Consider the following 57,671-nt stretch of genomic DNA (forward strand, 5'->3'; position numbering starts at 1 on the left):
GCCGCCTACCATCGCATGCCGCGCCTGTTCGAGGCGCTCGCCATCGCCAGGGGCGACGGGCGGCATGCCCGCAACGGGCGCCTCTTGCTTGGCCTGAAGCAGGCCGGCAACGAACGGCTGCGGCAAAGCGAGCTCGCCCTGGACCAGGCCCGCTATGAGGCGGCGCATGCACGCCGCCAATACGACGCCGTTGATCCAGATAACCGCCTTGTCGCCGGCGAGCTCGAACGGCGATGGAATGACTGTCTGGCGGCGGTCGTCCGGCTTGAGGATCAGGTCCGGAGCTTGCGCAGCGAGCAGCCGAGCGCCCTAAGCGAGGACGAACGCACGATGCTTATAGCGCTCGCAGACGACATGCCTGCGCTGTGGAACCATCCCGCCGCGTCCGTCGAGACGCGCAAGCGGATTTTGCGCACCGTGCTGAAGGAGATCATTGTTACAGCCGAGACCGATCGGCTCCACCTCGTGCTACACTGGCACGGCGGCGATCACACGCGGCTCGACGTGGTGAAGAACCGGTCTGGCCAAAACCGCTACAAGACTGATGTGGCGACCGGCCGCGTCAGCGGGTTCGCTCAATCCGGCTTCAATGAGGTCGCGCGCCGCGCCAAGCCGTACCATCACCGCCGCGCGACCTCACAGAACCCTCCAGATTCGAAACATCAGGCATGGAAAATGCACGTTGTTTCCAGGGGTTTGAAATTGGCCGCAATGGTGCACCGCCGACAGATCACCGGTGGCCGCTGCGGGACAATCACGGATGATGATCTCATTCAGTTTGTCGCTCCATAGGAGGTGAAATGATAAGGAACATTGACGAGCCTGGCAAGGCCCCCATCTCGATGGTTAGCGCCATCGAAGGCAATATCACGGACGATTCTCCCGCCAGACCGGTTGTTGGCGTCGAAGAATCTCGACAATCGACTTGTTCTATGGTGAAGCAGGCGCGCTCTGAGCATCAAGCGTCAAGCGGTTCCTCCACTCTCAGGATGCAGCACACCAGTGTCCGTGATCTGGATCCGGGGCTACTCGGTGAGATTGCCGAGCGGCTCAGACCGACCGATCTGCTGAGCATGTTGTCGACAAATCGCCGGCTGCGTTTCGACACCTGGCTATCGCCGGCGTCTCGAGAAAGGTGTCAAAGGGCTATTCGGGTTCAGGCCATCTGGGCGAGGTTGCGGGGTCACGAGCCCGGCGCGGATCGCTTTGCCGCGCGCATGGTGCCCAACATGATCCAATCACTCGCGCCCAACTTCAATTACCTCACCCGGGCGGACCAGAAGGGTCTCGTCGCGCTAGTCCAGAGGCTTCGCGACCTCGATGACCGCAACTCGATCTTGATCGATATCGGACCGGGCTTGGCAGGACTCGAGCCAGATCTCCAGGAGGATCTCGTCCGCTTCGCCGAGGGACTTGACCAGCCCGGGGAATGCGCCTCCGCCGTCGGAGCCCTCGGAAAAGGCGTCGCAGGGCTTGCCCCTAACCTCCAGGAGCGTCTCGTTAGCCTGGCAGAGGGGCTCGACGAGCCCGAACATTGCGCCTCGGCCCTGGTGGGCGTCGGGGCGGGTGTGGCAGGGCTTGATCGCGGTCTCCAGGAGCGTCTCGTCACCCTTGCCGAGGGGATCGACGAGCCCGAATATTGCGCCTTGGCCCTATGGGGCTTCGGAGAGGGCTTGGCAGGGCTTAAGCGCGATCTCCAGGAGCGTCTTGTCAGACTCGCCGAGAGGCTTGAGGACCAGGAGCATTGCGCCGCGGCCGTGGAGGGTCTCGCAGCGGGCGTGGCGGGGCTTGATCGCGAGCTCCAGCAGTGTCTCGTTAGCCTCGCCGAGGGGCTCGAGGACCAAGAGGACCGCGCCTCGGCCGTGCAGGGTCTCGCAGCGGGCGTGGCCGGGCTTGAGCGGGATCTCCAGGAGCGTCTTGTCAAGCTCGCCGAAGGGCTTAACCAAGTGCATGGCGCCTTCGCCCTCCAAGGCTTCGGCACAGGGCTGGGAGGGCTTGCGCTGGATCTCCAGGAGCGTCTTGTCAAGCTCGCCGAAGGGCTTGACCAAGTGCATGGCGCCTTCGCCCTCGGAGACCTCGGCACAGGTGTGGGAGGGCTTGCGCGGGAGCTCCAGGAGCGTCTTGTCAAGCTCGCCGAGGGTCTTGAGGACCAAAAGCATCGCGGCACGGCTTTAATTGGCCTTGGAGCCGGCGTGGCGGGGCTTGCGCGGGATCTCCAGCGCCGTCTCGTCCGCCTCGCGGAGGAACTCGACCAGCCCGGAGATCGCGTAGCGGCGCTACAGGGCTTCGGAGAGGGGCTGGCAGGGCTTGAGGTTGACCTCCAACGGCGTCTCGTAGTCCTCGCCGATCGCATCCAGGGCCCCCATCGCGCCAACGCTCTCCAAGCCCTGGGGAGAGGTGTGGCAGAGCTTAAGGGCGAGCTACAAGGGCGCATCGCTGCCCTTGCCGACGGCCTCGCCCAGCCGGACCATCGGGCTAGCGCCTTGGCAGCATTGTTGCCTAGGCGGTAAGCCAGATTACGGCTTACACACCGTCTTCAACGGGTGCGTGGAATGAGTTGAAGCCGATCGCAGCTGGATCAGACCTACGGGCGACAACGTGGACCCCTATGGATATTTGTTGCAGGGTTTTTTCGGGTGTCCCTTTCGTCCCGTTGGCTCAACGGCCGCCAGAAGTCGTCTCGCTTGTGTCAGCCTCGACATGGCCCCTCTCGACGTCCGTTAGGATGGCGCAGCCGAGAACCGACCAAAATCGCTTTCCGGGATCCGCGCAATCGCGGTCAGTGAATTCTGACAACGAATGGCCGCTCCACATCGGATGCAGGTTCACCGACACATTATCGTCTTGCTCCCTGCCTAAACGAGTCTGCCTCTGGGCGAAATCCTCCGATTCCAAATCCGCTGAGCGCTCTTCCTCGAGGGTGGCGTCGGAGCGCAGGGCTCGAACGAGACTCTCGAATTTGCTAACCTCGCGCCCTGCCTCACGCGCCGTGCCGTACGCCTCCTCACGTGCCTGCCGAGCTAAGTCGGTTTGTGCCCTTGCCTGTTCGAGGTGCTGTTGGAGTAGCTGTTCGTGTTGACGCAGCGAGATCATCTTCGCATTCACCTCGTCAAGATCAATGAGCGCGGCGGCTTCCCCGATCAAAGGGTCGTATAGCGCGCCTTCGCGAGCGGGAAGGTCTTCGCGCCATCTACGAAGGTCCGTCAAGGCGGTTCCGACAGCCGCGCGACAGCATTGTCGAGAGTCGTGTGCCTCAGGTGTCGCACTGCACTTAAATGTAAGATTGGGGAGCGGGAAAAAGCTGGGGGTAAGAATTTTAGCGTAACCGGAGCTTTTTGTCGGAAGGGGCATTCGGTGGCAGCGCAATTGAGGATGAAGGTCTGGGTCGAATTGGTTGGCGCCGATGGCCTGCCGCTACGTCGAGAGATCGCAATTGTCGCACGCAACGTCGAAGGGGCGCGGCTCGGCGACTTCGGCCTCTCTCTGGATGAAAGCAAGGGCATACAGCGCCGCCTGCAGGGGGAATTCACGCAGTTCCAGGCAGATCAGGCGGCACAGCTCGATAGGAATTGTTTGGAATGCGGTCGCGTTAGGAGCATCCATGACTACCGATCTCGCACGGTCGACTCGCTCTTTGGCGTTTGCCGTATGCGCGTACCTCGCTTTCGCGGCTGCGCGTGCGACGGATCGGCGAATCCTGGCGAAGGAAGAACAGAAGCCCTGTTGAACGGCAGAGCCACGCCGGAGTTGCAGCGCATTCAGGCTGAACTCGGCTCCCGATTGTCATTTCGTGAAGCGGCGCGTGTTCTCGACCTTTTTGTGCCGGCCATGCGGCCGCACAATCATCGCACTGTAAGCAACCGGCTGGCGAAGGTCGCCGATCAGATCGAGAAATGGGACCTTGCAAGTCCCTATAGACTGAGCCGTGCCGACGGGTCGCCCATTTCCGTGTTCATTGATGGCGCCTACATTCGCGCGGTCCCCGGATACCAGAGCCGCCATTTCGAAATTGCCATGGGGCGGGTTGTGACCAAAGGCCGACCACCGCGTCAGTTCGCGGCCTCACCGCATGTTACCACCGGCAAGCACGACGTTGTTCGTGCGGCGCTGCGGGCGCAAGGGTGGGTGCCAGGCAGCGACGTCACCGTTTTCAGCGACGGAGACGTCGGGCTGCAGGGTATCGTCATCGGCGCAACACGCCAGCCCATCACCCACATTCTCGACTGGTTCCATCTGTCGATGCGGCTCCGTCACATCGAACAGGCGTGGGAAGGGCTCAAGAGCGTTGGCAATCTGAGTATCTACCTTCGAGACACTGCGCTTCATGTGCCGCGGCTTCGTCATCTCCTCTGGAGCGGCTACGTCAGGGAGGCGACGAGAGCCGTGAGGGATATGCTTTGCCAGTTGGAGCAATATGCTCGGCTGCCGGATGCCAGCAACAAGCTCAAGCGCTTCTTCGAACTGGTCAGCAATCTTCAGACCTACCTGATCCAGAACAAAACCTCCCTGGTCGACTACTGCCAACGATATTGGGCGGATCACCCGATCTCGAGTGCCCCGGCCGAATCCGCCGCCAACAGCCTCGTCAATGCCCGCATGAACAAAAAACGTCAGATGCGCTGGTCTCCCGCAGGGGCTCACAGGGTACTTCAGGTCCGCGCGGCGGTTGCCGATGGTCGATTGAAGCAAGCCAAGTTTGCCCTTGCGGCTTGACCCCAGCTTTTTCCCGCTCCCTGCGCCTGGCCGAGGCGCTCGGGGTGAGCCAGCCAACGGCCTGGCGGATGGGACATGCACCGCGTCTCATGGTGGCGCGGGAGAACATGCTCGCCGGCACGGTGGAGATCGACCATTTCCATCTCGGTGGAAGGCCAGAAAGAATCCCGACGACCCGCCTCCGGGCCGCGGCCGGAAAGGCCAGACGAATACGGACAAAACGCCAGTCATGGCAATGGTGCAGCGACCGACTGACGTCATGCCTGGCACTCTGGCCGGTGACGCGCGTGCTGCGGTCGTGACCGGTCTCTCGGCGCGAGCAAGCGAACGCGTCATTGAAGCGCAGATCGAATCGGGAGCTCATTTGATGAGCGACGAGTGGAAGGCATTCATGGCCATTGGTGAGAGCTTTGCCAAGCACGAGACCGTGAAGCATTCCAACGGTGAGTATGTTCGCGACGCCGTCCACGTCAATTCAGTGGAGGGCTTCAACTCCCGCGTCCGCCGTACCATCGCCGGTGTCTTTCATCATATCAGCCCGCAGCATGCCGACCTGTATTTCCACGAGATCGGCTTCCGATGGTCGCAGCGCGTCGTCACAGGAAACGTCATTCGCAAAACCCGGCATGGCCGGGAGAGTGTGCGAACCCTGTGGTCGCGCGTGCCGCCTGCGCTGCAATTGACGAATGTTTTTCGCACCGCCACGGGTCGTCAGATGCGCCGAAGCCCGGATGGCGGCATCATCATCAAATCAGCCGTCGCTGTCTTTGGTTGATAAAGGCCGCGTACGATTTCGCACTGCTCTTGTTCCGACCCCAATCCGCTTGCAGAAATCGTTCATCGGCGTCTGAAGCTTGTCGAGTAAGCGTGTCTGGCGCCTGGCCGGGAGTCGCCTATCGTAAAAATGGATGAGAGTCCCGAGTGCCATCTACTTCAGTTTTCTGATTGCGACGGAAGCGTTTCGTGGTTTGCTCGCCGCTGCCAAAACTTCCGATTTAGGCATATTCTTAAAGTGGTCAGTGCTCTCCAGCAGGGCCTGCACCGCCTGGGCGCCACCAACATTGCCCAGGATCTTGACGATATCGTCCTTGCTGAGCTTCTGGCCGCCGCTGAAGTCCAGCTTGGCCAGCGCCTCCGCCTTGCTCAGCAGGGCCGGCACCGCCTGCGCCGCGCCGACATTGCCCATGATCTTGAGGATATCATCCTTGCTGAGCTTGTGCCCGCAGCTGAACTCCAGCTTGGCCAGCGCCTCCGCGTTGCCCAGCAGGGCCGGCACCGCCTGGGCGCCACCAACATTGCCCAGGATCTTGACGATATCGTCCTTGCTGAGCTTCTGGCCGCCGCTGAAGTCCAGCTTGGCCAGCGCCTCCGCCTTGCTCAGCAGGGCCGGCACCGCCTGCGCCGCGCCGACATTGCCCATGATCTTGAGGATATCATCCTTGCTGAGCTTGTGCCCGCAGCTGAACTCCAGCTTGGCCAGCGCCTCCGCGTTGCCCAGCAGGGCCGGCACCGCCTGGGCGCCACCAACATTGCCCAGGATCTTGACGATATCGTCCTTGCTGAGCTTCTGGCCGCCGCTGAAGTCCAGCTTGGCCAGCGCCTCCGCCTTGCTCAGCAGGGCCGGCACCGCCTGCGCCGCGCCGACATTGCCCATGATCTTGAGGATATCATCCTTGCTGAGCTTGTGCCCGCAGCTGAACTCCAGCTTGGCCAGCGCCTCCGCGTTGCCCAGCAGGGCCGGCACCGCCTGGGCGCCACCAACATTGCCCAGGATCTTGACGATATCATCCTTGCTGAGCTTCTGGCCGCCGCTGAACTCTAGCTTGGCCAGCGCCTTCTCGTTTTTCAGCAGGGCCGACACTGCCTGCGCCGCGCCGTCATTGCCCATGATCTTGAGGATGTCGTCCTTGCCGAACGTGTCGTCGCCGAACTTGAGTTCGCCCAGCGCTCCCGCGTTCTCCAGCAGGGCCGGCACCGCCTTCGCCGCGCCAGCCTGACCCACGATCTTGACGATATCATCCTTGCTGAGCTTCTGGCCGCCGCTGAACTCCAACTTAGCCAACTCCTCCGCCTTCTCCAGCAGGGCCTGCACCGCCTGGGCGCCACCAACATTGCCCAGGATTTTGACGATATCGTCCTTGCTGAGCTTCTGGCCACTGACGTCCAACTTCGCAAGTGCCTCCGCCTTGTCCAGCAGGGCCGGCACCGCCTTCGCCGCGCCAGCCTGACCCACGATCTTGAGGATATCATCCTTGCTGAGCTTCTGGCCGCCGCTGAACTCCAACTTAGCCAACTCCTCCGCCTTCTCCAGCAGGGCCTGCACCGCCTGGGCGCCACCAACATTGCCCAGGATTTTGACGATATCGTCCTTGCTGAGCTTCTGGCCGCCGCTGAACTCTAGCTTGGCCAGCGCCTTCTCGTTTTTCAGCAGGGCCGACACTGCCTGCGCCGCGCCGTCATTGCCCATGATCTTGAGGATGTCGTCCTTGCCGAACGTGTCGTCGCCGAACTTGAGTTCGCCCAGCGCTCCCGCGTTCTCCAGCAGGGCCGGCACCGCCTTCGCCGCGCCAGCCTGACCCACGATCTTGACGATATCATCCTTGCTGAGCTTCTGGCCGCCGCTGAACTCTAGCTTGGCCAGCGCCTCCGCCTTCTCCAGCAGGGCCGGCAGCGCCGGAGCGGCACCCTTCTTGCCCAAGATTTTGACGATATCGTCCTTGCTGAGCTTCTGGCCACTGACGTCCAACTTCGCCAGTGCCTCCGCCTTGTCCAGCAGGGCATGCACCACCTTCGCCGCGCCAACGGTGCCCACTATCTTGAGGATATCGGCCTTGCCGAACTTCCGGCCGCCGAACTCTAGCTTCGCCAGCGCCACCGCGTTTTTCATGAGAGCCGCCACCACCCGCGGCCCGCCCCTGTGGCGCAGGTTCAGGATGTCGTCCTTGCCGACCTTCTTGCCGCCGAACTCCAGCTTCGCCAGGGCATCCGCGTCGTCCGTAAAGGGTTCCAAGCGTTCGCCAACTGGTTGGCGCTCCTTGAATGACACCAAAGAACTCGCCCCCCTGGCTTTACTCGCCAACTCACTAAAGTCTTTCTCGAACTCCGTTCCACTCCGGCGTTTCCGTTTCGAGCTTGGCGGCGCCTCCCGATGACTCTCCCCCAAGGCGATTGCCGGTTGCGCCCCGTCCCGCGCCAGCAACGCCGTACGATCGGCGACGACGGCTTGAAAATCCAGGGATGCGCTGTCGAGCCATTGGCGGTTGGGCAGTCTGGTCAACGGTGCGTGCGTGGCCGCCAGCACCGAAACACTGCAGTCGTATCCGTTCTTCTGCTGGGCCATCTCGCCTACCCGCCTTGTCGCCCCTCCAAAATTCGCTGGGAGCGGGTCTCCCCGGAACCGCTTGACCCTCTGCCATGCCTGTCCACAATAGTCCTCCACTCTCCCACTCGCTCCCCCGTCGACCGCTGGAAACGCTGGAGTGCTGTCGGGCCCGACAGCGGGCTGAGACGAGTGCTCCAGAAGCTGCTGCAGCTCCGCCCATGGCAGATCCTCGTCCATAGCCTCCGACGAGAGGTCTTGCCGCGGATGCGCGTCGGTTTGCGGATATATCCCGCTGGCCACGTCCTCATCCGCCGCTGCAAGACTGCCGGCGCGAGTGGGCGCATCGTATTCGTCCGGGCTCGCTGGCGGCCGGTCTCCCCCGAACTGCTCGATCATCCGCAATGCCTGTCCAGAAGAGTCCTTCTCCAAGGCGAGCCAATACTCCGTCACGTCGCTCATCGTCTGCGACAACTGCTCCCTGAGGATGCCCAGGGCCTGATCGTAGTCCTCCCCTCTCTCACTCGCTTCCCCGTCGGCGGAAAACCTTGCAGTGCTGTGGCTTGACCCGGCAAGGGACTGCGGCGAGAGCCCCAGAAACTGCTGCACCTCCTCCCATCGCAGAGCCTCGTCCCTCTCGTCCGACGAGAGGTCTTGCCGCGGATGCGCGTCGGTTTGCGGATATGTTCCGCTGGCCACGTCCTCATCCGCCGGCAGAACAAGGCTGCCGGCGCGAGTGGGCGCATCGTGTTCGTCCGGGCTCGCTGGGGGCCGGTCTCCCCCGAACTGCTCGACCATCCGCCATGCCTGTCCGAAAAAGTCCTCCTGCAAGGAGAGCGAAGACTCCGCCATCTCCCATGGCGTCTGCGGCAACGGCTTTCTGTGGATGCCTAGGGCCTGATCGTAGTCCTCCCCTCTCTCACTCGCTTCCCCGTCGGCGGAAAACCCTGCAGTGCTGCGGCTTGACCCGGCAAGGGACTGCGGCGAGAGCCCCAGAAACTGCAGCACCTCCTCCCGTCGCAGAGCCTCGCCCCTAGCGTCCAACGAGAGGTCTTGCCGCGGATGCGCGTCGATTGGCGGATATGTCCCGCTGACCACGTCCTCATCCGTCGCTGGAAGATTGTCTGGAAGGCTGACCAGACTGACCGTGCTATCCGGATCCGCGGGCGGGGTCTGCAGGAAACGCCAGGTCACCGGACTGAAGTCACGATTCTTTGGGATCATGACGCCATTTCCTGTTTCTTCGGTGATCCCTGTCGCACCTCAAATCGATCGCGACGGCAGCGGGCAGGGTTGTAGAACAGCGCCATCAAGGGTCCAAAGGTCGTCGAATCGTGCAGCGATGTGACTGTAGGACGGTGGAACAGGAATCCGGCGCGAATACTGGGGCAGGTCATGCCCGTACTTTCTAGAGAGAAGCCATTGGAATGACGAGGATGTGGTGATGAACCAAACATGTCGGGCGCGTGTTCGGCTCGGGCCAGCAAATACCTCGCCGCCTGTCGGGTGAAGGGCTGGGCATTCGGGACGAAAAGGCTTATCGCCGGCCAGCGGCAGATGGCGCCGAACTCGTCGGCGCTATATGCTCCTAGACCGACAGGCCGCTCTTCAAATTGGGGAGATCCAGATCTGCGCGTTTTCCAGGTCCACTTGGTCACAATGCGGTTCAATCGCCTTGCTGACGCGCAAGCCGTGACCAAGCTGTGACAAGGCATCATAAGCAGCAGCAGCACATAGCTCGCAGATGCGACGACGCCTTTTGCAGACTCCTCCAATATGGCCCTGATCTCGGCCTTCCCTGGAAACCGTGCGCTCCCTGCTACCGTTGGTAAGTCATCCGATCCCATTTCGAACCTCGCTGTTCGATAGCGTGCATGACGCCTGATTGGTGGTTCGCGTTTGCATGACCCGTAATGCCGCCGCGCAATGACCCTCGCCCTTGCCTGCTCGCTCGGTGTCACACTAGCGGTGATGTCATATCCAGTGCATATGGAATACGGACATTGCGCGCGGGCCTAATTTGAAGTTCTGAACGCGAGTACGTCTGAAAGGCATGCCCGGCAGAAGACTGAGCTCGCTGCCGGGCCGGGTACGCCTTGGGAGGTGGCGCAAGTCAGCGGCTCTCGTGGCGGTGCGACCACTCAGTCCGCGCGTATTGCTGAATAGCGTGCATGTAGCGTGCCAAGCCAAAAAGCATTTAAAAACACTCGAGAGCCAGCTTCCTCTATGTCGCGTACTCGACATTGTCGGCTATCGGACAATGCCGAACGTGCCTCTCGGCATCGACCGGCACTTGAACCAGAGCGCACCGCCGTTCGCTGCCATGTCGACTGGGCGAACAAGTGGTGACCGGTTTAGCTCTGAACTGTTCGCCGGCTGAGGCACAGGGCGGACTGTCACTTTTCAAGTGAGGAAATCTCTGTACCCTCCGTTCATGAGGGCGCGGCCACGAGAGACGGCACGGCGAATACGGTCGCGCAGATGATCGCGAGGATCTCTCCAGTCGGCATTGACGCGCCGGTGACCAATCAGCGCTTCGGCGAGCTCGCGATGTGACGCCCCAGCAAGTGAGCCGTCGAGCGCACGAAGAACGAAGGTTAGACGGGGACCGCGTTTTTCTGGCGGAAACAAGCGGGCAGGCAGATGTTGACCCACACTTAGAGCATTGAGGCACTCGAGCGCCCTCAGGCGGTGCTTCGAAAGCATCGCGGGCCAGATCGCCTCGGTATGGAGGCAGACAGGTTGCAAGATATCCGCGCCAGAGACGGCGAGCTGGAGCGTATGCTCGGCGTTGCGAAGAAGAACATGCTGGCCCGTGTCGGGCGCCAGCAGGACCGTCGCGCGAAATGGTAATGCCGAGAGTTCGAACGGCGCTGTCGCCGACGATGCTGACAGATGTTCTGCAATGACTGGCAACACATGAACGCACCAGAGCGGAGACCAGAAAACGAGCGAATTGCGCCCGTAAGACTCGGCGAAACAGGACACCCCATCGTGACAGGTCACCGGCCGACGCGACCACGTCGAGAAATGCTGGATTGCGGCGTAAGAACTCCCAGGCCCATTCGCGTGGCGTCAGACCAGCGGTGTAATCGTATGATCTTTCATCGCGCCAATCAGCCTCATCCGCGCCAGTCATGAGAACTGCAGGCACGACTGTGCTCGCCTGCCCGCCCTCACGGAGGTCGAAACATCATGCCAACTGCCAAAGCACCGGCGCCGAAGGCACCAGAGGTCGTTGGCGGCATTTCGTCGAAGCGTGCGCCATTGGCACTGTCGAGGGCAGAAGACGCGCGCAAATAGCGCCAGGCCGTCGAACCCGCGCAGCGACAGCCTGCACGGGCGGAGCACCCCAAGTGAACCGGTTTGATTGCGGTGATCGGCTCCTGCGTCGCGTTCGAGACTTTGCCCAAAGGCACAGTAGCGCAGCGGTGGATTGCAGGCCGGTTGTGGGCAGGTTGTCGTAGCGCGAGCGCTATAGGCTCAGTCATCGCAGGTCGGTTCCGTTGCAAACTTTTCGCTTACGGCCGGCGTGTCATAGGTGACCGGCATTTTGCCGGAGAGTTGTTCATGTTCAAGGGCCGCCATTTCGACCAGTCCGTAATCCTGCTGTGCGTGCGCTGGTATCTGGCCTATGGCCTGAGCCTGCGCGACCTGAAGGAAATGATGGCGGAGCGCGGCATCGGCGTCGACCATTCGACGATCCACCGCTGGGTCGTTCACTTCTCGCCTCGGCTGCTGGAGCGTTTCAATCGACGCAAGCGCGCGGTGACCAGAAAATGGCATGTCGACGAGACCTATATCAAGGTTCGCGGAAAGTGGATGTATCTCTATCGCGCGATCGACAGCGCCGGCGACACCGTCGAGTTCTGGTTCAGCGAACACCGGGACCTGCTGGCGGCCAAACGGTTTTTCCGAAAAGCGCTTGAACGCCATGGGCGGCCCGCGCGGGTGGTCATCGACGGCAGCCAGACCAACCGCGAGGCGCTCGTCTCGTGCGATGCCGAAAACCGACTGCGCCGTCCCTCCCGGCGCGCTCCCAAACGGATTGGCATCCGCCAGAGCCGATATCTCAACAACCGCATCGAGCAGGACCATCGGCGTATCAAGCGCCGGGTGCGGCCGATGCTCGGTTTCAAGTCATTCGCAAGCGCGACGGCAACACTGGCTGGAGTCGAGATGATCCACATGATGCGCAAACGGCAGGCGAGGTACGCCTACAATCCAAATCCGTCGATTGCTGAACAGTTTGAAATCATCGCCGCAGCGTGAAGCTATTGCCGCCCCCTCAGTTTCTGTGCCGGTATGAAAATTTGCAACGGAACCGATCGAGATTAAGCGGCTCGCTGCCGCCAATACCGTAGCAGATGCGCCCGTCTTCGCCGACGATACGCGTGACCATCGCGCTCATACCGATGAGAAACCGGCTCGAAAAACGATGATTGTAGGCGTTACGGAAGTCCCCGGTAGCCCGCTTGAACGCGCCGCCGGCGATAGGCTCGACGCGGCGCTTGAAAGTCCGGAAGCGTCGCCAGGGAGCGGGAAAAAGCTGGGGTCAAGCCGCAAGGGCAAACTTGGCTTGCTTCAATCGACCATCGGCAACCGCCGCGCGGACCTGAAGTACCCTGTGAGCCCCTGCGGGAGACCAGCGCATCTGACGTTTTTTGTTCATGCGGGCATTGACGAGGCTGTTGGCGGCGGATTCGGCCGGGGCACTCGAGATCGGGTGATCCGCCCAATATCGTTGGCAGTAGTCGACCAGGGAGGTTTTGTTCTGGATCAGGTAGGTCTGAAGATTGCTGACCAGTTCGAAGAAGCGCTTGAGCTTGTTGCTGGCATCCGGCAGCCGAGCATATTGCTCCAACTGGCAAAGCATATCCCTCACGGCTCTCGTCGCCTCCCTGACGTAGCCGCTCCAGAGGAGATGACGAAGCCGCGGCACATGAAGCGCAGTGTCTCGAAGGTAGATACTCAGATTGCCAACGCTCTTGAGCCCTTCCCACGCCTGTTCGATGTGACGGAGCCGCATCGACAGATGGAACCAGTCGAGAATGTGGGTGATGGGCTGGCGTGTTGCGCCGATGACGATACCCTGCAGCCCGACGTCTCCGTCGCTGAAAACGGTGACGTCGCTGCCTGGCACCCACCCTTGCGCCCGCAGCGCCGCACGAACAACGTCGTGCTTGCCGGTGGTAACATGCGGTGAGGCCGCGAACTGACGCGGTGGTCGGCCTTTGGTCACAACCCGCCCCATGGCAATTTCGAAATGGCGGCTCTGGTATCCGGGGACCGCGCGAATGTAGGCGCCATCAATGAACACGGAAATGGGCGACCCGTCGGCACGGCTCAGTCTATAGGGACTTGCAAGGTCCCATTTCTCGATCTGATCGGCGACCTTCGCCAGCCGGTTGCTTACAGTGCGATGATTGTGCGGCCGCATGGCCGGCACAAAAAGGTCGAGAACACGCGCCGCTTCACGAAATGACAATCGGGAGCCGAGTTCAGCCTGAATGCGCTGCAACTCCGGCGTGGCTCTGCCGTTCAACAGGGCTTCTGTTCTTCCTTCGCCAGGATTCGCCGATCCGTCGCACGCGCAGCCGCGAAAGCGAGGTACGCGCATACGGCAAACGCCAAAGAGCGAGTCGACCGTGCGAGATCGGTAGTCATGGATGCTCCTAACGCGACCGCATTCCAAACAATTCCTATCGAGCTGTGCCGCCTGATCTGCCTGGAACTGCGTGAATTCCCCCTGCAGGCGGCGCTGTATGCCCTTGCTTTCATCCAGAGAGAGGCCGAAGTCGCCGAGCCGCGCCCCTTCGACGTTGCGTGCGACAATTGCGATCTCTCGACGTAGCGGCAGGCCATCGGCGCCAACCAATTCGACCCAGACCTTCATCCTCAATTGCGCTGCCACCGAATGCCCCTTCCGACAAAAAGCTCCGGTTACGCTAAAATTCTTACCCCCAGCTTTTTCCCGCTCCCTAAACTTAACGCTGTGAAAACAAGATCTGGGAGTGAGGCTTTGGTTCATTCGGCGTGAAGTCGCGCGATTTGGCGCCATGCTTGCATGGCAGTTGCTCGCAGTTCTCGATGGTGGGTGGATGGAATATCGTGGCGGGGAACGTTAAAGAGGTTGGCGATCGGGTCGTGGACGGAAACGAAACGCTGAAGATGTCGCGCTGACTTGAAGCGCTTCATGATCCTCTCCCGCCGTCGGACGGGTTGATGAGAGTTCTCCGCCCGATTGTTCAGGCCCTTGTGCGAGCGATGCTCGACGCCTGGCATGATCTCCCGCTTCGCCGCACCGTAGGATCGAAGCTTGTCGGTGATCATCACACGCGGCGAACGGCCTTGCCCTTTCAGAAGCTTTCGCATCAAGCGCTTTGCCGCCTTGGCATTGCGACGGCTTTGCACCAACACGTCGAGAACAAACCCGTCCTGATCAACGGCGCGCCAAAGCCAGTGTTTCTTTCCACCGATGGTGATGACAACCTCATCGAGATACCATTTGTCGCCGAGCTTGCCGGCCGATCGCTTCCGGATATCATTGGCAAAGTGTCTGCCAAATTTCTCAGCCCAAAGTCGCACGGTCTGGTGAGAGACGATGACGCCACGAGCTGCCAGCATATCCTCGACCATCCGCAGGCTGAGCGGAAACCGGAAATAGAGCCAAACGGCATGGGCAATCACCTGCGCCGGAAATCGGTGGCGACGATAAAGAGGATCACGGGAAAATCTGGTCATGCCGCCAGATCCCACATTTTGATCGATGCCCGGTTAACGTTACGGTGCCGCGACGAGGCCACTCTGCGGACGGAAATCCGCCGCGCCAACGACGTCTGCGCGGTCCATCGCTGCCAACTGATCGTCAACGACTATTGGCGGCTCGCCATTGAAAAAGGCTGCGACTTCGTCCATCTCGACCACGAGGATTTGGCCGCGGCCGACCTGCTGGCGATCAAGTACGCCGGATTGAAGCTCGGACTTTCGACCCACGATCACGCCGAACTGGAAACAGCCCTCGCAGCCGAACCGGACTATATCGCGCTCGGCCCCATTTACCCGACCATCCTGAAGAAGATGAAATGGCGCCCGCAAGGGGTCGAACGGATCGGCGAATGGAAGCGCCGGGTCGCGCCGATCCCATTGGTTGCCATTGGTGGCCTCAACCCTGACCGTCTCGACGGTGTCTTCGCAGCTGGTGCCGACAGCGCGGCGGTGGTCACCGACATCACATTGAATGCGGATCCCGAACTGCGCACGCGGGAATGGATCGAAAAGACGGATCCATCGCGCTGAAGCGAGAACCCCATGTGCTTGTCGTTGGTGGGTCGGACTCCAGCGGTGGGGCTGGAATTGCGCGCGACATCGAGACGATCGCTTCCATTGGCGTGCGCACCTGCCTTGCCGTCTCTGCGCTGACGGTGCAGACGCACAAAGCCGTCATGGAAATCAGTCATTCGTCACCGGGTCTGGTGGCCGATCAGATGCGGGCGGCGCTGCAGGCCAACAAGGTGGCGGCCATCAAGATCGGCAACGGCCGAGATCATCGTGGCCGTTGTCACAGTGCTGCGTGAAAATCCGCACGTGCCGGCAATACTGGACCCGGTGCTGGCGTCGACATCAGGCCGGACGCTTCTGGAAGCCGGCGCCATCGCCGTCATGAAGCGCGATCTGATGCCACTTTGCTGTATTGTCGCATCCAATCTCATCGAGTTGGCGCTCCTTGTTGGCTCGGAACTGGCGGTGGATGAGGGCGGCGCAGTGTTGCAAGGCCAGGAATTGCTGAACGCTGCAGCGCAGGCCCTGCTGATCAAGGGCGGCCACGCATCGGGACATCGATCAACCGATGTTCTGTTGCGCTTCGATCAAGAACCAATCCGCTTCGACACACCGCGCCTGATCTCATCGATGCGCGGGACGGGTTGCATGCTTGCCAGCGCGATTGCGGCGCATCTGGCCAATGCGAGATCGCTTCAAGATAGCGTGCGCGAAGGCAAGCTGTTCGTGTTCGAGAAGCTCCGGAAACATGCAGCCGAAAACAGCGAGTGACCGTTTTGCGGCGGTTTGCCGACCACCACATGGGAGCGTCTGACGAGCGATCTCCCTTCTCCAAAGAAAGCGAGTTCGAGGGGCCTCTGAAGGAGCGGAAGAACTCGCGTTTCCTTTTTTCACGGTCCGCTGAGAAGTCTTCAGCCTAAACATGACTATTGTGGTTCGCCTGTCGTATTTCCGAACGCCATTGCACGGTAGAGTGACCGAACCTCACTGGCGTGGCACGGAAGGCCAGGAGGAGCTGAGGCATAGGACGGCGCAGACCGTCCGCTCTTCAAAGAAGAATATTCTCCAGGGGGATCGTCATCATTGATCCGGCTGTCAGGAGGCCTGGGCAGCTGAAAGAGGGCGATGGCTATGATATGGTCAGGGACGGGATTGCATGGTTTGCGTCAGGCACCTGCACGGATCACCTCTCAAAAATGGCAGGCCGGTCCCGGCATCGAAGCGCCGTCGCGAGATTTTCGCGGCCGCGGTGGCTTCGCTGTCAATTGTCCGCAGGGCGAAATCCGCAGCAAATGAGTGTGCGCTAAAAGGCATAGCCGCCTCCGCAAGCGGAGGCGGCTACAAAAGCGCAATCGATGCGAATTTCGTGACGATCACCGTCGTGTCCTTCAGCAGGATTTTGCAGAATGCCGCCACTTTCCGCGCGTGCTGCGGCTCAGACTGCTCGTCGGTAAGTCCAGAGCTGTGCGGGCGGGATGTTGCGGACGACGAAATCATAGTGAGACACGACGTAGCGGTCGGGCATTTTGATCACCGGCGACAAAGGTCCGTAGGTGATCTGAATGACAGGTCTCCCGCGAGGAATTCGGGCAAGCAAATCCTCAAGCAATGCAATGCGCTGTTCCATCGGAAAACTCAGCAACGGCACCGCACTTATCACACAGTCGAATTGCTCCCCGCGCCGCTCGGCCAGCACTTCCTCCAGCGCGAACGCATCGCCCAATCGAAAATCCACCCCTGGAAAGCGTCGTGTGAGACGATGATAGAAATCCTTGGATTATTCGACCGAAACCAGCTGATGCGGCTTGATGCCCCTTTCCAGGATTGCCTTGGTGATGACGCCAGTTCCTGCGCCCAGCTCAAGAACCGGCAATCCGGATGCCGGATTGATAACGCTTGCCATACGACGCGCGGCATGAACGGACGTTGGCATCAGCGCGCCCACTCGTTTCCTGTCCTTCTGCCAGCCCTTGAAGAATTGCACTTCTTCTTCGAACTTCCTGGCGAGGAGCTCCTTCAATCGAAAGACCATATCCACTCCCTGCTACGCTATTTGTCTGGGTCATTTTGACGACGCACTCTATCCCCTTGCCGGACTGGAGACCGCCGACAGCGGTGCTGTCGCAATAGACGGCTAGCCGGTGCATGGCGTCGGCGCCGAGCGCGCGGTGATCTTCCAGGAAACCGCCTGCTGCCTTGGCCGAGCGTACTCGGCAACGTCGCTTTCGGCCTCGAGGTACGGGGCATGGCCAACCAAGAAGCCGAAGAAAGGGTCCGCTTCCATATTGCACTGGTGGTCGGCCTCGCCGAATTCACCGATGCCTGGCCAAGGCAGCTTTCAGGCGGCAGCGCCTCTCCACCGCTATATATCTGAGTTAAGCGCAATTCAGCAAAGCCAGTGGTTTCCAAAAGGGCTGACCAGAGCGTCGGAACGCATCGTGGGGCTTTGCGGTCGCAATAGGTTGGGCGGGGTCGCGGTATGATGCTCATCTTGTTGCTCTGGCCCGGGCGCGTAGGCTATCTCGTCGTCGGTCCAGCCGGATTCCGCTGCGCGCTCAACCAATTCCTGAAGGGCCGGTTCCAAGGCGAGCTGGCATTGAAGGCCGCGGTCCGTATGTCGACTGGGCACCTTGGTTCGGCGATCGCAATGCTTGATCTCTTCGTTGCAGGCCATGGGCTCTCGCCCCTCCCCTTTCGCCATACAAGGCGCGCCAGCTCACGCGTTGTTCGTGCGCGCCTCGGCAATCGCTTCATCAACCAGCCGCTCCAGCGATCCGGCGCGTTCAAGCTCCTTGAAGAAATAATGCGGCGTGACGCTACCGAGCCGGTGCAACTCGGCTGCCCGTTTCGCATCGAGCAAGACAACCGGCGGCGGGTTGACCGTCACGCTCCAGCGCTTTCCTGAAGAAGCGCTTGGCCGCCGGACAGGTGCTCGTCGACCTGCCATTTGCGGGTCACGAGCCGCTTGCGCCGGGTGAAGCGTCCCAGGCGCAGTGGGGCGAAATGAACGACCCCGCGGTATCGTGGAATGGCGATGCTGATGCGGCGCTACTATTGCACCTCCTGTAGCCTCGCCGTCATGAAGTCTATGAAAGTGCGGACCTTGGCGGAAAGGTATTTTCGGCTCGGATATACGGCATGTAGCGTGTTGGTGAACCCGATCGCGTCTGGAAGCACCATCTCCAGCCGGCCTGCTTCGATATCCGGCTCAACCATCCATTTCGGTAGAAAAACAAGGCCCATGCCCCGCAGCGCTGCAAGCTGCAAAATCGTCTCGTTCTCGCTCTGCATCACGCGACGGAATGTGACCCTGTGCCGTCCATCCGGACCTTCCAGCGACAGGCTGTCGCCGAGGTTGATCCCGCTGAACCAAAGCAGCGCGTGGCCATTGAGATCGGTGATACGTTGGGGTCGCCCTGTTCGCTCCAGATATTCCGGCGATGCCATGAGACGAAACTCGATCTGGGTCAGCGGACGGGCAACAAGGCCCGGATCGAGCCGCTCGCGCGACGTTGCCCGCAGAGCCAGGTCGAAACCTTCGTCCACCAGATTGACGATACGCCCGCTTAGATCCACATCCAGGCAGACGTCGGGATAGCGCTGATTGTAGGCGGCCAGTATGTCTACAAAGCAGGTGCTGGCTGCCCAAACCGGCGCACTCAGTTTCAGGGTCCCACGGGGTGCCACGGTGACGTTGCCGACAGCCGCTTCCACCTCGTCAAGCCCTTCAAGCATCTGTTTGGTTTGATTGAAATAAAGCGCACCAGACTCTGTGAGGCTGACTCTTCGGCTCGTCCGGTTGAGCAACCGGGTGCCCAGGCGGTTCTCCAACTGCATTACGTGTTTGCTGGCCATTGCCGGCGAAATGCCGAGGCGATCTGCGGCAGCGGTGAAGCTTTTTAGGTCGGCGACGGTGCAAAACACCCGCAGGCTCGTCAACGTATCCATTTATCATCAACATCCAGGAAATGGTTCTTCAATATCAGCCAGATTGATCATTGAAGGAGAAAAAATCAAATTCTTCCGCAACGGACGCCCTTGGAAGGCAAGCTTTTCAAACGGCGCCCCAGCCGCGGATTTTGCGGTCACCTCATGAAGGACAAACCTGGTGACAGATTCCTTGCTCCCGACCTACTTCATCAGTCATGGCGGCGGACCCTGGCCCTATATTACGGGCGAGTTCCGCCGCAATTTCGACGTGCTTGAGAAGTCGCTGGTGGACATGCGCGCCGAACTCGGCAGCGCGCCGAAGGCGGTCCTCGTGATCTCGGGCCACTGGGAAGAGACTGGTTTTGCCATCTCGTCAGGTGTCAAGCCGGGCATGGTCTATGACTATCACGGCTTTCCGGAATACCTCTATAGCATCGCCTACAATGCGCCCGGCTCGCCGGAGCTTGCGAACCGTGTTCAGCGGCGACTCCTCGCAAGCGGCATCGAAGCGGCACTTGATCCAACACGCGGTTACGATCACGGCACCTTCAGCATCATGAAGCCTCTCTATCCGGACGAGGACATTCCTTTGGTCCAGCTTTCGCTGGATATGGGTTACGATCCGGCGCTGCATATCAAGGTCGGCCGAGCTCTCGCGCCTCTGCGCGCCGAGGGCGTTCTGATCATCGGCAGCGGCCTCAGCTATCACAACCTGTCTGCCATGCGCGGCACGGACGGATACGAGCCGTCCCGTCGCTTTGACGCCTGGCTCCAGGAAACTCTGATGCATTGTCCTTCCGAGAAGCGAACCGAACGGCTCATCGAATGGGAACGGGCGCCAGCCGCCCGCGCGGCGCACCCCCGTGAAGATCACCTCATCCCGCTGATGGTGGTGGTCGGTGCCGCCGAAGACGAACCGGGTGCCACGATCTATCACCAGAAGGACTTCGCGGGCGGGCTCACCGCATCGAGTTTCCGCTTCGGTCTCGCCCCTTCAGCCGCCCAAGCAAATGGAGATGCGCCATGATCAGCGAAACGTTCAAACCGATCGTCTATCTCAAGGAGAACTGCCCCTTCTGCTTGAAAGTTCGCCTGTTTCTTCTGGAATCAGGCCTGGCTTCGGAAGTTGAAAGCCGCGACTTCGTTTCCGGCACCGCGGGGGAGCAAGAAATCCGGACAGAGCTGCTGCCGCACCTCGATGAGGTGAGCTTTCCGTGCGCGCAGCTTGAGCCCGGTCGTTACGTCACTGAATCCGACGACATTGTTGCATTCTTCGCGGCAAAGGCGGGCCGCGATCCGGCCAGGCTGCCGGTCTACCGGAACTATGTCGATGGCGTCTTTGCCATGTCGATGAAGCTCTGGAAGGAAAACCAGGAACTGAAGAAGGCGGTTTCCGCCGCCTGACCACCCATCAACCAAATTGGAGATGTCATGCTTGATACCGTCAAATGGACGCCGCGCGTTCTTGCGATCCTTCGCATCATGACCGCACTTCTGTTCCTCGAACACGCGACCATGAAATTCCTGCAGTTCCCGGCCGCGATTCCGGGTGTGTCCTATCCGCTGCCCGCCATCATGATCGTTGCCGGCACAATCGAGGTGATCACCGCGCTGTTGATGTTCGTCGGATTTTACACGCGCCTCGCCGCCTTCATTGCTTCGGGTGAGATGGCAGCCGCCTATTTCATGGCACACGCGTCGCAGGGTTTCTGGCCGGCTCTGAATTTCGGCGAACCCGCGATCCTGTTCTGCTTCATCTTCCTTTATCTCGCCCTCGCAGGCGGTGGGGCATGGGCCCTCGAGAACGCTCGCCGCCCGGCCATGGCGTAAACGGCAGCATCTGGAAAAAGCAAGTGCCAAACCAGACGACCAGAATTTTGGAGACCGCAATGAAAGCCGCACTTCTCAAATCCTACGGCGACGTCGATCACTTCGAAATCGCCGATATTCCGACGCCGCAGCCGGGGCCGGGCGAGGTCCTCATTAAGATCGAGGCATCCGCGGTCAACCCATTCGACCTTGTTCTCCGCCAGGGCTTCATGGCCGAATTTATACCGCTGCCGCTGCCGGCTGTGCTTGGCGGAGACGCCGCCGGCGCCATTTCGGCGCTCGGCGAAGGCGTGACCGGTTTTGCGGTCGGTGACCGGGTTGTGGCCGATTTTCCGGCAAACGGCAAAGGCGCGCACGCCGAATATGGCGTCGTTGCAGCCACATCTGTCGCCAAGCTGCCTGCTGAACTAAGTTTCGAGCAGGGTGCCTCGCTCGTCAAAGCAGGCCTTACCGGGCGCCAAACCGTCGAAGCGCTGGGAATCAAGGCTGGCGATCGGGTTCTGGTCTCGGGCGGCCTTGGCACGGTGGGACGGTCCGCGATCCAGTATCTCAAACAGATCGGCGCCAAGCCGGTGGCCGGCGTCCGGCGTGAGCGGCTGAGTGAAGGCCGCGACGTGGCGGGCGAAGCGCTCGATATCACGATCCCAGCCGCAATTCCGAGTTTCGACTATGCCATTAGCGCCGCCGGCCCCGTGGCCGACAATCTCATCAGCCATGTCCGCGACGGTGGCCATGTGGCCAGCGTTGTTCCGGTGCCCGAGGGCGCCAATGCCGGAAATCGCGTGGCTGTCATTGAACTCTACCACCGCACCGATGCCGCCACGCTTGATGCAGTGCTGGATTCCGCCGTACGTGGGCAGCTGGTGATCCCGATTTCCCACACTTTCACCCTGGACCAGATTGGCGCGGCCCAAAAAGCGGTTGCAGCGGGCGCTTCCGGGAAAGTCGTGCTGAAGCACTGAAAGCAAGAATATGGCCTCGCCGTATGTGACATTCGATTTTGGATGGCGCGTGTGAGGCCGCGAAGTCCATGTGGCGCGGGCGGCGAATTCCTGCTTGCACCAGGAAGCGTACCCGGCGCGTAAGGGCGTGCGCCGTCGACGACGTGGACGAGGACGAGGAGGACGTGATCCGCTTTGACCACGCCGGAGCAACCTACGCGATCTATCGCAGTCCAGAAGACGAGTTTTTCGCGACCGACGGCCTGTGCACGCATGAGTGCATCTGGCCGACGGCCTGGTGATGGACAATATTGTCGAATGTCCCAAGCACAACGGCAGGTTCGACTACAGGACTGGAGCGGCAAGAGGCGCTCCGGTTTGCGTGAACTTGAGGACCTATCCGACACGCGTCGACGGTGGCGAGTCTTTATCGAAATCGATTGAGATTTGGGGCCATGATCTTCAAGGAACAGGTCAGGTGGGAGTTCCTCAAGCCCCAGGAATTTCTCGAGCGCCAGAAACAGAAACCGGTCGTCTACCTTCCGATGGGCCTTTGTGAGCCGCATGGGCATGTCGCACCTTTCGGTCTCGACACGATCAAGGCCGACTGGCTGTGCGACGAAGCCGCTGACCGGTTCGGTGGCGTCGGCGCACCGACCATGGCCTACCACACCCATGAGACCGGCTATCACGCGCCTTGGCTTAAGGAGGTCATGGGCGGGGTCAATCCCAGGCTCGCGGCGCTGCCGCCGCATCTCCTGCTCGAGACGCTGCTCTACCAGCTGCGGGCTTTCCGCAACGCCGGATTCCAGGCGGTGGTTGTCGTCAGCGGTCACCATGGAAGCCAGGACGATCTCAGGATGATTGCGGAGGCATTCGCTGGCGCCTTCCCCATTCAGCACTTTGTCAGGACAGACCCCGAGCTCGTCAGCGGGAAATTCACAGGCGATCATGCGGGTCGATACGAGCTTTCGCAGCTTCTGGCGATCCGACCGGACCTCGTGGCGCTGGACAGGGCTGACCGGATCGGCATGGATCCGCTGGACGTTTCGCGCAGAATCCTGACCCCACTTAAACACCGCCTGTAAGAATATGTTATTATATCAGCACGTTAGGCGCGCGCCGGCGCGTGTTACCACTACATTTTGGGGATGATATCAGGCGAGTTGTTCGTCGAGGTTGTGTGGCAGAGCGATGCCAGCTGCCTTGAAGACGTTGCCCACTTGGCCCGTAACGTGGGTTCTGGTGGTGACGATGCGACCATCCTTTTCGATGGTGGCTTCCTGGAGGCGGTCGAGATCGCGTAGAAGCGGCTGCCATTCGGGCGTCAGGCCTTTGGCCCGGCAGAGGCGGTACAGTTCCTTGCTGAGTACGAGCCCCAGGAACGAGCAAAACACATGCCCGCGGATGGCGGCATCGGATTGGTGGAAGATCGGCCGGGTATTGAAGGTTGCCTTGGCGGCGCGGAACAGGCTCTCGACCTCGAGCAAATCGCGATACCGCAGCACGGCCTGGAGCGGGGTCACCTTCGCGTTGGTCCGCACCACGGTGATGCCGTCGTAGCGGGCTTCCTCGGCAAGCTTGCCGACATCGATCTTGAAGTTCTTGCCGCTGGCCTTGAGGTAACGCCGGTAGGCCGAGTTGCCGACCAGTGCCTTGTCGCCCTTCTTGAGCTGTGCCTCGAGGCCGGCGATGATCGCCTGGCGGTCGGCCTTGTCCTTCTCGGCCTCGGCGTCATTGCGGCTGACGATATAGCGGTCTTTACCGACCTTGACCTCTTTGACCCACAACTGAGTTTCACCGCGCTGGCGCTCGAGAATGAGCGGAACCATCGGTGCCGCGTCATTGAGCACGACGTTGTGGATCACGCTGCTCGAGCGTTCGCGGGCCCCCAGAATGTATTCCATGCCAGCTTTTCGAGCGCGGCGATGGTATCGGCGCTGATCATGCCGCGATCGGCGACAACGCAGGCGCGTGTGACGCCGAAGCGCGTTCGCAGCCGATCGACCACCGGCAACAGGACGGTCACGTCAGCGGTGTTGCCGGGCACCATCTCGGTGCAGATCGGCCGGCCCTCGGCATCAACGACCAGCGCCAGGATCATTTGCGCCAGATCGGGGCGGAAGTCCTTGGAATGCCCGCGCTTGCCCAGCGTCTCGCCGCCCGCGCCGTAGAAGGACAACGAGGTGGTGTCCATGAACACAAGGCTGAGGTCGGTGAACAGGTCCTGCCGGCGCGCGAAGAGCTTTTCCTCGATCGCGTCTTTCACGCAGCGCGCCACCAGCGCGCCTTGCGCCTTTTCGCCGAGTTCCTCGCCCAGCCACGCCATGGCCCGGTAAAAGTGATGGAGCGCCAGACCCTCGGCGCCCTCGATACCATAATCGGCCATCCAGTTCGCGCAGTCGCGGTCCGAGCCCGAGACGAACAGCCGATGCAGCGTGCCAACGAACACCGCCCGTTCCACCGCAAAGCCGAACTGGCGCCCTTCCAGCACCTCTTCCAGCACCTCGCCGATCCCGAGCCGCTCCCACAGCCGCCCGAACAACAGCGGACCGCCGATGCGGCGAGAGGCAATTCGCCCCGCGTCAATGTCGGACAGGATGAGGCTGCGTTCGCCATGGCGCGCAATCGAGGCCGCCAATCTGTCAAGTTCGCCGCTGGCAACCAGCGCATCCTTGCGGCCCAGCGCCTTTATCGTGCGCTGGCGAACGGTTTTGCCGTCGCGGACACTTTCCACGAGGTAGAGATAGCGGTGGCCGCGCGCGACTCTCTCAACGACAAACATGCCAGCGTTGTTAGCGAATAAATGCCATAAAATCCATACAACATGCGGCTAGCAGATCAAATGTTGTTACCACACATTTTCGCGCCGAAAACTCGAGGCGAGTGAATTCAATAGCTTAACGGACAGCGTTCGCCATCCGTTCACCTCCAACTGTTCAAGTCGGGCCTGACGTGACAGAAGCGACCGCAGAGAAGGACACCGCATCCTTGAGGCTTCCCTCGACGCGCTCGGAGCCGCAACCAGTGCTTTTCGCTTCACGGAAAACGCCCCAGATTTTAGCCTGATGAAGGCCATGGTCGACGTCTGGGAGGGAATTGACCGTCGCCGCGCGCAGTGGAAGACACACAACCCCTGAACATCGACATCGCATTTGCGTCCCCGCCCAAGCCGGGCGGCAATCAATGGAGGAGAACGAACTTGGGCGGCACGATCAAATTTGCACTCAACCACATGACAGCCCCAAAGCTGACCAGCAAAAAACTGATCGACCTGGCATCCCGACTTGGCTGCATCGGTATAGAACTTCGGAACGACCTTGCAGACAAGGGTCTCAGCACAGGCGAATTTTTCGATGGCGAGAAGCCCTCGGCGATTGGCGAATATGCCCGCAGCAAAGGCATTCGCCTTCTGGGCCTTTCCGAGGCCTATGGCTTCAATCGCTGGTCGGACGCGATGAAGGACAAGATCAAGCTCTTGATCGCCCAGGCGAAGGAAGCCGGAGCAGAATCTATCAGCCTCATACCGAGCAACGATGGGGCCATCGAACCTGACGAGAAGCGGCTCTCCGATCTCCGCGGCGCACTCGCCGTCATACTGCCGATGCTTGAGGAGGCGGACCTGGTCGTCCTTCTGGAACCGCTGGGCTTCACGACCTCTTCGTTGCGTCGCAAGCGCGAAGCTGTCGAGGCGATCGAGGCCGTCGGGGGAAGGATCGGTTCCGGTTGGTGCACGATACGTTCCACCATCACATCGCTGGCGAGGCCGAATTTTTCCCGGAATGGACAGGCATCGTGCATATTTCCGGCGTCGTTGATCCATCCCTTGCACCCGAGGAGATGAAGGACGGTCACCGCATCCTGGTCGATGAGGCCGACCGACTGTGGAACGTTGAGCAGATCAAGACGCTTGTCGCCATGGGCTACAAAGGCGCCTATTCTTACGAATGTTTCGCGCCTTCGGTCCACGCGGACGAAAATATTGAGGCGAGCCTGAAGACGAGCATAAAGCTCATCGAGAACTCGGCGGCTCAATGAGCCTGAGTTAGCCACACCGGACTCCGCGCGAGCATTTAACAAGAGGTGCGCATCCGCCTAGCCCCCCGTTCCACACTGCCCTTTATGCGACCCAGGTAAACGTCTTTGCTCTCCGATCCAGAGGTCAGCCTCGTCGGAGGGACGGCGATCAGCATCGCGGCAATAAAGGTCTTGATTGGAGCCGACTGCGGACTGTCCTCTTTCGGCTGTGAATTGGCGAATAGCTTCCATTAGATGCTGGTAGGAACCACCGCTTTTGACCCCACGTCGGATGCTTTCCTCAAGTTGTGTCATGGTTTGATGATGTACCGCCCCCATCCTCTGTCTCTGTCCTCCAAGGCTAGTCGCCGCCGCCGATCGACAGGCTGAAGAACGGCGACGCGATCCTGCTCGTGGTTTCCCCGAGGATATTGTCCAGCTGCGCCATTTGCTTGAGCATGTCTGAAGCTGGACTTCTGACTTCCTGCCTAAGGCATGCGACATTGGCTTGAACGCCTACCGAGCCCGAATTCGATCTTGCTAAAAATGTGGGATATCGCCGACCAGGGGCCGAGCGGATTAGCGCAACGCCTTGAGCTCGCGGTGGGCAGGGAATTCGTCCAGCGCCGCGTCGATCAGGCTCTCGCGCGAAATGCTGCCGCCGCCGCCCAGGGAGATCAGGCGGAGCGCGGCGAACCACTGCGCTCGTCCGTTGCCGCTCAGCCTGAGGCGCGAGACGTCGCCGCCCGCCCGCAGCCAGATGTCCTGGTCCGTCGGGCCGAGCGGGAAGAGGTCCGGCATGATCTGCTCGAGGTCCCGGTGGCGCTGATTGACGCCCGGCGAGATCGACTTGGTGCCGCCGAGCGCGAGTGCGACGGGGAAGTTCTCCTCAAGGTCGCTAGCCTTGAACACTGGGTGCTGCCTTCCCGGGACGGACTGCCTGACCGTCTCGGACACGTGGTTGAACAGGTCAAATACCCGGATGGTCCCGTCGCTGGCGGCGGTGGCAGCGCCCTTGAGGCCGGAGAGCATCGCGGTCGTGAACACGCTGTTCCGCTCGCGTCTGAGCACCAGAGACGTCTCGGTCGCGCGCGACGACGCGAGCACAACCCGGCCGGTCCCCCGCGCCAGTTGCTGCAGCGACTTCTCGTCGAACCCTTCGTCGATCCCGTCCTCCCCATCCTCGCCCAGGCCGGACTTGAGCGTGGCGGTGCCGGCGGCATGGCACGCGTCGACGACGAGGATGACCCGCGGCGCCTTGATGGCGGCGATCGCGGCGGACAGCTCGGCCTCGCCGAGCGACGTTCCTGCGACGTCCGTGAGCTTGCAATCGTAGGGGACGAGCGCGCTCGTCGCCTCGGCGCCACTGCCGATGCGCGCCCCGTGGCCCGAGAAGAAGATCGCGACGGTGTCGTCGGCGGTCGCGGTCGCCGCGAGGTCGGCAAGCGCTTTTCGGATGTTTTCGAGCGTGGACGCGTCGTCGGTGAGGACAGTGACGTTCGCCTCCGGATAGCCGCAGTACGCGGACGACTTGAGGGTCTCGGCGGTGTCGAGCGCGTCATTGAGCACGGCGGCGGGAAGACCCCCGACCGCCTCATAGTTGGCAACGCCAATGATCAGCGCCCGGCCTTGGTCGAATTTCATTAAGGACTCCATCGGGTGTCTTCCGCCGCCGACTCAGTTCCGGAACAGCGGGTCGTTGGCCATCAGCCTAAGGTTGGGATTCTCGGGGAAGTCGGCTCGCATCTGCTGGATCAGCCTCGAGACGCGGGGTTGCCTTCCGTTTTGGATGTCGCGGATCGCACCACGCCAACGCTCCTTGCCGGTACCGTGGTGACGAAGGTCGGCGTCCCGTCCGCCGGACCGCTCCCACATCGCGTCCTGGTCCGGCCCGTTTGGAAAGAGCTCGGCGGCCAGCTCGGTGAGCACGTCCCACTTCTCACTGGCGCTGACGGGCGAGAGCCCGAGGAACCAGCGCTCGACGAGGCCGATCAGGCCGAGGCAGTGGCGGAGCACCGGCGCGACGTCGTTCCGGCCGGCCCGGTAGATCGAGATCAGGTCGTCGACGATGTCGCTTCGTCCGCGCGATGCGACGGCCCGTCCGAGCAGGTCGGCATCGGCAGGGGTGATCGACCGGACCGCGCGGACCGCGGTCGAGACCCACCGCCGGAAGCGCGCGTGGTCGAGCCCGCCGAGTCCGTCGATCACGTGGAGACCTTCCGCGAGCGTCCCGGCCGCGAGGCGCATAAGGAGCTGGTCGAGCCGCGGATCGCGGACGATCCGTTCAACCAGTTCAGGCTCGATCGTGGTGTTCTGCTGACCGGCTCCCGCGCTCGCGAACCAGGCGTCAGTCGTCGCCGCGAGCAGACGATCCCGGGTGGCCGTCGGCACCTTATCCCAGACCTTGCTCCTCCGCGGGTAAGTCGTCAGGTCTGCAAGCGGCGATACGGACAGGAGGTGGAGGAGTTCCGCCGGCGGCCTGCCGCCGTCGATCTGCTCGTCGAGAAGCTGGTTGAACGCCTTCCGCGGGTCCTCAGGCCCACGCCACGCTCCCGTGTCAGCCTTGAGTGCTGCCACCCAGATGCGCCGGTTCGGGGCGGTCGACATGTCCCGCCTCCCCAGGAGCGTCGGGTCCTTCGCCACCGCCTCGCCCGCGATCGTGAGCACCCGTGCGTCGGGAACCCTGGCCACCGCGTCGAGGATCTCGCCGGGCTTCGCGCGGCGCATCGCGAGCCGCATCGCGGTGACGTCGGCACCCGGCTCCACGGCGCTCTGGGCGCTCGCCGCGTCCGCGGGCTTCATGCTCGCGCCGGCCGCGATGGCGTGCAGCCGAAAGAGCTTCTGCTTGGCGGCAGAGGCGATGATCGGCTTCGCGGTGGCGGTATCCAGGTCTGTCGGGGCCGCGGCCTCGAGCGCCTCCAGTCCCTTCCGGTCGCTCGCGACCAGCGCGACGAGCGGCGCGGAGACGCGGGCCTCGGACTTCGCCCAGCGCCAGAACCCAGCGGCAAACTGGCCACCCGTCGCAACGGCCGAGCGGTCCAGGCCCCGCCTCGCGGCCTCGCGCCAGGGTGCGATGGCATCGTCGTCGATCAGCGCGTCGGCGACGATGGTCACTATGTCGGCATCGTCTGAGGGAAGATAGTTGTTTTGTTCGAACCATAGCTCGAGCGCCTGCCAGACGAGGCCGCTCGTCTCGAGACCCGGGAGCGCGAGGTTGCGCAGCGTCAGGATCTCCGATGGCTGAGCCGTCGGGAGTACTTCGACGAGCCGCTCGACGATGGTGCGTTTCTCGACCTCCCCCGCGCGGGATCCGGCGAGAGCCGCTCGATCAACCGGGTGGCCGAGACAAGCCGCGCGACGGTGTTGGGCGTCGTGGATGCGATGGCGTGCGCCTGCTCGAGCAGCTGGAGCTCCTGGAAATCGTCAAGGTTCGCGCCGATCCTGTCGCCGAACTCCCGCAGCTCGGCGCCGTCGGCCGAGCCGTCGATCATTCCAGCGGCCTGGGGCCGCTCGGCGCCGCTCCGGCCAACGATCCGCTGCTGCTGTTGCCACCGCCCGACGAGGGAGGCTGGCGTGCAGACGATCGTCGGCTCCGGCTTTTCCACCACGTCCTTCGGGCCGAAGCTCAGCCGGAAGTAGAGCTTGCGCCGCAGGGCGGGCCATAGGCGTCCCCACAGCGCGACCATGAGCTTCTCGAAGCCGTCCGATCCGATGCGCACCACCGGGCCGGAGCCGCGGCTGACGAGCGCCTGCGCCGTGTCCGCGAGATCGGATGTCGCGGGCGGCATTCCCGGTACCGGAGTCACCTCGAGCGCCTCGACGGCTGCCGGTGCCGCGTCAAACGACGTGATGAGGTGCGCGAGCAGCGGGCGGAGGTCGTCCAACGCGGCGATCTCCTCCAGGTCGCAGATCAGCGCGTGGGTGACTACCATGCCTGACCGTCCAACCGACGGATCGCTGAACGTTCGAGCGACAACGTACCAGTCGCGCACGGCGAACCCCGACGTGACGGGCGACCAGTCGGCGCCTTGGGGCTCCGTGTCCGGCAGGTCGAGGCGCTGCGCCAGCTCGCCCGCGAGCTTGCGGTCGCCGCTCGCGTACCTGAGGGCGTGCCCAAGTTTGACAGTGCCGTAGATCGCCTGGTCGACGCGCATCCTCCGCTTCCCGTCCGCTCAGTCGCCGGCGTCGAGCAGGTGGTAGATCGGCAAGGCAAGGTCGCCGCTCTTCGTGCCGTTCGCCTCGACGACGTAGCCGAAGTGCTCGGGACCCTTACTGGCGTATTCCATGTCGCGAGTCGTGGGGCTGAGCGGGCGTTCGAGCGCGGAGAGGCCCATGATCAGCGGCTGCCGCCAGTTCGACCGCACGAACGCCGAAACGAGCGGCAGTCGCGCTTCCAGAGCCTCCGACGGGGTCTGTGCGATCCCCGCCTCGTCCCAGCAGGTCAGGAGCACGCCGAGGCGCGGAAGGCGGTGCAACCTGGACGTGGACCGATGGGAGAAGATGAGCATTTGGAGCAGCTCCACCAGCCTGGCCTGGTCGGAGGGATGCACCTCCCTGTTCTCGACCGAGACGCCCTTCAGACCGGCCAGTGGCTTGGAGAACATGTCGTCGCCGACGCTCGTCTGCTGGGGCCGGATGAGCAGCAGCCACGCGTCGGCCTCGTCGACGCGCTTTTGCCAAGTGTCGGGGAGTCGCCGGTTCTCGATCACGGACTTGATCTGCTCGCCGCCATATTCAGGCCAGACCAGGTCGGCCTCGCGGCCGTTGGCATCGACCACCGGCCAGACGCTGTCGACGTTGACGGACCGTGCGGTGTGACCCGCGGCCCGTCCCTCGTCGAGGCTCTCGAGCGCGGCCTCGAAGGCCTCAAGGTTGGTGGCCGCGCCGTTCATGCGCAGCGCTCCCGGGATCCGCATGAGGCGGCGGAGCAGCTGTGCCCAGTAGTGCGTCTTACCGACGCCGCTCTCGCCGACGAGGAGGATCGAGTTGGACGTCTGGCTCACGGCTTGTTGTTCCCGTAGATGAACAGGGGGTCGTCGGATGTTGATGCCGGCGGCGGCAGCCGGACGCCGGGCCGTCTGACGCCAATCGCCCACTGGAGAAGCTCGACCAGCCCAGCGCCCTTGTTCAGCAGCGGATCGCCGTCGGGCGCCCCGACCACGCTGACCGAGTGCTCGACCGTGTCGGACATCGCGTCGGTGACGGCACCGCGGACGGCCTCCTCCATCTCCGGAGGAATGTCGACGTCGGACTTGGTCCAGACGAGAGCGACGGGGCGGCCGCCCCGTTCCGCGCCCAGGCGCTTCGCGATGCGCTGCAGCGAGCCGCGCGCCGTGCCCATCAATTCGCCGGCGAGCGCATCGCGGTCGGCCACGATCATGAAGGCGTCGGCGTTATCCGACACCCAGCGCGCGCCTGCCCCCTCGTCAGAATCCCTGTTGATAGCCCATCGCTGGAACCATTCGCCGGGCGCGTCGGTGAAGAGGTAGTCGACCGGCCGGTCGCCGTTCTCGTCGCGAAAGGTCAGGTGCAGGAGCCCCGGCGCCCTTCCGCCGCGACTGGTCGTGTGGGCGGGGAAGCCCGGCGGCTGGCCCGGCGCCCACCGCATCGAACCCGCGACCGCCTCCCACCCGGAGAGCGTGTAGGATCCGGCGAATAGCTGGCCCTTGGTGCCGGCCAGGCCTCGACCGAGGAGTAGGTACCATGCCGCGAGCAGGGTCGTCTTGCCAGCGTTCTGCGGCCCCACGACGCCGATGACGATGGGCTTGCCGCGCCCCGACACGAATCCTAGGTCCGCGAAGCCCAACGCGCTGCCGGACCACGGCATCAGCATCTCGCCCGAGAGTTCCTCGTCGGCTGTGTCGGTTACCTTGGCCCCATGCCAGATCGGGCACTTCGACAGGTCCGTGTGGCCGAGGTCGCAGCCGGTGTCGGGGACGAAGCACGTCGCCTGCGCGCACTTCTCCACGGGTCAGCCCTTCTTCGCGGAGCGACGCTTGGCAGGCGAGGCGTCTGTCGCCGCCTTCGAGGCCTGGAGCTCTCGGAAGAGCCATCCTGCCCACGCCACCGCGTCGAGCTCGGAATTGGCCGGGACGCCGGTGAGCCGCTGAAAGTCGTCCGCGTTCCGTGCGCCGGTGTGCGCAGGGTGGCCGATCAGGGCGAGCAGTGGCCCGCGCCCGTCCGGCGCCGCCGCGAGGTTGCCGGCGGCGGCTCGGAGCGAGGCGAGTCCGTCGTGGTCCTGGGCCTCAGCGACGAGGTCCCCCACGGGCCGCTTGCCGCCACCCGCTGTACCGTTCAGGCGGAGGACCGCCTCGCCCAGGAACGCCGACACGCTCGCGGGCGAGAACAGCGGGACCGTTTCGAACAGGTCGAGCGCCATGAGTGCGGCGGCGACTGAGGGCGGGAGTTCACGGTAGCTCTTACGGGCCGAGGGCGAGTACAGCGCCTCGCGCCACCAGAGAAGATTGGTGCGGCGCTGGAGCCCGGCGGTGGCGGCGCTGATCGACTTTAGCGTGTCGTCAACGTAGCCGGAAACCGCTGTGGCCAACTTGCTGAAAGGCTCGGCCAAGTCCGGCTGGCTGACTTCGATCTCGGACATGGCGGCGTTGATCGCGGCGGCGATCGCCGTCCCGGACCGCTTCCCGAATTCGTAGACCCACTGCTGTTGCTGTTGCGGCCAGTGCGGATTGCCACCTGTCGCGACGCCACCTTGCTGAGGGTGGTGAGACGATGGGCCAGCGGCCGCGGTCATGCCGTTCTGCAGGTCGGTCTGGGACGCCTCGCCGATCTTGACATCTGGTACGGTGAGGGTCGGTACCTGGTACTTCATCGGCTGGACCGAGATGGTCTCCGGCGTCGCCCACTCTTCTTCCGCGCGGGCGTCGACGCGGCGCTCGACCTGCTCGACGATGCCGATCCAGATGTCGCGCTCGTTATCGACGGGCAGGAGCGGGAGCGCGTTGCGCGCCGACGCGATGAAGCACACGCCGACGCGGTCGTCCTCTGCGGCGGCATTGACCAGCGCGTCGAGCAGAATGGCGCGGATCACCGCGATCGGCGTCGCCGCGAAAGTGTTGCGGTAGGTTGTCCACCTGTTCTGGAGCGCCGCCAGCGCCTCTTGGACCACGGGATCGTCCTCGGGCGCGTTGGGGTCGAACGCGATGAGGGAGTAGCTCAGCGCTTTAGACGGGTTCTTTTTCAGCGCGTCGCCGAGGTCCTTTGCGGCCTGCGAGAGCTTCTCTAGAGCAGATTCGACTTACTCCGGGTCATACCCGGCTGCCTCGAAGTAGTTTCGGCATTCGGCCGGTTTGAAGGCGTCGAGGCAGTCGGCGATGACGGACCAGAGTTGATCGATGGAGCGGGCGGCTGCTTTTCTGAGTAGGGCTTTGAGCTTCGAGAACGCCATCTCGATTGATGGTGTGGATGGCTCCTGCTCTCGGCGTCGCATTGCGCCATAGTCGGGCTGTCATTGTCCCGTTTGGAGGAGCCATCCATGTCAGAGCTTGCCACAGTCGGTATCGACCTCGCAAAGAGCGTCTTCCAGATTCATGGTGTAGACGAGAACGGTCGGGTTCTCGTGCGCCGCCAGCTTCGCCGCAGCCAGTTGCTCGCGTTTTTCCAGAAGCGTCCGCGATGCCTGATCGGCATGGAGGCTTGCGCAGGCTCTCACGACTGGGGACGCAGACTTCAGCAGATGGGACATGACGTCCGTCTGATGCCGCCGTCTTATGTGAAGCCATACGTGAAGCGTGGGAAGACGGATGCCGCAGACGCGGCCGCCATCTGTGAAGCCGTGACGCGCCCTTCGATGCGGTTTGTCGCCATCAAGAGCGAAGCCTGCTCGTCGGTTCTGGTTCTTCACCGCACGCGGGACTTTCTGGTTCGCCAACGCACGCAGATAGGCAACGCTATCCGAGCCCACATGACGGAGTTCGGCATCATTGCGGCGAAGGGCGCACAGAACGTCGATCGATTGAAGGAACAACTGGATCTGCTGCCGGAAGTGGCCCGGATGCCCGTGAGTTTGCTCTTCGATCAGTTGGCTGAGACGAACAAGCGGATCGAGCGGTTGACCGATGAGATCGAAGAGACCTACGAGCAAAGCGAGACAAGCCAGCGTCTGGCTACGATCCCTGGTGTGGGGATGCTGACGGCGACGATCATCGCGGCGACGACGCCGGATGTCGACAATTTTGATTGCGCGAGAGACTATGCGGCGTGGCTCGGCCTCACGCCCAAACCGCACTCCACCGGCGGCAAGCAGAGGGTGGGCCGGATCTCGAAGATGGGCAACCGTTATATCCGACGTTTGCTGTATCTGGGCGCCATGGCGCAGATCATGCTTAGACGTAGGCTCAAGCGCGAGCCGGGATCGGATTGGCTATCAAGCATGTTGAACCGGAAGAAGGCGAAGGTCGTCGCCATCGCTTTAGCGCATCGCATGGCAAGAACAATCTTCGCCGTCCTCAGGGACGGATCGCGTTACGAGCCGCAGACAGCCTGACTGGCTCTCGGAATGGTCAGGGCAAAGTGAGGTGATGGCGAACAAACGGAGACGAAGAACCAGGACACCCCGATCAATCCGAAGCGCCTCGAGCGCGCTCGATTGAGTGGGACCTGTTCTCCAAGCGGATATTCATCAGGGCGCGCAGCGATCCCGTTGCACATTCAGACGCCGTATACATGGCCGCAACCGACCTGTTCACCAAACCTGATCCGACACCCTTGACCCGCAGGAGCCATCCATACAGGGATTGAAGTCGGGCGAATATGGCGGCAGCAACAGAAGCCGTGCGCCGGTCCTTTGGATGGCCTCGCGAACGCCGGTGATCTTGTGAGCCGGCAGGTTGTCCATGACGACGATGTCGCCGGGAGAAAGTTCAGGCGCGAGCACCTGTTCGGCATAGGCCAGGAAGGCGGCGCCGTTCATCGGCCCGTCGAGCAGCATCGGTGCGGTCAGGCCGTTCAGCCGCAGTCCAGCGGTGAAGGTCGTGGTCTTCCAATGACCATGAGGAACCGGCGCACGGCAGCGTTCGCCACATTTGGCCCGCCCGCGCAGCCGCGCCATCTTGGTGGAGGCCGCAGTCTCATCAATGAAGATCAGCTTCTCGGGGTCGAGATCGAGCTGGCCGTCGAACCAGGCGCAACGGCGCGCCTTGACGTCGGGGCGCTGTTGTTCGCTGGCATGCGCCGTCTTTTTTAAACGTGACGCAGCGCCTGTCGAGAAACATCCAGATCGTCGAAGGAACCACGCGCACGCCATGCCCGGCCGCCAGCCTCTCGGCAATCTCCGCCAGAGTGATGTCGGGCGTCTCCTCGATCAGGCCGAGGATGAAGGCTTCGTGAGGATCAAGCTTCGAGCGCGACGGTTGGCCCTGCTTGCGTGCCGCCATCTCACCCGTCTCGCGATAGCGGCGATACCAGTTCCCCGCCGTAGCAATCCCGATCCGGAACCGGCGTGCTGCCTCCCGCGTCGAAACACCCTCCGATATAGCCAAAATCACCCGACCGCGAAGGTCCGCACTCAAGCTGCGTGTCATCGTCATCTCCCTGCAAATCACAGGGAAAATGAAACAGACTTCCGCCACCGCGTGAATCCCAAATGTGACTCGGCGTTCACGGAAAATGCTCTAGCTTGGTGTCGTCCCCGCCGACGTCGATCAGCCCCTTGTTCAGGAACCCTTGAAGTGTGGCGTTGTCCACGCACTCATCCCCCTGTACCGATCTCACTTTGTTTTAGCGGACCGAGCGACCATGCCAATACGAAAAATATCTTCTATTTCCAAACTAAAAAGAGGAGGATCGATTCGTTCCGGGTCGCTTATTCGGACTAACGTCGTGTAGCATGCTGCCAGCGTGGGGTGGATTGAAAGTACATGTAAAAGTTCACAGGGGCAGGTCGAAGGGCAATTGTTTCGGCACGAGTGGCGCAGGCCGGTCGTCCATGTCGAGTTCGTACTTTCCAAATCGGCGAATGTGCCGACGGGTGTAGGGACTGAGGGCAGCAGCAAGCTTCGGAGTGACGTGCAGGCCGTCATTGGCCATGGAAGCAAGAGCCTCGGTCAAGTCGGCGACATTTGAAAGCATGATAGCGTTCGCGACCAGGCTGGCATATTTGACCTGCTTTTCCTGCTCGACCGGATCCCCGCTCTTGATGATTGGACCGCCGAATGTGATCCAGTCGAGGAAATCATTGAAGGATTCGATTTTCGTGGTTTCGGCGCGGATGGTGCACCGGATCTCGGGATTGGCGATATAACGCAGCAGGAACAGCGTACGCTCGACCCGACCGAGTTCGCGGAAGGCTTGGTATAGCCGACTTTTCCGGTTGTGCGATCCGAGTTTGCGCAGCAACATGGAGGGTAGGACCAAGCCGGCCTGAATGGAGAGGACGACCTGCATCATGTCCTGCCAATGCGTCGAGATCAAGCTCCAGTCGATTTCGCGGGTGAAGAGCCTGTCAATATGCTGGTAGCGCACCGATTTGTCGGGCCGATAGAAGGTGGCGTCACCCCAATTGCGCATACGCGGCATCAGCATGATGCCGAGAAAGCGGGAAAGACCAAAGACAGGCTCGCTTTGACCCTGGGTGTCGGCATGGAGGATGTCCGGCTGGATTGTCGATCGGTTCTTCATGAGGCCGTCCAGGATATGGACCGCTTCCCAGACGCCGCAGGGGATGAAGGTGGTGAACAACGCGATATAGTTGTCAGCGATGTGATGATAGGCGATGCCACCATAGGCACCGTAACGGATATGCTGAGCACCCAGGAGGTTGTTTTCGCGAAGCGGGACGTGCGTGCCATCGGCGATCGCCGCCCGGCCGGCGCCCTAGATTTTCGGCAAGGGGAAGCGATTGTAGGCGTCGATCAGGTCCGTCATTGCGGCTTCGAGCTTGGACGTATTGATATGCTGGGCATTGAGGCGACGCAACGTATCGGCGCTGGCGATAGCTGGAGCATGGCGGGCGGCCTGGACGGGGCCGAGATTGCAACCATAGCCAAAAGTCGTGAAGACATAGCGCTGCTCGGCTCTTGTGAGCTTCGGATCGGCTCCGGAAGGCGGGCCGAAGTGGCGCGTGAAGTTGGTCCAGAAAGTCCCGTCCCTGAGAATATCGAGCAGGTGGCGTTCGCGCATGCGAGCATGGACTTCCATCTCGAAGCCCTGCAATCCCTCGGGCAGCGACTTGGCCCTGAGCTGTTTGAGGTGCGGCACGCCGTCAGCGTCAATGGTCAGTTCCGCGTTGGAGGGGAAGTCCGCATCGACCGCCACTGCTGTCGCCGTCAGTTCTCGCCGCAATTGATCGACAAGGTGTTCACCGCTCCCGGGAAGGCCAAGCGCATCGCAATATTCTGCCAGCCGCGCTTCGCAATCCGGCCAAGGCAGGAGCTGAGTCCTGTAATCATCGAAGGTTTCGGCGCCGACAACGAACAGATCCGTTGCTTGCAGCGCGTCCGCCAGATGGATGAAGACGTAGACTTCGAGCGCGCGACGATCGACCACTGTACTGCCACCACGGCGCTTCGCCACGAAGCTTTGCCATCGCTGCGAGGCAAAGCTCAGCTCAAGCGGTCCAGCCAATTCGTCACGGCGGGCGTGACGATGTTCGATCACGATCGACAATGCGTCAAGCAGGCTGCGATCCTGTGTCGCCGAGCGAATCTCCATCAAGTCCAGCAGCTGGAACAAGAGGCTGCGGGTTTTGGCGTGGATTGGCCACAGCAGCGGCAGATCGTTGTTGCGATGCCAGGCGCTGACCGTTTCACATTGCTGCGACAACGCCTCGACGCCGCCCTGCTCGGCCAAAAGAGCGCGGATGCGACGTCCAGTATCGGTGTCGCTCTCGCCTTCCTTAGCCGTTTCCAGCACCTGTCCCTGAACAGCGATCAGTTTCTCCTCGACGTCACGGTGCTGCTCCTGGAACGCTTTGAGCTTTTCCTTGGCGGCGGCCTGCGTCTTTCGGACACGGCGCAACAACATCTCGATCAGTTCGTCACGGCATTGCGCGTGGACCTGTCGCAGAAGGCTCAGGACCAGAAGGTAGCGCCGTCCTGGCCGGGCAATGGCAAGAAGTTCGCTCACCTCCAAAGCCCGGGCCTCGGCGGCGAATTGCCGGAGCTTGGTGTGGGTTATGTCTGCCAGAGGCGGATCAGGATCAATCAAATTGTTCAGCCAGTGGAGGCGCTCGATCCACAGCCTGATTGTCTCTGGGCGCGCTGGCCCAGGCGTCTGTTTCAACCGGTTGAAAGGGGTTGTCGCGGCTCCCGGCGGGACCGTCAGCAATCCATCCAGAGCCGCGACAACATCTGCGGTCAGCCGAACTGCAACCTGGTCGTACATGCGCGTGTGGACCTGGGTTCGCAAGTGGTTGACCAGCCGGTCCAGTGTGCTGAAGGCCGGCAAATCAATCGAAGCCTTCCCCAGAGCTTCAATGCCTCGATTGATCAGGCCCGCCGGATCGCTCATCGTTTCGGCTGCCGCAAGCACGGTGACCGATACCAACTGCTCGGCAGTTTCGGAATAAGCCGCCACGCCGAGATGAATGCGTACCGCCGTCCGATAGCGGTGGAGCGTCGTCTTTTGACGGGTCTCGTCGAGCAACGGGGGCACGGCGTCCAGATCAAGTTGCGCCGCCAGATAAGCGAGCGTACCGACGTGAACGTCGCTCACCGATGGAAAGTAGCCAAGGTCCTGCCGGCCCTTCAGCACCGTCGCCAGTGTCAGGCGACCGGTATCGGTGAGCGCCTTATCACGAACGAAGAAGAGATCGGCTTCATTCAGGAGGTAGCGGACGTTCAGTTCCTCAGCCGTCAGAGGGTCGCCAGGACGCGGGTAAGCGGTGCGGTCAATCGAGGTCATGAGATGTCCAGAAAAGGGTCCGCCGAAGGGGCGACGGAAAGTGTATGAATTGAAGGCGTTAGGACATAGCGATTCGCCGTCCGGAAAGGAAGACATTCTGGGACGCAATCATCGTCACTTCCATGCCAAAAACCGCACGGCACTTTACCTGCGCGTCTCCACGCCGGAGCAGAAGCCCGATCTGCAATATGATGGGTTGCATGGCTACGCTGCGCGCGCCGGACTGGAGATCGTCGGAGACTACTGCGACATTGCGGTGTCAGGCCGCCGCGAGGGACGCCCCCGGCTCAACGCCTTGATGGCGAGTGTTCGTAACCGTGAGGTCGATTGTGTCCTGGTCTGGAAATTCGACCGTTTCGCCCGCTCCACACGTCACCTTCTGATCGCCCTCGAGGAATTCGATCACCTCGGCGTGCGCTTTATCAGCGTTCAGGATCAGATAGACACCGCAAGCCCCATGGGGCGGGCCATGTTCACCATCATCGCAGCCATGGCAGAATTGGAGTCCTCTTTGATTAGCGAGCGCGTCACCGCTGGAATGCAGGCGGCGCGATCGCGCGGCAAGCATCTCGGACGGCCAAGTCTCCCAATTCTGTTGGTTGAAGAGATCGAGGTGCTTGCCGCATCAGCCGATCTGAGCATTCGAAAGATTCAAGAGAAAATCGGAGGAAAAGCCAGTCGAGGCCGCGTTGGTGAAATCGTCAAACGCGTCCGATCGGCAAAAGCGTCGACCGGGTGAACTTTTTACACGTACTTTCAATCTACCCCCGCAAGGACTCCATCATGCAAATCAAAACCGCAAGCCTTGGCCCTAACGCGCATCCGCACGACCCGGTTGCGGGCGACGGATCGTCACCCGCCGACCGCAGCATCGAGATCGAAGCGGGACACGGCAGCGGCACTCTGTGGCCCACGGACGGCACGCAAGCACGCGCGTGCCCGAGACCGGCTTCGGAAACCACGATGTGCCTCGCGGACCTGCTGTCGATCTCCAGCCAGCGGCCTTCGAGGCCCGAAGTCATACCGGCCATTGTGCAAGCCGGGGACGATGAAGGCGTCCCGGATTTGCTTCCGCAACCGGCCCGTTCCGGGGCGAGCCAGCCGCGCCTGGCCAATCCCGGCGAAGCGAGGGACGTCGAGAGCGGGTTGCTCATGCGCGATTGCTCGTCGCGGATCGCCGCCTTCCTGGGCAACCTGTCGGTCGTCCAGGAGCTTCGGCAGTTCGATGACAGCGAGTTCGTGGGCAAGCTGCGTAACGAACTGGTCACCGAGCCCGGATGTCGAGAGCCGAAGACGCTGCTGGCCGCCATGGGCGAGAAGGTCGATGAACTGCGGTCGCACCTGGACAAGCAGGCGTCGACACCAGAGGAGGCGGAGTTCCTGGCAGAGGCCCGGCGCTATCTCGAGCCGGTCATGACCAGCTTCGAGACCGACATCCACACCTTGCAGCACGACGCGAGTGCCGCGAAGCGGATATACCAGGGAGCGCTGACGCTTCTGCTCTACCCCTTGCCGCTCGCCACGCTGTTCACCCAGAAGACTGGCACCTACGCTGCGTTCAACATTGCTTCCTACACCTATACGGCGATACAGCTGGTCTCGCTTATGCGACGCCCGACAACGGACGCCAAGCTGTTCATGAAGCACGCCATCAACCGGCACAGCCTGGTCTTCTTCATCTCGCTGATCTATGCCGTACCCACCTTCTACGCCAAGGCCGCGCCGCTGCAGCGCAACGCCGGCTTCGTCGCCGGCGCAGCGGCAGCGCAAGGGGCGATGATGTTCGGCCTGCGGCTGGGGCAGGACCTGATGGACTCGATGCGGCTGCGCTTCAACGGCGCCTTCAACCGCAGGCGTGATCTTCCCGACGGCTTCAGGGACGCCATTGAGGGAGTCGTGGGCGATCTGCGCGCGGGTCTGAGCAACGTCAACCGCTCCGTCGGCGAATTCCAGAAGGACCGGCGGATCACGCCGCACATGGATCGGCAGCTCACCTTCTTCAAGCAGGACCTGTCCAGAATCGTGACGGGCCTTGAGCGGCTCGTAGCGACCGGGACGCGGCAGGAGAGCCCGGTCGCCGCAAGCGATGACCCACCAGGCCCCCTAGAGGCGGTGCGCCGGACCCTGGACGCATCGTTCGCAAACAACCCCGACCTGAAGGGAAAGCTCGCGCTGGCGACCGTAGCCTTCGCCGTCCTCGGGTCAAACATCGCCCTGATGCGCAACAACGGGCTGGCCCTACCTGACTTCATCGCCGATGCGGTCGTCTCGTCGACGTTCCTGCTCCGTGAAGCGCTGAGCCCGCATGTCACGCACGCGGGGATGAACGACAGCGTGAGCGACACCGTCGGCGGTATGACGATCGGCCTGCCCTTCTCCGTAGCCGCTGTGATGAGCGGCTACATGGACGACCCCAGGGCCAACCCATCGGGCTTCATAGCCGGGACCGTCGGCTACACGGCGGCCTACCTGCTCTTCGGCCGGGTGGCCGGCGACGTCATGTCCAAGGGCCTCATGGCTACGAGCGGAGCGCTCGGCTGGGGCCAACAGCAGGCGATCCGACTCGGCCGGAGCGCGATGGCCTTGGGTTTCGAGCTGGTCGCCGGGCACCGCTCGCCGGCTGCAGCGGATGTGCACGACGTAGCCGGGGTCGAGATGGCGGGTGTGCCGCATGAGCCGCTGTTCTTCAGCCCCTCACAGCGGGCGTCCGCCGAACGCACCCTGGTCGGCACGCTTGAGCAGATCGGCGACGAGTGGTACGAGGCGCGCGACGAATGGGAAGGCGAATCGGAGGGGACGGCGGGTAGGGACGACCCCTGGGTCGACGCACCGGCGGAGCTGCCCATGCAGCCGGCGCCTCAGTCGGAATAAGCAGCCCTGCACGCGTATGGGGTCGGGCGGGATTCCTGAGCGGGAGGGTCGGTAGGGATTCGTGTAAGAAACCTTTACTGACAGCGAGTTAGCTCACTTTTGGCTGTTTTGTACACAAATCCGTAACCGGGGCAGATTACCGGGCAGTCAGGCTTGAGCGGCTTGCCTAACGAGATCCGGGAGCGGCGGAATCGACTCTTGTGTTGGTATGGCGAGGCGGTCGCCGAGATAGCGGAAGAATGAGACGTCGAGCTTGATGCAGGTCTTCATCAGGCCGAGCAGGACGTCGCGGGCGTTCTTGCCTGCCTCGCTGACGGTTCCGCCGGAGATCTTGCGCTTGGTGACGAAGGTGCGGATGTCGTTTTCCGAACCATTGGTGTGGAGTGGGATCTCGGGACGATCGAGAACTCGCAGGAGTTCATGCTTGCGGCGATGCAGCCTGGCAAGAAGCCGGTCGAGCATGACGTAGCCGGTTCGTCGTTTGAACAGGCGCTCGAAGCGGGCGCGCAGGGCCGCCGCGTGGCGCGGACAAGGAGCACGCTGGTAGCTCTTGAGGTCGCGATAGAACCACCAGATCAACTGGCGCATGATGTCGACGGCCTGACGTTGATCCGGGGTCACGGGTATCAATTTGTGGACGAGCCGCTCGGCGTGGACCCAGCACAGAGCATGGTCGCCGATGCGGAACTGGCCGGCATCATCGGACACGACCACGGTATCGCCAAGAAAGCCGTGGTGGCGGATCGCTCCCCACATCGCCCCTTCGGTGGCGATCCTGACTGGGTTGGGCTCAACCGCGAGCTGGTCGAGGCCGAGTGCGGCCAGATGCGCCTGCCATGCGGCGCTGTCGGCAAATGCCTTGTGCGGCGCAGCCGCCAGCCGCGCGATCACCGGACCGGCGAGGTTGCGGCCGCGCATATAGGCCAGGGCCTCTTCATTGATGAAGTAATCGCTGTGCCCGGCACGCAGCGTCGCCAGGAACGCCTCCCGTGACTTCGATCGCCCGGTGCGGAACGCGGTGAAGCGGCGATCGCCGATCTGGGTGGTGTAGCCGTCCTGGTGGGCGTGGCGCGCCGACGTATCATCGACGGTGATCCAGGGCGCCGTAGCCAGCCCGGCGCGCAGCACGTCACGGTCCTCCGCCGCGAAGGCCTCCAGGCCCTCCGAAATCAGCCGCACCACCTGGCGCTTCGAAATGTCGACCCCGATCCCGGTCAACAACGCCGTCAACCGCTCCGTCGTCACCTGGCCTTGAATGTGACAGGCCAGAATGAAGCGGCGCAGGTTCGCGCCCCAGCCGCCGATGATCCCCGCCGGCAAGGGCGCCACCATCGTTTCGCCGGTCGGTGTCACCCAGCGCTCGCGGCGATAGCGCACCACCTCGGCCGACAACGCCAGATCGCGCACCAGGATCGTCTCATACCCCTTGAAGCGAGAGCCCGCAGGAGCGCTCACCGCAACCGTCACCTCGCGGCTCACGCGACCGCCGTCGCGCTTGGCGCCGCGCCGGCGGCGCTTGCCCTTGCCAGATGTCGGCTGCGTCGCCTTCTCCATGCCCGATGGCTTGGTCGGCTTGACCGGGGGACGCGGCGGCAGGTCCTTCAGCCGGGCGATCTCATCCTTCAGGGTCTGGTTCTCGGCGCGTAGCGCCTGGTTCTCGATCTCAAGGCTCTCGACCCGGCTTTGAAGACCGCGCACTTCGCCGATCAGCGCAGAAACCAGCCCGCGGAGTTCCGCGAGCGACAGGCCTTCAAGCGAATCAGTCGGTGGTAGCGTCACGCAAAGGGTGAATCACGAAAGCACGCGCCTGCAAACCCCCACCGCCCGGTAATCTGCCCCGGTTACCACAAATCCCTGCCAAGCCTCTATAGAGGCTCGAGAATCCCGCGCGTCAATGCTTCGTCGTCCCAGCTATGACTTCGGTGAGCCAGCGCGAATCGGAGAGTTTCTCGCCAAACTTGCTCCTACAGTCACTGTAGGAGATCAACATGGGTCTATGCGTTTCAAAGCCGAGCGTGGCAGGCTCACCTGAGCATTATGCAGCCCACGCCACAGAGCAGGCCACGCCCTCTACGCCGTCATCTCCCGAGGCGTCCATGTCACCCAGCCTGTATGGCTTGGCGTCACTCGGGTCTCCCGGAGCGAGCTCGAGCCGCCGTCCATTAAGTCCACTGCTGGAGTTGAATACCAGCGATCTGGTAAAGCAAAAAAAGCGACTTTGGCAGCGGATCCAACACGATGGGTCGCAGTTCCGAACCACACCTGAAGAACGAAAACAGTTCAAGACTGCGCTCATAACTCTTTGGGGCTAACAATCCCGCCCACAGAGGCAGCAGCAGTGGAATGGGATGATGCAAAGAATGGCACAGATGAAGAGGAACCACCCAGAACTCGAACACATGGCAACCGAGGATCTCGTGGCGCTGCAGGCATGGACGACGGACGATTATGAAGTAGTACAGGATGTTCTGGAGAAAGAAGCGACGCCCACTGCTCATGGCCTTGCATTTGCAAAATGCATCATTTCCGCCCTGCACTCGCTTCCCGAAGAATATTCATATCAAGGGACTGTCTTCACCGGCGAAGATCAGTTGCCGGACTGGGTGTCGGAGCGATACCAAGAAGGAAGCATCACCACGGACCGCCGATTCTTCGCGACCTCAGAAACCAAGAATGCATCCTGGCAAGGAATGGCAGTCGAGTGGGAAAGCAATTCAACAACTGGAAAACGCATCTCCATGTTTTCAGAGCGCCCGAATGAGCAGGAAGTTCTCTTCCCTCCTGGCACCCGCTTTCAGGTAACACGAATTGAAGAGAACGAGACTCATCCCCGCCTGAAGATTTATCAAAGCCAGATCGCGTAGGCATTCTGAATCGCCCTGGAGAAGTATTCACCAGAAGTACGGATGTGGGCGGTGTGGATGGTGTTCGAGCGGACTGAACTTCGCAGCAACAGGCTGCTGAAGAATCATCTGCCACGCGAAACGGCAAACGGACGGCTCGACAAGGGGTTCTCAGTTCACAGGCCAAGCGCGCTGCTGACAGGCAATGCGCTTGCCTGTCAGTTGCGGTCACTTTGTGCCAGTCGCAGCGCTGCGCCATGACAGCAGCCGTACGTCCCTGGCGCAGGCAACGCGCACTAAGAGCGGCGATGGCCACCGCCGTACAGATCTACGACCAGGTCACCAACGGCTGCCGGCGATCGCCCATAGGCTCCGTGAGAATCCCTCGCTAGCGACATCGCAGCCGGCCAGCCCTCCCGCAGGCCCGCTGGGCGCTCTGTAAGTGCTGCCTCTGACCAGCAGCAGGCCAGCGGCGCTGTGCGAGTTGCATCCTCCTTGCCTGGCTGCGCTGACTTTGCCAATTCACAACCGTCCAGCCTAAATGACGCCACCGTCCAGTTTGACTGATAGCTTTGTCCAGTTTATTTAGTGCCGGCGTCCACTTGCTTGGCTGTATGTAGTAACATGCTGACCCCAGCGAGCACGTGGTACTCACTACCTGCTGCGTTCAGGCCCGCCGAACCGGCAACAATCGCGCCAACGGAAATCGCTCCAACTACGATCCGCCAGACGGCAAAGAACCGAAACCCGTAGCGTCGTTGAGCAAGAGTGTTGAATTGCACTACTGCGCCCAGCCCAAGGAAGGCTGCAACAGCGATCGCGAATATAGGTCAGCGTTTCCATGTTGCCTCCTCGTGCACTTTAGGTAGCATTATGCTACCGCGATAGCCGGTGGGTTTCAATGGGTGTGGGCAACGAGGCCTGAACGTCTCAGCTACCTACCTTGATCCTGTTCGCGGTCCTGATCCTTGCGGCGTATATCCGGGAGGGTTTCACCACGCTCTATACGGCCCGCCAAGTCTTCGCGCACCTTTTTGGCTACCCCAGCAGCCGACGCAGGCTGGGAGGCCGCTACGCGCGCTTCTACGGCCCTCACGTATGCGTAGGAGGGAGCTAAGTCGGGATACTTCGCGACGGCCTGTTTGGCGGGCAGGGACCGGAACGCGTCAGCCCTGTCCTTCGCTTCCGACGCTTCCCTAGCAGAGCGAAGTGTGGCGGCTCCATCTTTGCCATAGCGAATTTCAACGTCATCGCCGACACGTGGAGGGCGACCTAACTTGTCTCTGAAATGCGCAATGGCAGAGCGTGCACCGATCTGCTGCACCAGGTGCAGGTCGGTTTCGCCAATGACCTTACCGCTGTACTCGCTGTTCGGCCGTGGAATGAATGTCCGGCTCTCCTGTCCCAAGGCCCGCTCCGCGATCGCCTTGGCATCCGCAAAGCTCGCAGCAGCCCGATGTTGGCGGCTCTGTGAGAAGTTCTGCAGTTCGTCCTTGTAGAGCATCCGAGCCCAGGCCGGCACATTCTCGCTGGCGCGAATTGCCTTGCCGCGCTCCAATATCACCGACAGTTCGTGGGGCTTGCCCAGCTGCGAGTTGTCGAAAATGTACGCCCGGTCAGCAAGCTTGGCAGCCTCGCGGATCAGCGGTTGATTGCGGTCGTAACGCTGACGGATCTTGTCTTCCGGGACGGGATGCCCACCCTTGTTGACGCGATCGGCGACACGCATCACTGACAGGTTCGGGCTTCGGACGTTGACGTGGTAAAGCACCACCTCGTAACCGGCAGCTTTGGCGTCACGCACCAGGTCTACCTTCGACGGATGTGAGAACGTGGATTCAGTGACCAGGCTCTTGCGTTCGGCCATGAGTTGCCGGCGACGTTCCTCTGCCAATTCCTGGCCACGTGCAGACTCCGACTTTGTTTGCGCTGGGTGACCAAACTCTCGCAACGCCAGCTCGTCGGCGTTTACAAACTCGGCGTCCGGATAGCGCTTTTCCAGTCGATTCCTGTAAAGCGTTGTCTTCCCTGCGCCGTTAGGCCCAGCAATGACGTGCAGTGTCGGCGTTCTTTCGTCAGTCACTCTTCGATCACCACAGTGTTCCCGTCGCCCGCAACCCGAACAAGCCGGCCATGCGCGTCATACCCTGCAGCACCGGCAGAGCGACCCAACAAGGCCATCGCAGCTGTTTCCTCGCTGCTCGGTGCAAGCATCACGTCATCAAGCAGGTCGTAGTAGTGCGTGCGTTCCTGGTCGGCCAGCAAAGCCGGATCAAAGCGACCCTCCAATGCGGCGCGAACGCGATCGAGGGTAAACCCTGGCGCTTGCTCGATGGCGCGCCCGATCCGCGCCCAGTGCTCGAGCTGGCCACCAATGGAACGCGAGAACACCGGTGCATCTTCCCGCGCCAGGTTGACGAGGGCGCTTGACAGTTTCACCGACGCGAAATCGATCTTAGGCTGACGGGCAGGGGAGTTTGGCGAAGGTTTGGTCTTTGTGGGCATCACGTTGCTCCTATTTGAGTAGCAAAATGCTACCCGAAATGCTGCCTAAAATCAAGCCGGGTGGCAAAGTGACACTCAAACAAAAAGCGCGGCCTGAGCCGCGCTTTCGTTCCTACATCGGTGGGAATTACCGCGCCTGTGTCTGCTGCCCGTTGCCAGGCTGCGTGCCCGCTGCGCCTCCACCACTGTTGCCACCGGGGGTGCTGCAATCCTGGTAAGCCGAATTGCATTTGCCCTTGACGATCGATTCCACCAGGTCATCTTGTCCGGACGGGCACATCTTGAGGAAATTGCGCCTCTTCTTGCGCTCGTCGCTGGGCTTGTCCGCCCTGATACTGAAATAACGTCTCAGCGGCGGAGTACATTCCGATGGAGCTGATCCAGCCACCAGGCACAGAAGTGCCTCGCACGCGTCCTTCTGGTCTCCCTGCATCGTCTCTTGCGCAGCTACGCTTCCTGTGCCGCCGGCGATGAAGAGTTGTTGACCGGGATCGGGGTCGACATTTCGAAGCGCCAGGTGGTGCGGCTGATTTCGGAGGGCCTGGAGGCCTTCGCGGCGGAGGACCGTGACGTGCTGCGCGCCGGGCTGGCTACGGCGCCCTGGATCACCGTCGATGATACGTCGGCGCGCCACGCCCACCAGGACGGCTACACCACCCAGATCGGCGATCGCCGCTTCACCGCGTTCCGCACCGGGCGATCGAAGTCACGGGAGGCGTTCCTGGCGACGCTGCGTGCCGGGCACAGCGATTACTTCATCAATGAAGAGGCCCTGGCCTATATGCGCGGCCGCAACCTCGCCGGTCCGGTGATCGCGCGGCTGGCGGCTGCGCCGCACAAGGCATTTGCCGACAGCGCCGCATGGCAGGCGCATCTGGCCGCACTCGGCCTCGACCAGCTCGCGGTTGAGCCCAACCCAGTCAGGATCGCCACCGAAGGGGCGATGTGGGGAGCGATCCGCCACCACGGCTTTCTTGGCGATACCGTGGTCGTGTCCGATGATGCCGGCCAGTTCCGCATCGGCGACCATGCTCTGTGCTGGGTCCACGCCGAGCGGCTCGTCCACAAATTGATACCCGTGACCCCGGATCAACGTCAGGCCGTCGACATCATGCGCCAGTTGATCTGGTGGTTCTATCGCGACCTCAAGAGCTACCAGCGTGCTCCTTGTCCGCGCCACGCGGCGGCCCTGCGCGCCCGCTTCGAGCGCCTGTTCAAACGACGAACCGGCTACGTCATGCTCGACCGGCTTCTTGCCAGGCTGCATCGCCGCAAGCATGAACTCCTGCGCGTTCTCGATCGTCCCGAGATCCCGCTCCACACCAATGGTTCGGAAAACGACATCCGCACCTTCGTCACCAAGCGCAAGATCTCCGGCGGAACCGTCAGCGAGGCAGGCAAGAACGCCCGCGACGTCCTGCTCGGCCTGATGAAGACCTGCATCAAGCTCGACGTCTCATTCTTCCGCTATCTCGGCGACCGCCTCGGCATACCAACACAAGAGTCGATTCCGCCGCTCCCGGATCTCGTTAGGCAAGCCGCTCAAGCCTGACTGCCCGGTAATCTGCCCCGGTTACATGCGCTCGTCCTGGGCCAATCATTACCGGCGCATGCTGCCCAGTCTGCTTTCGGTTCTGGAATTCCGGTCGAACAATACCGCGTGGCGTCCGGTGCTAGTGGCGCTGGATTGGATCAGGAGCAAGGTGGATGATGGCTGCCGGTTTGTGCCGATGCAGGATGTGCCGTTTGACGAGGTTATTCCGGCCAGATGGCGCAGTTCGGTCAATGACGATGGCTGTGTGAACCGGATCAGCTACGAGCTTTGCGTCCTCACCCAGTTGCGTGATCGCATCCGCTCCAAGGAGATCTGGGTTGTCGGCGCGGACCGCTATCGCAATCCTGACGACGATCTTCCCAGGGACTTCGAAATCCGGCGTGACGCCTATTACACAGTCCTCAACCTGACCCCGAACGCGCGAGCGTTCACAGCCGGCATTCGCAAGGAGCTTGAGCATGAGTTACTGCTTCTGAACGAAACGATCCCACGAAACGGCAAGGTCCGGCTGCTGTGGCGGGGCGAAAACCGCATATCGATTACACCGTTCAAGCCTCTGCCGGAACCGAAGGGGCTGGAAGCAATCAAGGGCGAGATCGGTCAGCGCTGGTCGATGACAGGATTGCTCGACGTGCTGAAGGAAGCCGCACTCGATACCGGTCTGCTGGAGTCCTTCGAAACATCGGCGTCGAGAGTTGCCCTGTCGCGCGAGGCGCTGGATCGGCGGCTTCTGTTGTGCCTTTATGGTCTCGGCACGAATGCCGGGCTCAAGCGGATCGCCGGCGCAACACCTGATGTCAGCTACGACGAGTTGCTGCATGTTCACCGCCGCTTTATCCACGCGCCGGCGCTGAGGGAGGCGTGCGCGAGGGTTGCAAACGCGACCCTGGCCATCCGCAACGCAGCAGTCTGGGGTGACGCGGGTACGGCGTGCGCATCTGATTCGACAAAGTTCGGAGCGTGGGATCGCAATCTGATGACGGAATGGCATGCCCGCTACGGCGGCCGTGGTGTCATGATCTATTGGCATGTCGAAAAACGTGCGACCTGTGTCTATTCGCAATTGAAACGGTGCTCGTCCTCGGAGGTCGCCTCCATGATCGAGGGCGTGCTGCGTCATTGCACCGATATGGAAATCCAGCGCCAGTATGTCGACAGTCATGGTCAGAGCGCAGTCGGTTTCGCATTTTGCCGCCTTCTCGGCTTTGAACTCGCCCCACGCCTGAAGGCGATAGCCCGTCAGAAGCTTGCCATCCCGGAAGCCTCGCTGCGCACAAGGCTGCCGAATCTCTTGCCGATCCTTTCCAGCGCGATCGACTGGGAGGAGATCGAGCAGCAATATGACGAGATGGTCAAATACACCGCCGCCATGCAGACGAGAACGGCGGACCCGGAGGCCATCCTGCGCCGTTTCGCCCGTGCCGAAGTGATGCACCCGACCTACAAGGCGCTGAGCGAGCTCGCCGCGCGGTCAAGACGATATTCTTGTGCCGCTACCTTCGCCAGGAGGCATTCCGCCGGGAAATCCACGAGGGGCTGAATGTCGTCGAAAACTGGAACAGCGCTAATGGCTTCGTGTTTTTCGGCAAGGGCGGCGAGATCGCCACGAACCGGATCGATGAGCAGGAGATTTCCGCTCTGGCTTTGCACCTGCTGCAGGCGTCACTGGTCTATGTGAACACACGCATGCTTCAGACCGTGCTGGTGGAACCGAAATGGGCCGCACGGATGGCGCCGGAAGACTATCGCGGCCTCACGCCTCTGATCTACAGTCACGTCAATCCTTATGGCCGTTTCGATCTCGACTTGAATAGTCGGATCGATTTTGATCGGCTGGCGGCATAATTTTTGGAGATACCAATGGTTAAAATTGCTGAATCATGCCTGAATGTTCTCTACCAACATGGGCTGTCGTCGGCGCAGTTCCAGTTTTATTTCGAGAGAGCAAAGCATGATCTTCTGGCCAATGACATGGCCTGCGACGCCATCGTTGCGGAGGTTATGCAGTCCATGGACGATCATCCGGATGTGGCAACCTTGTTCGGATTGCTGCTGGATGAGGCACGAATGGGCATCGAGAATGACAGCCCATATGGAAAGGCCTTCCTGGAAAATGCGGAGAAGGCGATCAAGGCTCGCATTGCTGCGGGCGCTGGCGAGCCGCTTCACGGTTTGAAAATTGCTGGCTTGTATCGGCGTGCCAGTCTGCCCGTGCCAGACATACTGATGCTTGACCCGGTTGGGGAAAGCCCCGCCGAGGAGATCCCGATGCCGGATCTTGATGGCGCGCTTGCCGTTTTAGCGGCAGAAGTTGAAGCTGAAGGCGGCGGCGCGTATGAGTTCTTCAGTGGCCTGGATGAGATGTCGGCAGGAATGCCGGAGGAGTTCAAAGCCGAGTTTGTCCATCATCTGTTGAGCCTCGACAATCCCTTTCTGGAGCGCTGTGCACTCTATTGGCTGGTATCCGGCACATCATTGACGGGAGAGGCCGTGGCCGCCGGCCTACGAGAAAGGCTCATGCGCGGGAAGCTGGAGCCTGAAACCTTATCCTATCTGCCGATCATTCGCGGCTGGCTGTCGGCGAGCGCCGCCCGGGCGGCTATCGATGACATTGGCAAGCTGGCGCTGCGACAAGGTCTCGCTGATGTTTCCAAACAAAACAGGGCGGAGCCGATCGTCAGCGACATCCTGGCGACCACCGCTGACGGGGTCGGAGCGCAAGGCCTAACGATTGTGGGAAAACTGCAAGCCCAGACATTTGTCGCGATGATCCTGTTAAAGACCGGATACGGCATCAAGGATGCCTTTGTCATTCGTTGCCGTTCAAAGCGCGAAGCAACCAGCATCGTCTCTTATGCCCGCCAGGAAGCAAACAGCGTCCGAATAGATCGAATGTCTGCCGAGCTTCTGCTGGAAGCGGCTCTGGCGGATGGGATAGAAAACGGCCATCCACCAGCGCCGGCCTTCATTGACGTCATGGAGGCTTGTAGCTTGAGCCAATTGCGGCCCCAGGAAAGGGATCTGCAGGCTTTGCTGGATCACGTCGATCCGCAAAAGGAAATCCAGAATGCGACAGCGGCACAACTGGATCGGATGCTCCGCAATGAGCCCGCACTGGATGCGCTTGTCCCGTTCACCGACAGCTGGTTTGAAGACACAGGAGAAACACGCGATATCATTCGGGGATCCCGCTCGGCGCGGACTGTTGAAAAAGAATCTGGGCCTTTCTCGAAGGCCGACGAGACATCTGGGCAAGGCGATTTCTGCAAACCGCGATCATTCTCAAATCGGCTAAAAAGGAGCGACTGTCAAAAGCACTGGCAGCCGCAGCCTTTGCACTGATACACAAGCATCCCCTACAGGGCATCCCGCTCATGGAAGATATCGTTATGACCACACTGGATGCAGGCGGTGCACCTTTGTAGTGAATATTTTTGGTATACCCATGGAGAACATCGTCAATGAACGGGTTGCGGCCGTTGAATCCTGTTTATTGTGGGTCGGAAACGAGATATTGAACAACTCGGCATGACAGCACACGCAAATTGAACAGTTAGCATGGTTAGGACATGGCTCGTATCGGATATGCCCGTACATCCACAACAGACCAAAACCTCGCCGCGCAAATCGCCGCGCTCAGGAACGCCGGCTGCGAGGTCATCCGCGAGGAGCAGAAAAGTGGTGCATCACTCGAAGGTCGTCCGCAACTGATGACCATTCTCGACTTCATCCATGCCGGCGAAACTCTTGTCATCACCCGCATCGACCGGCTGGCCAGATCGTTGCGAGATCTTCAGGTGATAGTCGACCGACTCAAGGCCAAGGGCGCGCATCTGGTGGCCACCGAGCAGCCCGTCGATACCTCCACAGCCGCCGGCAAGGCGTTCTTCGACATGCTCGGCGTCTTCGCGGAATTCGAAACTAACCTGCGGCGCGAGCGGCAGGCTGAAGGTATCGCCGCCGCCAGGAAACGTGGCATCTACAAAGGTCGCCCACCGAAGATTGACCGCGCAGAAATCCTGCTTCGCCTCCAAAAGGGTCAGGGACCCAGCAAGATCGCCCGCGATCTCGCCATATCACGTGGCACGGTCTATCAGGTACGCAACGGTGCTTCCGAATGAGCAAGGCCAACCGCATCACCCGTTTAACATCCGCCGCCTGCGAGCAGATTCAGGCCCGCATGCTTGAGGCTTGCAGAAAGATCGCCTCAGATCACGGACTGGTCATCGAAAGTACCGGGTGGCGTGGCCTGGAACCTGGCTTCTCATTCGAACCAGCATTCCGCATCAGTATTCCCGCGCCAGACGGCAAGACGCTCAATCTGGATAAGGAGATGTTCGCCCTGCTGGCCGAACAGTACGGCCTGGAGGCTGCTCACTTCAAACGCGAGTTTATCGCTGGTGGCGAGCGTTTCCGGATCACCGGCATTGATCCACGAAGACCTAAATATCCCATCTCCGTCGAGCGTATCCCCGATCGCCGCGGCTTCAAGTTCACCGCCGACAATGTTGCCATGTTGCTCAAAGCTCAGGTCGAACCCTGACGTTCACCAATCGTTCTTCAACTTGGCCAAAATCCCGGCTTCGAGCCGACAGGGCCTTTCTGCTCGATCGCCATCCCTCGATCCTGTCCATACCACTCAACGCACACCAACGGCCAACAAACCATTGCAAATGCTCGCAAAAAGAAGCGTTTGTGGACGAAAACTAACTAGTTGAGAAAACTGGCGCACCCGACGCGATTCGAACGCATGACTCCTTCCTTCGGAGCGCCCATCGGCTAAGATTACGAGACTTTAGAGATATGTAATCATTTGTTTTCTGGTCATTTTTACCCGTCGATCATCATCATTACGGGTCGTGTCTCATCAGGTGGTGTAGCTCGGTGGTTACGAAGCCGCTCGCGAGCGTTCTCTTGCAAATCCGGCGCTCGGCGTCACGCGATCGATGGGTGATCGCTTAACAGCGACGCCCGGCGGTCGGCAGGCCGGTAGACAATCGTCTGAGGCCGGTCTACCCCTGACCCGCTGCCCCCGCCCGGTTATTCTCGTCCTTGCGATCCCCCTGAAAGAGTAGTTCCGATGCTTCCTCCCCAACTCAGCCGCCGCGATCTCCTGACCATGATCGGCGCGCTTGCCGGCAGTGAGGCCATGTATCAGGCCATGACGACCCTGGGCTTCGCGCAGGAGTCGCCCTACAAGGGTCCGATCAAGCTGGACGGCGATCCGAAAGGGGCTTCCGTTCTCGTACTCGGCGGCGGACTGGCCGGCATGGTCGCTGCGTACGAACTCAGCAAGGTCGGTTATAAGGTGCAGGTTCTGGAGTACAGGGAAAAAGCCGGCGGTCGCTGCTGGTCGCTGCGTGGCGGCGACAATTACACCGAGCTCGGCGGCTTCGAGCAGGAATGCAAGTTCGACGAGGGTCTTTATATCAATCCCGGCCCGTGGCGTATCCCTTACCATCACCATGCCGTGCTGGATTACTGCAAGCGGCTCGGCGTCAAACTCGAGGCGTTCGTGCAGGTGAACCACAACGCCTACTTGCATTCGGTCAAGGCGTTCGAAGGCAAGCCGCAGCGCTACCGCCATGTCAGCGCGGATTTCAACGGCCATGTCGCCGAGCTGCTTTCCAAGGTGACGAAGCAGGGTGGACTCGACCAGGCGGTCTCGACGGAGGACCGGGAGAAGCTGCTGGAAGCGTTGCAGAGCTGGGGCGCGCTTGACGAAAACTACGCTTACGTCGCTGGCACTCACAGCAGCGAGCGGCGAGGCTTTGATATTGAACCGGGCGGCGGCCAGATGCCGCTGGCCAAGCCATCGCAGCCGATAGGGCTCTCCGACATCGTGCAATCCGGCCTGTGGAGCAGCCTTAGCACTGGCAGTCTCTATGACTACCAGACCACGATGCTGCAGCCGGTCGGCGGCATGGACATGATAGCCAGGGCGTTCGAGAGGGAAGTCGGCAGCCTTACCAAATACAACGTGAAGGTCACGGAGATCGACCAGGACGACGAAAGCGTCACCATCCGCTACGAGGATGCGCGAAAGGGCGGCGAGGCGCAGACCGCCACCGCTGACTGGTGTATCTGCACCGTGCCGTTCTCCGTGCTCAGCCAGATCAAAACCAAGGTGTCGACCGAAACGAAGGCGGCGATTGACAACCTACCTTACGGTGCCGCGATCAAGGTGGGATTGCAGTTCAAGCGCCGCTTTTGGGAAGAGGACGAACACATCTACGGCGGCATCACCTACACCGATCTGCCCAACACGCTGATCTCCTATCCCAGCACCGACTATCACAGCCCGGGCAAGGGCGTGCTTCTCGGCGCCTTTTCATTGGAGGCCTGGGCTTACGAGTTCACGTCGCTGCCGCCGGAAGAGCGCATCCAGAAGGCGCTGGAGTACGGGGCTCAGATCCATCCGCAATACAAAGACGAGTTCGACAACGGCGTTGCCGTCGGCTGGCACCGCGTGCCATGGACGCTCGGCTGCTATGGCGAATGGACCGAGGAGAAGCGCAAGGAACACTATCATGCGGCAAGCTCGATCGACGGGCGCATCGCCATGGCCGGCGAGCACATCTCCTACATGCCGGCCTGGATGGAAGGAGCGATCCTGTCTTCGCTCGATGCGATCGGGCGTCTCCACCAACGCGTGGTCAGCGGCTGACGGCCCGCCGCCAGCCAGCTCGCCCTGATCGCAATCTGGAGACTTTTGGACATGAACCGGATCACCTCTTTCGCCGCCACCGTTGCCGTTGCGGCTTTCGCTGCGTTTCCTGTTTTTGGGCAATCGTCCGACTCGACCGGTTTTGGCAATGCCTCGAAGATCCAACCCAGAGATGGCGCCGGCATTTACGCGGCGATCTGCCGGGGTTGCCACATGCCGGAAGGCGTCGGCGCAGTCGGGGCCGGCAAATATCCGGCGCTCGCCAAGAACGAGAAGCTCGAAGCGGGCGCTTATCCGGTCGTCATGGTGGTCAAGGGTCAGAAGGCGATGCCGCCGCTCGGCTCCTATCTCGATGACGAGCAGGTGACGGCCGTGGTTAATTACATCCGTACCAATTTCGGCAACAACTACACGGATGCGGTGACTGTCGAAGACGTGCAGGCGGCGCGCCCGTAAACCCGGCCTGAACAGGTCATTGCAGGCGCATTACCGGCGGGCGCACGCTGACCTTCCTTGGCTCCGCGGCTATCTCGAACAGGAGTTGGTGCCGCTACGCTCTAAACTCCAGGCCACGAAAGCACTGGGCTGGAAAACGCCCGCTGAGGCGCTTGACGAGTGGTTGCGGTAGGTCAAACAGATTGGTGTTGCGACGACCGGCCTGAATCCGCCCAATTTTCGTGCGCTGCCCATTCCGGTCTTCTCAACCTGCACGGCACCCAGCCAAGCATGAGCCGCGTTGGCACTAGGACAATGCCGAGGCGGAAAACTTCATGAAAACACTGAAGCAGGACGTAGTGCAGGTCCTCAAGCGCCTCCTTCGGGGTTCTCTTCCCCAAGGTTGCAGGCTAGGCCTGAGTCCAGGAACGCCCTAAGATCGAAAAGTCGGGCAACCGAAAGGCGCGGAACGTCAGTGGTCTTGACCGATGCGACCGCTGGATCGATCATCCAGGCATATTTCCCCCACCATTTTCTAGGCAACGCCCCACGCCCGACAGCGTCTCCTCACGTCATCTCGCGAACCCCGAGTCGTAGATCACGTTGAGGACGCCGCGAACTGCGGCCGCCGGCCAGGCAGCGTATTATTCATCAGTGCCGACGCTAAGCATGCTCTTCCTCGTCGTCGGATAATCCTGGCATGATATCACCTGCGAGTAGCTTCTCCTTCGAGAGCAGTCCAGCGTCCTCGAGGGCTTCGCAATCCGGCAAGTCGCGCAGCGTGTCGAGCCCGAACTCCAGCAGGAATTCTTTTGTCGTCACGTAGGTGTAGGGAGCGCCCGGCGTCGGGCTACGCGGACCAGAAGCGATCAGCTTCGCGCCGCGCAGATGGCCGATCAGGTCGCGAGAAATCTCTTTCCCAAAAAAGCTCGACAGTTCTCCACGCGTGATCGGCTGGAAATAGGCGATACACATCAGCACCAGCACGTCCGACTGCGTCAGGTCGACGGCACGCCCGTTGCCGCCGCCGGCCGTGCCAAATGCACTGCGGATGGCGTCGGCATAGGCCGGTCGTGTCAGGTGCCGAAAACCGCCGGCGACGGCGACCAGATCATAAGGCCGGCCGCGCAGCTCCTCGCGGATGTCGTCGATGAGAAGGTCGATGCTGCAGCTTTTGCCGACGATGCGGCCGAGCGTTTCGCGGTTGACCGGTTCGCTCGCGGCAAAGATCGTTGCCTCGACGCGGTTCATCCACTCGCGCCAGCGCGCCTCCGGCGGCAGGTGATCCAGCTCCCGATCAACCGGCATTCGCTGGACATCTCTTTCTTCTCGTATGCGTCGTGTCGCTTCCGCCATCGTCTTCACAGTCCGTAGATGCGGAAGGTTGGCCGGCCGGACAGTTCACGCACGGCGCCCAACTCGACCAGCCGGTCGAACAGGCGGCGCAGGCCGCGGTCACTCATCCCGGTCTTTTTGTCCCCGCGCGATGCCACGAGCGCGTCGTCGGACAGGAGTCTTTCGACGACCATGTCCGCCGCCTTGGCCCGGAGTTTTGGAGCGACCACAAGCAGCCGCTCCGCGCGGCGCTCGAGCTCGGCGGAAAGATCAATTGCACGCAACGCGGCGCGCGCCTGTGCGGCAAGCAGACTTTTGGCCAAATCGGCTTCCGTCTCGGCACCCGCAGCCTGGTCGGCAGTCGCCGGTCGACGCGGCCGGCCCTTACCCACTCCCAAAGCCTTCTCCGCACCCAGCAAAGGCACCGCATGCGCCCAACCCAGCCGCTGCGCCAGCAGGGCGTCGGCGAGCCAGGCTCCAAGGGCGCGCCCGAAACCGTGGCGTTCGGCGGCCATGAATGCGCCGGTCAGCATTCCGACCATTCCGGTGCTGGCAGAAAGCCGTCGAAGCT

36 protein-coding genes and 15 pseudogenes (2 of these 51 running past the window's edge) are annotated in these 57,671 nt (G+C 61.6%); 27 read left to right on the forward strand and 24 right to left on the reverse strand.

Going from position 1 to position 57,671, the window contains the following annotated elements; all coding sequences use genetic code 11:
- A pseudogene (locus HB777_37795) lies at window positions 1-99 on the forward strand (ATP-binding protein); it begins 246 nt to the left of the window's first position.
- A gap of 701 nt (window positions 100-800) precedes the next feature.
- Complete coding sequence (locus HB777_37800; protein QND69430.1) at window positions 801-2,510, forward strand: hypothetical protein; 1,710 nt, start codon at window positions 801-803, stop codon at window positions 2,508-2,510.
- A 148-nt stretch (window positions 2,511-2,658) separates the two neighbouring features.
- Here HB777_37800 and HB777_37805 read toward each other — a convergent pair whose 3' ends face one another.
- Window positions 2,659-3,207: a YscO family type III secretion system apparatus protein gene (locus tag HB777_37805; protein QND69431.1), complete on the reverse strand. Its 549-nt coding sequence runs from the start codon at window positions 3,205-3,207 to the stop codon at window positions 2,659-2,661.
- Between the two features lie 147 nt (window positions 3,208-3,354).
- On the opposite strand from HB777_37805, the gene HB777_37810 reads away from it, so the two are divergent.
- Both HB777_37810 and HB777_37815 read left to right on the forward strand, forming a co-directional pair.
- Entirely contained in the window at window positions 3,355-4,713 is a 1,359-nt protein-coding gene (locus HB777_37810) for an ISKra4 family transposase (GenBank protein ID QND69432.1), read from the forward strand.
- Window positions 4,714-4,730: 17 nt separating this feature from the next.
- Window positions 4,731-5,488 (forward strand): annotated as a pseudogene (locus HB777_37815) (IS1595 family transposase).
- 153 nt (window positions 5,489-5,641) lie between these two features.
- Here the strand turns inward: HB777_37815 and HB777_37820 are convergent.
- The 3 genes from HB777_37820 to HB777_37830 all read right to left on the reverse strand — a co-directional run bounded on the left by HB777_37820 (window position 5,642) and on the right by HB777_37830 (window position 11,071).
- Entirely contained in the window at window positions 5,642-9,256 is a 3,615-nt protein-coding gene (locus tag HB777_37820; protein QND69433.1) for a hypothetical protein, read from the reverse strand.
- Window positions 9,253-9,702: a hypothetical protein gene (locus tag HB777_37825; GenBank protein QND69434.1), complete on the reverse strand. Its 450-nt coding sequence runs from the start codon at window positions 9,700-9,702 to the stop codon at window positions 9,253-9,255. The genes HB777_37820 and HB777_37825 overlap by 4 nt, the downstream gene beginning before the upstream one ends.
- A 733-nt stretch (window positions 9,703-10,435) precedes the next feature.
- Complete coding sequence (locus tag HB777_37830; GenBank protein ID QND69746.1) at window positions 10,436-11,071, reverse strand: DUF2285 domain-containing protein; 636 nt, start codon at window positions 11,069-11,071, stop codon at window positions 10,436-10,438.
- A gap of 531 nt (window positions 11,072-11,602) precedes the next feature.
- Here HB777_37830 and HB777_37835 point away from each other — a divergent pair.
- The gene (locus HB777_37835) at window positions 11,603-12,304 is read left to right on the forward strand and encodes an IS6 family transposase (GenBank protein QND69747.1); all 702 of its coding nucleotides are present in this window, start codon (window positions 11,603-11,605) and stop codon (window positions 12,302-12,304) included.
- A gap of 283 nt (window positions 12,305-12,587) precedes the next feature.
- Here HB777_37835 and HB777_37840 read toward each other — a convergent pair whose 3' ends face one another.
- Entirely contained in the window at window positions 12,588-13,946 is a 1,359-nt protein-coding gene (locus tag HB777_37840) for an ISKra4 family transposase (protein QND69435.1), read from the reverse strand.
- Window positions 13,947-14,059: 113 nt separating this feature from the next.
- On the reverse strand, window positions 14,060-14,776 hold the full coding sequence (locus tag HB777_37845; protein ID QND69436.1) for an IS6 family transposase: 717 nt from the start codon (window positions 14,774-14,776) through the stop codon (window positions 14,060-14,062).
- On the opposite strand from HB777_37845, the gene HB777_37850 reads away from it, so the two are divergent.
- Together HB777_37850 and HB777_37855 are read left to right on the forward strand one after the other, a co-directional pair.
- Window positions 14,711-15,331 (forward strand): thiamine phosphate synthase, encoded by a 621-nt coding sequence (locus tag HB777_37850; GenBank protein ID QND69437.1) that lies wholly within the window; start codon window positions 14,711-14,713, stop codon window positions 15,329-15,331. The two genes, HB777_37845 and HB777_37850, sit on opposite strands and share 66 nt — an antisense overlap.
- Window positions 15,322-16,084: pseudogene (locus HB777_37855) on the forward strand (hydroxymethylpyrimidine/phosphomethylpyrimidine kinase). Before HB777_37850 ends, HB777_37855 begins: the two are co-directional and overlap by 10 nt.
- A gap of 664 nt (window positions 16,085-16,748) precedes the next feature.
- Here the strand turns inward: HB777_37855 and HB777_37860 are convergent.
- A pseudogene (locus HB777_37860) lies at window positions 16,749-17,345 on the reverse strand (methyltransferase domain-containing protein).
- A gap of 55 nt (window positions 17,346-17,400) precedes the next feature.
- Here HB777_37860 and HB777_37865 point away from each other — a divergent pair.
- Window positions 17,401-17,666: pseudogene (locus HB777_37865) on the forward strand (ABC transporter ATP-binding protein).
- A gap of 162 nt (window positions 17,667-17,828) precedes the next feature.
- Here the strand turns inward: HB777_37865 and HB777_37870 are convergent.
- Window positions 17,829-18,152 (reverse strand): annotated as a pseudogene (locus tag HB777_37870) (hypothetical protein).
- A 212-nt stretch (window positions 18,153-18,364) separates the two neighbouring features.
- Complete coding sequence (locus tag HB777_37875; GenBank protein ID QND69438.1) at window positions 18,365-19,261, reverse strand: LysR family transcriptional regulator; 897 nt, start codon at window positions 19,259-19,261, stop codon at window positions 18,365-18,367.
- A gap of 160 nt (window positions 19,262-19,421) precedes the next feature.
- On the opposite strand from HB777_37875, the gene HB777_37880 reads away from it, so the two are divergent.
- The 6 genes and pseudogenes from HB777_37880 (at window position 19,422) to HB777_37905 (ending at window position 23,102) form a co-directional block, all read left to right on the forward strand.
- A complete protein-coding gene (locus tag HB777_37880; GenBank protein ID QND69439.1) occupies window positions 19,422-20,270 on the forward strand; it encodes a dioxygenase in 849 nt (282 codons plus the stop codon).
- Window positions 20,267-20,647, forward strand: a complete 381-nt coding sequence (locus HB777_37885) for a glutathione S-transferase domain-containing protein (protein QND69440.1) — start codon at window positions 20,267-20,269, stop codon at window positions 20,645-20,647. Before HB777_37880 ends, HB777_37885 begins: the two co-directional genes overlap by 4 nt.
- A 27-nt stretch (window positions 20,648-20,674) precedes the next feature.
- Window positions 20,675-21,073, forward strand: coding sequence for a DoxX family protein (locus tag HB777_37890; protein ID QND69441.1), 399 nt, complete (start codon window positions 20,675-20,677; stop codon window positions 21,071-21,073).
- 59 nt (window positions 21,074-21,132) lie between these two features.
- Window positions 21,133-22,035: an NADP-dependent oxidoreductase gene (locus HB777_37895; GenBank protein QND69442.1), complete on the forward strand. Its 903-nt coding sequence runs from the start codon at window positions 21,133-21,135 to the stop codon at window positions 22,033-22,035.
- A gap of 68 nt (window positions 22,036-22,103) precedes the next feature.
- Window positions 22,104-22,573 (forward strand): annotated as a pseudogene (locus HB777_37900) (Rieske 2Fe-2S domain-containing protein).
- Window positions 22,470-23,102: a creatininase family protein gene (locus tag HB777_37905; protein QND69443.1), complete on the forward strand. Its 633-nt coding sequence runs from the start codon at window positions 22,470-22,472 to the stop codon at window positions 23,100-23,102. The pseudogene HB777_37900 and the gene HB777_37905 overlap by 104 nt, the downstream one beginning before the upstream one ends.
- 69 nt (window positions 23,103-23,171) lie before the next feature.
- Here the strand turns inward: HB777_37905 and HB777_37910 are convergent.
- Window positions 23,172-24,799: pseudogene (locus HB777_37910) on the reverse strand (IS1634 family transposase).
- 417 nt (window positions 24,800-25,216) lie between these two features.
- On the opposite strand from HB777_37910, the gene HB777_37915 reads away from it, so the two are divergent.
- Window positions 25,217-25,858 carry a TIM barrel protein gene (locus HB777_37915; protein ID QND69444.1) on the forward strand — a complete coding sequence of 214 codons (642 nt, stop codon included), beginning with the start codon at window positions 25,217-25,219 and terminating at the stop codon, window positions 25,856-25,858.
- Entirely contained in the window at window positions 25,810-26,052 is a 243-nt protein-coding gene (locus HB777_37920; protein ID QND69445.1) for a hypothetical protein, read from the forward strand. The genes HB777_37915 and HB777_37920 overlap by 49 nt, the downstream gene beginning before the upstream one ends.
- Before the next feature lie 558 nt (window positions 26,053-26,610).
- Here HB777_37920 and HB777_37925 read toward each other — a convergent pair.
- The 6 genes and pseudogenes from HB777_37925 to HB777_37950 all read right to left on the reverse strand — a co-directional run bounded on the left by HB777_37925 (window position 26,611) and on the right by HB777_37950 (window position 33,442).
- Window positions 26,611-27,675, reverse strand: a complete 1,065-nt coding sequence (locus HB777_37925; protein ID QND69446.1) for a caspase family protein — start codon at window positions 27,673-27,675, stop codon at window positions 26,611-26,613.
- A 33-nt stretch (window positions 27,676-27,708) separates the two neighbouring features.
- A pseudogene (locus tag HB777_37930) lies at window positions 27,709-30,185 on the reverse strand (hypothetical protein).
- 18 nt (window positions 30,186-30,203) lie between these two features.
- Window positions 30,204-31,034 (reverse strand): hypothetical protein, encoded by an 831-nt coding sequence (locus HB777_37935; protein QND69447.1) that lies wholly within the window; start codon window positions 31,032-31,034, stop codon window positions 30,204-30,206.
- A complete protein-coding gene (locus HB777_37940) occupies window positions 31,031-31,999 on the reverse strand; it encodes a hypothetical protein (GenBank protein ID QND69448.1) in 969 nt (322 codons plus the stop codon). Before HB777_37940 ends, HB777_37935 begins: the two co-directional genes overlap by 4 nt.
- Window positions 32,000-32,002: 3 nt before the next feature.
- A pseudogene (locus tag HB777_37945) lies at window positions 32,003-33,283 on the reverse strand (hypothetical protein).
- A gap of 3 nt (window positions 33,284-33,286) precedes the next feature.
- Window positions 33,287-33,442, reverse strand: a pseudogene (locus HB777_37950) (IS630 family transposase).
- 81 nt (window positions 33,443-33,523) lie between these two features.
- On the opposite strand from HB777_37950, the gene HB777_37955 reads away from it, so the two are divergent.
- Window positions 33,524-34,534, forward strand: coding sequence for an IS110 family transposase (locus tag HB777_37955; GenBank protein QND69449.1), 1,011 nt, complete (start codon window positions 33,524-33,526; stop codon window positions 34,532-34,534).
- A gap of 198 nt (window positions 34,535-34,732) precedes the next feature.
- On the opposite strand, the gene HB777_37960 is transcribed toward HB777_37955, so the two are convergent.
- A complete protein-coding gene (locus tag HB777_37960; GenBank protein QND69450.1) occupies window positions 34,733-35,293 on the reverse strand; it encodes an IS630 family transposase in 561 nt (186 codons plus the stop codon).
- A 623-nt stretch (window positions 35,294-35,916) separates the two neighbouring features.
- A pseudogene (locus HB777_37965) lies at window positions 35,917-38,889 on the reverse strand (Tn3 family transposase).
- Window positions 38,890-38,929: 40 nt separating this feature from the next.
- Between HB777_37965 and HB777_37970 the strand changes: the two are divergent.
- The gene (locus HB777_37970; GenBank protein QND69451.1) at window positions 38,930-39,628 is read left to right on the forward strand and encodes a recombinase family protein; all 699 of its coding nucleotides are present in this window, start codon (window positions 38,930-38,932) and stop codon (window positions 39,626-39,628) included.
- Between the two features lie 44 nt (window positions 39,629-39,672).
- A complete protein-coding gene (locus HB777_37975) occupies window positions 39,673-41,760 on the forward strand; it encodes a type III effector (protein ID QND69452.1) in 2,088 nt (695 codons plus the stop codon).
- Window positions 41,761-41,907: 147 nt separating this feature from the next.
- Here HB777_37975 and HB777_37980 read toward each other — a convergent pair whose 3' ends face one another.
- Complete coding sequence (locus tag HB777_37980) at window positions 41,908-43,539, reverse strand: transposase (protein QND69453.1); 1,632 nt, start codon at window positions 43,537-43,539, stop codon at window positions 41,908-41,910.
- A 209-nt stretch (window positions 43,540-43,748) separates the two neighbouring features.
- Between HB777_37980 and HB777_37985 the strand changes: the two are divergent.
- A pseudogene (locus HB777_37985) lies at window positions 43,749-44,624 on the forward strand (type III secretion system effector protein).
- Window positions 44,625-45,537: 913 nt separating this feature from the next.
- On the opposite strand, the gene HB777_37990 reads toward HB777_37985, so the two are convergent.
- The 3 genes from HB777_37990 to HB777_38000 form a co-directional block, all read right to left on the reverse strand.
- On the reverse strand, window positions 45,538-46,686 hold the full coding sequence (locus tag HB777_37990; protein ID QND69454.1) for an AAA family ATPase: 1,149 nt from the start codon (window positions 46,684-46,686) through the stop codon (window positions 45,538-45,540).
- The gene (locus tag HB777_37995) at window positions 46,683-47,108 is read right to left on the reverse strand and encodes a hypothetical protein (GenBank protein ID QND69455.1); all 426 of its coding nucleotides are present in this window, start codon (window positions 47,106-47,108) and stop codon (window positions 46,683-46,685) included. Before HB777_37995 ends, HB777_37990 begins: the two co-directional genes overlap by 4 nt.
- 127 nt (window positions 47,109-47,235) lie before the next feature.
- Window positions 47,236-47,541, reverse strand: coding sequence for a hypothetical protein (locus tag HB777_38000; GenBank protein ID QND69456.1), 306 nt, complete (start codon window positions 47,539-47,541; stop codon window positions 47,236-47,238).
- On the opposite strand from HB777_38000, the gene HB777_38005 reads away from it, so the two are divergent.
- The 7 genes and pseudogenes from HB777_38005 to HB777_38035 all read left to right on the forward strand — a co-directional run bounded on the left by HB777_38005 (window position 47,536) and on the right by HB777_38035 (window position 55,786).
- On the forward strand, window positions 47,536-48,660 hold the full coding sequence (locus tag HB777_38005) for a transposase (protein QND69748.1): 1,125 nt from the start codon (window positions 47,536-47,538) through the stop codon (window positions 48,658-48,660). The two genes, HB777_38000 and HB777_38005, sit on opposite strands and share 6 nt — an antisense overlap.
- Window positions 48,661-48,685: 25 nt before the next feature.
- Window positions 48,686-50,508, forward strand: a pseudogene (locus HB777_38010) (Tn3 family transposase).
- Between the two features lie 15 nt (window positions 50,509-50,523).
- Window positions 50,524-52,088: pseudogene (locus HB777_38015) on the forward strand (hypothetical protein).
- A 144-nt stretch (window positions 52,089-52,232) separates the two neighbouring features.
- The gene (locus tag HB777_38020; GenBank protein QND69457.1) at window positions 52,233-52,784 is read left to right on the forward strand and encodes a recombinase family protein; all 552 of its coding nucleotides are present in this window, start codon (window positions 52,233-52,235) and stop codon (window positions 52,782-52,784) included.
- Window positions 52,781-53,206, forward strand: a complete 426-nt coding sequence (locus tag HB777_38025) for a hypothetical protein (protein ID QND69458.1) — start codon at window positions 52,781-52,783, stop codon at window positions 53,204-53,206. Before HB777_38020 ends, HB777_38025 begins: the two co-directional genes overlap by 4 nt.
- Window positions 53,207-53,743: 537 nt before the next feature.
- On the forward strand, window positions 53,744-55,330 hold the full coding sequence (locus HB777_38030; GenBank protein ID QND69459.1) for an NAD(P)/FAD-dependent oxidoreductase: 1,587 nt from the start codon (window positions 53,744-53,746) through the stop codon (window positions 55,328-55,330).
- A gap of 51 nt (window positions 55,331-55,381) precedes the next feature.
- Window positions 55,382-55,786 (forward strand): cytochrome c, encoded by a 405-nt coding sequence (locus tag HB777_38035; protein ID QND69460.1) that lies wholly within the window; start codon window positions 55,382-55,384, stop codon window positions 55,784-55,786.
- A 642-nt stretch (window positions 55,787-56,428) separates the two neighbouring features.
- Here the strand turns inward: HB777_38035 and HB777_38040 are convergent.
- Window positions 56,429-57,121 (reverse strand): SMC-Scp complex subunit ScpB, encoded by a 693-nt coding sequence (locus HB777_38040; protein ID QND69461.1) that lies wholly within the window; start codon window positions 57,119-57,121, stop codon window positions 56,429-56,431.
- Window positions 57,122-57,126: 5 nt separating this feature from the next.
- Window positions 57,127-57,671: the 3' portion of a DUF1403 family protein gene (locus HB777_38045; GenBank protein QND69462.1), read on the reverse strand. The gene runs 502 nt beyond the window's last position; only the last 545 of its 1,047 coding nucleotides appear in the window; its start codon lies off the right edge, out of view; the stop codon is at window positions 57,127-57,129.

Source organism: Mesorhizobium loti (assembly GCA_014189435.1).
In the GTDB taxonomy this organism is placed as follows: Bacteria; Pseudomonadota; Alphaproteobacteria; order Rhizobiales; family Rhizobiaceae; genus Mesorhizobium; species Mesorhizobium loti_G.

What these genes read in the sequence shown, in the direction of transcription:
- HB777_37800 (QND69430.1), top strand. Translation starts at nt 801, where the DNA reads ATGATAAGGAACATTGACGAGCCTGGCAAGGCCCCCATCTCGATGGTT.
- HB777_37820 (QND69433.1), bottom strand. Translation starts at nt 9,256, where the DNA reads ATGATCCCAAAGAATCGTGACTTCAGTCCGGTGACCTGGCGTTTCCTG.
- HB777_37835 (QND69747.1), top strand. Translation starts at nt 11,603, where the DNA reads ATGTTCAAGGGCCGCCATTTCGACCAGTCCGTAATCCTGCTGTGCGTG.
- HB777_37850 (QND69437.1), top strand. Translation starts at nt 14,711, where the DNA reads ATGGGCAATCACCTGCGCCGGAAATCGGTGGCGACGATAAAGAGGATC.
- HB777_37845 (QND69436.1), bottom strand. Translation starts at nt 14,776, where the DNA reads ATGACCAGATTTTCCCGTGATCCTCTTTATCGTCGCCACCGATTTCCG.
- HB777_37875 (QND69438.1), bottom strand. Translation starts at nt 19,261, where the DNA reads ATGGATACGTTGACGAGCCTGCGGGTGTTTTGCACCGTCGCCGACCTA.
- HB777_37885 (QND69440.1), top strand. Translation starts at nt 20,267, where the DNA reads ATGATCAGCGAAACGTTCAAACCGATCGTCTATCTCAAGGAGAACTGC.
- HB777_37890 (QND69441.1), top strand. Translation starts at nt 20,675, where the DNA reads ATGCTTGATACCGTCAAATGGACGCCGCGCGTTCTTGCGATCCTTCGC.
- HB777_37895 (QND69442.1), top strand. Translation starts at nt 21,133, where the DNA reads ATGAAAGCCGCACTTCTCAAATCCTACGGCGACGTCGATCACTTCGAA.
- HB777_37905 (QND69443.1), top strand. Translation starts at nt 22,470, where the DNA reads ATGATCTTCAAGGAACAGGTCAGGTGGGAGTTCCTCAAGCCCCAGGAA.
- HB777_37925 (QND69446.1), bottom strand. Translation starts at nt 27,675, where the DNA reads ATGAAATTCGACCAAGGCCGGGCGCTGATCATTGGCGTTGCCAACTAT.
- HB777_37955 (QND69449.1), top strand. Translation starts at nt 33,524, where the DNA reads ATGTCAGAGCTTGCCACAGTCGGTATCGACCTCGCAAAGAGCGTCTTC.
- HB777_37960 (QND69450.1), bottom strand. Translation starts at nt 35,293, where the DNA reads ATGGCGTGCGCGTGGTTCCTTCGACGATCTGGATGTTTCTCGACAGGC.
- HB777_37975 (QND69452.1), top strand. Translation starts at nt 39,673, where the DNA reads ATGCAAATCAAAACCGCAAGCCTTGGCCCTAACGCGCATCCGCACGAC.
- HB777_37995 (QND69455.1), bottom strand. Translation starts at nt 47,108, where the DNA reads ATGCCCACAAAGACCAAACCTTCGCCAAACTCCCCTGCCCGTCAGCCT.
- HB777_38000 (QND69456.1), bottom strand. Translation starts at nt 47,541, where the DNA reads ATGCAGGGAGACCAGAAGGACGCGTGCGAGGCACTTCTGTGCCTGGTG.
- HB777_38020 (QND69457.1), top strand. Translation starts at nt 52,233, where the DNA reads ATGGCTCGTATCGGATATGCCCGTACATCCACAACAGACCAAAACCTC.
- HB777_38025 (QND69458.1), top strand. Translation starts at nt 52,781, where the DNA reads ATGAGCAAGGCCAACCGCATCACCCGTTTAACATCCGCCGCCTGCGAG.
- HB777_38030 (QND69459.1), top strand. Translation starts at nt 53,744, where the DNA reads ATGCTTCCTCCCCAACTCAGCCGCCGCGATCTCCTGACCATGATCGGC.
- HB777_38035 (QND69460.1), top strand. Translation starts at nt 55,382, where the DNA reads ATGAACCGGATCACCTCTTTCGCCGCCACCGTTGCCGTTGCGGCTTTC.
- HB777_38040 (QND69461.1), bottom strand. Translation starts at nt 57,121, where the DNA reads ATGGCGGAAGCGACACGACGCATACGAGAAGAAAGAGATGTCCAGCGA.